Below are 57,671 nucleotides of genomic sequence, written 5' to 3'. Positions count from 1 at the left end.
TCATAGTCATATCTATTTTATTTTCACATATAATATTATTCCCAATCCTTAGGATATTTCACTCCATCATACACAAGTTCATCATCAAAAAAGACTTTTGCAATATCTTGCATGGAAGGTAACTGTTGATATTCAAAATTTAGTCTATACGGATCCATAGCAAAAATCATGTGCGTTTTATATCCTCCATCAACCATCCATTGCAGATTAGCCTTACTAGCTATAAATTTACCGGTATATTCTTGTGAATATAATCCCATATTGCTCTTCGGCAATCCCGGAAAAGAATAGCTCATATCACCCGCTATACCATAATCCCGAACTGCATAAGTTACATATTCGCCGGATTGCACTGTACGCCCATCCACATAAATAGCCGGTAAACTATAAATAGTACTATAAGCATATATCATAATATCCTTTTCCGGTTGAAGTTTATGCACCTCATAAGCAAGACGCGAACAGGCAGACGCTGCTGGTCTGACAAATCCAGGAACCGTCAAATATAAGTCATATATGCTATAATCAGCATATTCTTCATCCAAGAAAATACCGTCCAGATTATAGGCATCACACATTGCCTTGATTTCCAAAGCAAAGTCCCGGCAAGTCTCGGGTGCCAAATTACATAATCCCGAACCATCATGATCGGGCATTATGCCCATAAGCACTTTCATGCCACGATCCTGTAGCGGCTTCAAATAATGATCATATTTATCTAATAACGCCTGAACATTACCATTATACTTCATCGTAACCTGTCCGGTCTCTCTATTATACATCATGTTACCCGAAAACATAATCAAAGCGTCAATCAACAGTTTCTTACTATTTTTTAATGTAAAGCTTAAATTATTGAGCGGGTTAGTATCATTTACCTCCATACAACTGAATATCTTAAAACCACTTGCTTTGTTACAATCAGGCATACCGGTCTTATCTGTAACAAAAATCAACCAAGTATTTTCCTCTTGCACCAAATTCAAATTGCCGGAAGTCACATTTATTTTCAAAGGTACAACATATTTATTGTCAACTGAAAGTTCACCATTTGAAACAAAAGAAATCTGAAACGGAGACGATTTCTTTTCACCGGCTTTCACTTCCAATACCGCTTCCTCCGGCAATATCACTTGTGACCGGGGAAGCAATTCATACGAAGAAGAATTTCTGGCATTATACTCCTCAAGCACATTTTCATCATAAACAACAGATACGGTGCAATCTGATGTTGTTTTTTTCGTCAGATTAAGATACAATGACAAATCACCGGACAATCTGAACTCAACATCTGAAGACAATTGTTTTCCCTTGTCGTCTGTCAAATACCCTAATAATTCATCATGAAATTCATATATTTTTTCATCAACAGTACCCACTGTCATATCCTCTTCCGTACAGGAAGAGATAAACAGGCATCCCAATATCAGGATTACCATATATTGTAATTTAAATAGATTCAGATATTTCATATTCTTCATTTTTTATTCATATTATTGATTTTTCTCTGGTAATTCAAGAGGCTTCCATATCAAATCCTTATTGGCGGTAAGATTGTTTTCATTTGCATAATCAGTTATACTCACTCCTTGCCCTTCGTCAAATTTCCAATAAGCAACTAAACCTTCCGACTTTGGATCCACATAATAAAAATGATTCTTTGCCTGAATTTCCTCCGCTGTCAAAACACGGTTCCAAATACGGCATTCACAAATATCACCATCCAAATAACGAGCAGCTTCATAAGAATAACCAATCCAGAAACCGCGTTTAAGCTCTGTTTCATCTTCCACCGGATAAGAGTATCCCCAATTTACTGTGGTACGAAGGGTCTTATTTCCATATCCTCTTGAGACACCATCCACAAACATTTCAGACCGCCCGGTATTACCATTATAAGTAAAAGCTATATGCACCCATTTTCCCGTTTCTATAGTCCAATTAGAATTTGTTGCATTCCCTGCACCTGTAGCAAGTTGAAGCTGGTTTCCCGGAAGCCCCTGATCGCTAAAACGAAGAAGAAATCCTCCTTCCACACCCATCAAAGTACTGATTTTATTATTCAGTTCATCGGCACGAACAAGTGCTTCTACCGTTATTGTCTTCAAGCCTATCAATACACCGGCATGAAGAAAATTCGGCTTCAACCTTCTTTCTTTTATATTGGCCACTGTGTTGATTAATGCAGCACCTTTAAATACATAATAAACTGTACGTGCGCTTTCCAAAAGTTCCCAATCAGACTCAGCTACAGTTACAGGCAATACATAGACCAAATTACTGTTCAACGCCGTCAAGTCCTTAAAATGCAATACAACATCAGTAGAAACAACACTTCCCTTATTAATTATGACATTCGACTCTTTTACTTCGTAGTAATCCTCCGGCAGCGCAACAGCTGCATCATAATAAATCTCATTATATGTTGTAACCAATGACGGTTCTGCCTTATATACAATATGTATATCACTCTCCACCGGCTGAGGAATGGTAGCCTGAAAAGTCTGCAACATTTCGTCTACACCGGGTTTAAGCAAATGTGTTGCAACCTTTTTGGACACATCTCCGGTAATCACCTTGCTGTCAAAACTCTCGGCATCGTCCTGGCAGGATATTACATTCACAGCCAGCAACAATACAAAAAGACTGAAAATTAAGTTATATTTCTTCATATTAAAAATCTCCTTTTATTTAACTGACGGATTAAGCGATGAAATTATTTTCTTGGTATATTTATAGTTTTTATCCGCATAGAAGTAATCATTTGAGACGTTATGAATCCCGACACCTCCCACCTGTTTTCCTCCTTGAGGCAATATCGCCCATTCGGCAACGACATCAACTGCAAGTACACTTCCCAGATATCCGGTTATTTTATCGGAAGTGTCCAACGATGGCATAGAGACTATCATTCCTACCGGAATATCATCCACACCTTCCGCCGTTGCAAGAGAATATTCATAAGTGAGCATATCTTTATTAGTGACTTGTGTTCCCAATACCCAAATAATATCACACTCCTTCAAAAAGGTTTTAAAATACAGATTCTGGGGTTTCCCCTTGAATGAAAGCAGTTTACCTGAATTCCGAATGTGCCAATCCTTTATGATTCCCGTAAACAGACTCTCATTCATTATGTATTCATTCCTTTCCTCTTCAGTCATATGAGTACTTTTACGCCCCGTGTAACTTACACAAATACCATCATAATTGTATTTTTGCATAATCTTCAACGCATTCAACAAAGAATCCATCAGAAAATCCTCAAACCTTTCCGATACAGGCTCTACATTCAAGAGACTCCCCTGCTGCCTATTATAGGCTACTTTTATAGAATCAAAACTTATGTCATAAATCACTTTCGTATCTTTTTTCATCCGGATTTCTGCCATTTCTCTTATTTCCCAATCCAATAAGTTATCCGGACATAACAAGGATACAACATCAAGACTATCGGGCAAATCGACAAGATGTTGCGCACGGCTGACTGGATTCTTTCCGCTATTATCAAACCACGCGTACACTTTTTCATGTTCCGCATCGGCTTTGTATTGGCGTAAGTTCTCCAAGTACTTGGTAAGAAAAGCCTCTAAAGCCCTAGAAGATTTCTGATATTTTTCATTTTTCTAAAAAAAATGAGAAATAAGACTAAGTGTTTATTATATTAGCATTGTTTTATTAACAGAAGGAGAGATAGTCGACACTCTTCTTTGTAGAGTTTAATAAAAGTATAACCATTAAATTAAATGTATGGAAAGCAAACATTCGCTTCGAAAGCCAAAGCTATTTCGGACTTTATTGATTCTCCTGTTTATGGCAGTTCCTTTACAATGGGCTACTGCACAGCTGACCTTATCAACTCCCCGTACAACTCTAGGAGCTGTAATCAAACAAATTCAGTCTCAGTCCAAGTATCAGTTTTTCTACAATGACAAACTATCAACTATCACTGTTGATCCTCTCAAGGTAAAAGACGCTTCATTAGAACAAGTTCTGAGCAAGCTTTTAAATAATAAGGATGTCACTTATAAGATAGATGATAATATAATTTATTTATCGGAAAAAGAAGATCTCAATTCTAATCAACAACAAGTAGGAAAAGAACGCACCATAACAGGGCAGGTTTTAGATTCAAAAGGAGAGCCATTGATTGGTGTCAGCATTTTGGTAAAAGGTACAACTGACGGTGCAATCACCGACTTGGACGGTAATTACAAAGTTACTACAAAGAGCAACAATCCTATTATTGTATATTCCTATATCGGGTACAAAACCCAAGAAGTTCCATTACACGGTCAGACTTCGTTGAATATAACATTAATGGATGACACACAAGTAATCGATGAAGTTGTTGTCACTGCTTTAGGTATTAAACGAGCAACTAAAGCTTTGAGTTATAATGTACAAGAAGTAAAAAGTGATGAACTTCTCACCAATAAAGATGCCAACTTTATTAATGCTTTATCTGGTAAAGTAGCAGGTGTCACTATCAATAGTTCATCTTCTGGTGTTGGTGGTGCAAGTAAGGTTGTGATGCGTGGAACAAAAGCCATCAATCAATCCAGTAATGCATTATATGTCATTGATGGTGTTCCCATGTTTAACTTAGGAAGTGAAGGTGGTCAAGAAAATGACTCTAAAGGAACAACAGAAGCTATTGCTGATATTAATCCGGAAGATATCGAATCAATGTCAGTATTAACAGGTGCTGCTGCAGCTGCACTATATGGAAGCCATGCTGCCAATGGAGCTATTGTTATCACGACTAAAAAAGGAAAAGAAGGACGTTTGCAATTAACTGTAAGTCAAAACACAGAATTCCTCCGTCCTTTCAGAATGCCGGAGTTTCAGAACCGCTACGGCACGGGAGATTTACTGTCCAATACTTCTTCGGTAGAAAAAAGTTGGGGACATAAATTGAATTCTGCGAATTATATGGGATATTCTCCCGTAGATGATTTCTTACAAACGGGAGTTGTTACGACCGAAACTGTTGCTCTTTCTACAGGAACAGAACGTAATCAAACTTACTTTTCTGCAAGTGCAATAAACTCTGACGGCATGGTACCGAATAATGATTATAATCGTTATAATTTTACATTCCGCAACACAACTTCTTTTCTGAAAGATAAAATGACTTTGGATGTAAGCGCTAATTACGTCAAGCAGAACGATCGTAATATGGTTAATCAGGGAACCTACTCCAATCCTCTCGTCACTGCTTACTTATTCCCTCGTGGTGATGATTGGAATGATATTAAGATGTACGAACGTTATGATACCACACGTAAAATCTATACTCAATATTGGCCACAAGATTTTTCCGGCTTAACCGGGCAAAACCCTTATTGGATTGCTTATCGCAACTTACGCGAAACGGATAAAGATCGTTACATGCTGAGTGCAGCGTTAAATTACAAGATATTGGATTGGTTAAGCGTTTCAGGACGTGTACGTGTTGACAATTCAGATTCCAAATATACTCGTAAATTATATGCAACCAGTAATGAAATTCTGGTAGAAAATTCAAAGAACGGTCTTTATGGAATCAGCCAAACCAATGACAAACAGACTTATGCAGACTTCATGGTCAACATTAACAAAACATTTAAAGAAGTATTAAGCCTGCAAGCTAATCTCGGTGCATCTTATTCAGATATGCGGCAAGATGTATTTAGCAATGAAGGTCCTATCAGTGATACAAAAGGTATCGCCAATGTATTCAATGTTTTCCATTTGGATAATGACAAGACCAAACGCTCGCAATCCGGTTATCGTGAACAGACACAATCTATTTTCGCCAGTGTAGAATTAGGATATAAAAGTACCTATTATCTGACATTGACAGGACGTACAGACTGGCCTTCACAATTAGCTGGTCCGAATTCTGTAAAGAGTGCTTTCTTCTATCCTTCTATTGGTGGTTCGGTGATTTTGTCAGAGCTGTTACCGATGCCTAAACAGATTTCATTCTTGAAGTTAAGGGCTTCCTATGCTTCAGTAGGTCTTCCTTTCCCACGTTTTCTGGCAAATCCTACATACGAATGGGATCAGAAAGCACAAAAATGGGCAGTAAAGACTCATTATCCAATGTATGAATTAAAGCCGGAAAAGACAAATTCATGGGAAATAGGTATTACTGCACGTTTCCTTGACCATTTCAACTTCGACTTAGGATTGTACACAACTAAGACATATAACCAGACATTCGAACCAAACATCTCAGTGTCTTCTCAATATTCTACAATTTATGTACAAACAGGTAGTGTACGCAATAAGGGTATCGAGTTATCTTTAGGATACGACAACGATTGGAATGGAAAATTCAGATGGGGTTCCACTGTTACTTTCAGTGCCAACAAAAATGAAATACTTGAATTGATGGAAAATTACAAACATCCGGAAACAGGTGCTATCATAACATTGGATCGTTTAGAAGTAGGTGGCTTGGGAGATGCTAAATTTGTTCTGAAAAAAGGTGGCAGCTTAGGAGACCTTTACTCCATTAAAGATCTGCAACGTGATGGTAACGGCAACATATATGTGAATGAAAAAGGAGAAGTTGCCAGTGTAGCATCAGAAGATATTAAGTTAGGCAGTGTATTCCCTAAATGCAATCTTTCATGGCGTAACGATTTCAAATGGAAGAATCTGAACTTCGGTTTTATGCTTTCAGCACGTTTTGGCGGCATTGTTTATTCTGCAACTCAGTCTTATCTTGACTATTACGGAGTATCTGAAGCTTCGGCTGCCGCACGCGATTTCGGTGGAGTTACCGTAAATGGCAGTGATGTGATTAATGCACAAAAATGGTATTCGGTTGTCGGAGCACAGAACGGTATTCCCCAATACTATACATATAGCGCAACTAATGTACGTTTGCAGGAAGCGTCTATTGGATACACTATTCCTAAAAATAAATTATGGGGAATTGCAGACATCACGGTATCATTGGTAGGACGTAACCTTTGGATGTTGTATTGTAAAGCACCATTTGACCCTGAAGCGGTCGCAACTACCGGCAACTATTACCAAGGGATTGATAACTTCATGACTCCCAGCGCACGCAGCTTAGGATTCAACGTTCGATTCAAGTTTTAACCTCTTTTATTAAAGTACAATGAATAAATCAATTATAAAATTATTTCTGTTAGGAGGATTGACTATAACCTCAATAACTTCCTGTACAGACAATTATATGGATTATAATAAAAACCCATACGAAGTGACCGATGACGAAATGGAACGGGATGCCCACAAATTGGGGGCAGCACTCGTGGGTATGCAAAGTGTAATCGTGCCTGTAGGAGAACATCTGGCACAGTTCTCCGAATGTTTGTTGGGCGGTGTTTTCAGCGGCTATATGGCAGACTCTAAAACATGGGGAAATTCGTTCTCATATTTTAATCAGTCAGAAGATTGGAACGGAAAGGTCTATCTGGATATCATGCCTGAAATTTACTCCAATCTTGCAGAAGTAAAAAAATCCACTACCGATCCTATCCCATTGGCAGTAGCGGAAGTGCTAAAAGTAACAGCTATCGTTCGTGTTACAGATGTGTATGGTCCTATTCCTTATTCACAGGTAGGACAGGATGGTAAACTGACAGCTCCTTTTGACACACAAAAGGATGTCTACACCAAAATGTTTCAGGAATTATCTGATGCCATCACTACTTTGACCGCCAACCGTACAAATGACTTTTCTCCGAATGCTGATCAAGTCTTTGGTGGTAAAGTTGAAAAGTGGATAAAGTTTGCCAATTCACTAAAACTGCGTATGGCTATACGTATTCGCTATGCGGATGCTACATTGGCAGAACAAATGGTAAAAGAAGCTATCAGTACGGAAAATGGTCAGGTTGGTGTAATGGAGAATAATGACGATAATGCATTTATGAAAGTTTCCCTCAATCCGTTTTATACTATTTTCGGTTGGGGAGACTCCAGAATCGGTGCCGACTTACTTACATACATGAATGCTTATGAAGATCCCCGTCGCTCTGTTTATGCATTGAAGAGCACATTTGCCGGTTCATCGATAACAAACGGTTATCATGGTTTACGTATTGGAAACGAGCATACTGCTGTTGATGCCAAAATGTATTCAAATATGAATGTTGCGGCTACAGCACCATTAATGTGGATGAATGCTGCCGAAGTTATGTTCCTGAGAGCAGAAGCTGCCCTGTTGGGATGGGATACCAAAGACACACCGGAAAATTATTATAAAGCAGGTATCCGTTTGTCATTTGGTCAACATGGGGTTAGTAACGTAGAAAGCTATTTGGAAGGAACGACAGCACCTAGCAGTTATAAAGATCCTAAAGACACATATACTGTAACATTACCGGGAAGCGCAGTTCCTGTAAAATGGTCAGGAGCTGACAATGAAGTTAATCTGGAACGTATCATTACGCAAAAATGGATTGCAAATTTCCCGTTAAGTCTGGAAGGATGGGCAGATTTCCGCAGAACCGGTTATCCCAGATTGCTATCCACTCCTAATAACAAAAGCAACGAGATTGCTGAAGGTAAATTTGCCCGTCGGTTGAAATATCCGCAACAAGAATATAATACGAATAAAGTTAATGTAGAGCAAATTGTCAGTACGTTACCAGGAGGAGATAAAATGTCGACTCACATATGGTGGGACTGCAATCCTAGATTGTCAAATGAATAAAATCTAAATATTATGAAGAATAAATTTAAAATAGCAACCTTATTGTTCTTTGCGACAAGCTTCACATTAGGAGCATGCAGTGATTGGACAGATATTGAAGGTATAGATATCAAACAACCCAATATTCAGGAGCAGAATCCTGAGTTATATACCAAGTACTTGGAGAACTTACGCCAATACAAAGCCGATACGGAACATAAAAAAGTGTACGCGTGGTTTGATAATAGCGAAAAGAATCCTTCCAGTTATGCACAACATATAACAAGCCTACCTGACAGCATTGATATTGTCGGTTTGATGTATCCTTCAGAGTTGGCAGCTTTTGAAAAAGAAGAAATAATGACTTTACAACAAAAGGGTACAAAAGTAGTTTACGCCATCAGTTATGATGAGATACATAAGCAATATGAGGACATTATTTCTACCCAATCAGAAGCTGAAAATGAAAATACATTTGACTCTTTTCTTTCAAAAGAAATAGAAAAGCAATTGGCATATGCTGCCCCCTTTGATGGAATTATACTAAAGTTTATCGGACAAAATCCGAAATATATGACAGCCGAAGATAAAGCTGCTTACACTGCCAGTCAAAATATCTTTTTCAATGCTGCATTAAACTGGATTAATAAAAATGAGGGAAAATTCCTCTCTTTACAGGGAAAGCCTCAAAATGTAGTAGATAAGAATATTCTATCCAAATTCCTTCATCTCATCATAGAGATGTACCAAGTAACAGATAAAAATAAATTTACTCTTGCCATTCAAGACTGTTTGGAAACAGGAGTACCAACAGACCGTTTCATCATGGCTGTTTCAACTCCTTCTTTAGACACGTCTGACACAAGTACAGGCTTCATAGGCACAGAAAGGGCTATTATTGAAACCGCTTATTGGATAACAGCAGATACTCAAGAATATGATAAATGTGGCATAGCTATTAATAATGTCCAAAATGATTATTATCAAACAAGCGGGAATTACCACAATGTGAAAAAGACTATTAATATAATGAATCCAGCCCCCACCAAATAATTAAACTATTATGAAACTACAAAAATTATATGGCATTACGTTAGGATTATTGACTTTCATCTCTACAGGATGCAATGATGATATGGAAAACTTCTCCAATAATATTTTCATGAGTTCTGTTAGTCCTGAAAACATCTTAGTCAAATCTAACATAGAATCCGACGAACGTACTTTCCAGTTGGAAATTGCAAAACCGGAAGAAAGTGATATTAATTTTACAATCAAAGTAGACCCTGCATTAGTATCTGCTTACAAAGATATCTACTATACAAATGATGTGGAAATGTTGCCTGAAAAACATTACTCTTTCTCAAATACGGAAGGAAAAATATTTGCAGGAAGTGTCATCTCCGCACCAATCACAGTCTACTTCAAAGAAATTAATCAATTGAATATTGACAAAGTGTACATACTCCCCGTCAGTATAGACAATGCTAATATTGGCATTTTAGCTTCAGCACAAACTTTCTATTATGTATTTAAAGGAGCGTCACTCATCAATAAAGTAGCGAATATTAAAGAAAACAATATCTATGTAGAATGGAAAAATCCTGAAGTAGTTAACAATTTAACAATGATGACAGCAGAAGCATTAATTCGCCCACACAGCTTTGACCATAACATTAGTACATTAATGGGAATTGAAGGCAAATTCCTATTCCGATTCGGTGATGATGGCGTGCCAGCGAACCACTTGCAAATAGCAGGAACCTCAAGTGCTACAAACATACACATTAATCGGGATGTACCATTGGAAGAATGGTTACACATTGTCATCACTTATGACGCTGAAGCAAAAAATTTAAAGGCTTACTACAATGGAGAATTAGTTACTAATAGTCCAATGAATATTGGCGCTATTAACTGGGGAATTCCTCATTCTGACGAATCTAATGGCAAACCACGTTGCTTCTGGATAGGTTATTCATACAATAATGAACGTTGGTTAGATGCTGATATTGCCGAAGTACGAATTTGGAACCGTGTATTAAGTGAAGAAGAAATTAATGCAAAAGATCATGCATACGAAGTAGATCCTAACTCTGAAGGATTAGTAGCGTATTGGAAACTGAATGACGGTCTTGATGAAATAAAAGATTATTCCGTAAATGGTAATAATGCAACCCCTTCTTCAACACTGACTTGGGTAGACGTAGCTCTTCCGGCTAAAGAGGATTAATAATCAACAATTTTAATTAGAATTAAGTCATGAAATATACAAGATTTATCAAATCATCTTTTTGGATTGCGCTACTTGCCTGTACAAGTAACGTATTTACCGCCTGCGAAGATGACATTACTATATCATCTGAAAATAACTCATTTGGTAATATAGAAGGCAATTTTGGCTACGTAAAATCAGCCGCCGGAGCAAAAGCTCTCACTGCCATAGCCATTAATGGTGACAAGCATGGTACAGGACATTTATACTTTGAACTGAACAAAGCCACCAATAAAGACATCACAGTAACATTTAAAGTTGATGAGTCAGCGCTAAATACTTACAATCAAGTAAATGGCACCAACTATCCAATGTATCCGACAGATAAACTTTCATTGGAAAATGAAGGAATAACAACCATTCCCGCCGGAAAGCGCAAATCCTCTTCTGTAGAGTTGGATATTCAACCCGGAGGTACAATCGGTACAACGTATGCGGTAGCAGTATCAGCTACTGCTTCTGACGGAATTGAAACTTCGAGCAATAACGAATCTTATATTTATCTTGTAACTCCACAAGCGACTCTACCTGATACGGAAAAAGGAAGAGTCAAAACAATCTGTTACATAGAGGTAAATAATGAAAATATATTGAATGCAGGTGAATATACCATGGAAAACAGTAAGAAACCATTCTTCGATATAGTCAATGTTTTTGCCGCCAATATTCGTTTAAATGAAGAGGGAAAGCCATACGTACATTGCAATCCGCAAGTAACTTTCGTTTTAGAGAATGCTGATAAGCTAATTCGTCCGTTACAGCAAAAAGGAATAAAAGTCCATTTAACCATTTTAGGCGACCATACACCGGCGGGCATGAGAAGTTTAGGGGATGAAGCTGCTAAAGATTTTGCCAAAGAACTAAAATCATATGTGGACATTTATGGATTTGACGGTATAAGCTTTGATGATGAATGGTCAAACTATGAACAAGTGGGAGGGCATCCCGGATTGGTAGTTCCATCACAAGAGCAATACAGCCGCCTGATTTACGAGTGCCGACAAATAATGCCTGATAAACAAATTGGGGTATATTGGTGTAAACAGGAAAATGGTGAGCCTTCTATCAATTATCCATTAGGAGACATTGAAGGTAAGGATGTAAATGATTTGTTAGATTATACTGTTTTTGGGAATTATAATTTATGGAATACACTAAACCACATTAATATTGTAAAACAATGTCCTTATGCATTAGATCTCAGCAAAATATCACTACTTAATCCTAATCCGGCTTATCTATCCCGAATAAAAGATGAAGGATACGGATATTTCGCAACGTATAATCTAGAAGCAGGCAATAATTATATTGATAAATTCAATCAAATAGGACAAGCATTATATTCAGAAAATATTGTTTGGACAAAACAAGAATATGGAAGAACAGACTTCATTCCTTCACCTAGTACCGCAATTAAAGATTATAACTACTATTTAGGTACATGGGAAATACAAACGGTACAGTCATTTACTTGGACAGGACGAAATTGGAATCAACGAGGTCCAGGGATGAAGTTCACAATAAGAATAGAAGAAAATATTAAAGATAAATCTTATTATGTGTATGGTTGGGCTCCTTACAGTGAATTATTAGAAAAATACCCACTGACTGCAGAATATATAGCAGAAAATATATCTATCAGAATTCCTATTCCCCAGATGCTTCATAATCCGGACACAGAAGAACCGCTAATGTGGAAAATGCATTGGGCTACTCCGGGAAGCACAGTAAACTCATGGAAAATAGCAGAAAGTAATGGAGAATTCAAAATGTTCACAAACAATGACGGTTCAATTACTCTTAAACCATTTCCATTTCAGCCTAATATAGGCTATACATGTATTCCATTCTGTTCCAATGATGATGGAAAGACTTGGTTATATACGCATACAATCTTTCAACAAGCACATCCAACCGGATTAAACTATAATTTAATCAAGAAGTAATCATGTAATGAAATGCATCCCCAAAGTTAGATAAAAAACTTTTGGGGTGCATTTCATTTCTTTAAGAGAAATCATCTCCATCTTGTGATACAAATACAACAAAGAAAGTATAGCATCAACTAAATTTCATGTTTATTATTCAAATTACCTATTCCACCTGCTCCTTCGGATAATTCACTAAATACAGAGTCTTCGTCGCACGCGTGAACGCTGTATATAACCAACGGAAATAATCAGGAGTCAAACACTCGTCCGTCATATATCCCTGATCCAAAAACACATTCTGCCACTGTCCGCCCTGTGCTTTATGACAAGTCACCGCATATGCATACTTCACTTGCAAGGCATTATAGTGCGGATCGGCTTTCATCTTTTTCATCCGGTCACGTTTATTGGCTATATCGGCATAGTCCTCAAGCACAGTATAAAACAAACGGTCATTATCCGCTTTCGGCAATGCTGGTGAATCTGAATGCAAAGTATCTAATAATAGATTAGCATCCAGTTCAAAATCATTCTGGTCAGGAAATCTCAGGGTGACCTCTGCAAAACGGAATCCATACATTTCACGGGTGCGACGGACACGACGGACAACGGCAATTTCACCATTAGCTATAAAATCCATTTCCTTATACTGTTCTGTCCAATAATAGTTATTCTTGGCAACCATCAACATGTCGCCCGTATTCAATTCATCTTCACGCCATAAGATTTGCGCACGTATCCCATTATTATATAGGTTAGCGCGTTTATTGGAACGACAAACAACGATTGTCTCATCCATCCCGTCATGGTCATAGCAGTTAGTTAGCTCCTCTATCAGTTCCGTGCCCAAAACTACTTTTATATCCGGGCAACCGTTCACTCGTATTTTAGGTAAAGAGTAACATTCGTCTTCCACAATCAACTGCCTCAATCGGGTAGCATTCCACAAAATACCGGACTCTTGTACCTGACGGACCACCTGAGTTAAATCAATCTCACGCACTTCAAGCCCGTACCCTTTCAATGCATCGGTAAAAAGCGCCGGACTCAATTCCTCTCCTACCGGAGGCAACTGTGCCGTATCTCCCATCAGCAAAAGGCGGCAACCCTGCCCCGAATAGACAAATTGTATCAAGTCGTCCAGCAAACGTCCTGTACCGAACACGCTGCCGGACAGACCTTCGTTGGAAATCATGGAGGCTTCGTCCACAATAAACAAGGTGTTTGTAGCAAGATTGTCATTTATGGAGAAATTAGTAAGCTCGTTGGAATAGGACCGTTGCCGGTATATCTTCTTATGAATGGTGAAAGCGGGATGGCCTGCATACGCCGAAAAAACTTTTGCAGCACGTCCCGTAGGAGCCAACAATACAGACTTTTGCTGCAACTGATCCATCGTTTTCACCAATGCTCCGACCAGAGATGTCTTACCGGTACCGGCGTAACCTCTCAAGATAAAAACTTCATCCGCCAGAGTAGATAACAGGAACTCTGAAAGAGATTTTACAGCAATTTCTTGCTCTAAAGTTGGTTGGTAAGGAAAATTTTCCTTAATTTGCCTTTCTAAATAGTTATTTATCATTTTTGTACGAGAAAAAAGTTCGAGGAACTATCGTATTTAAATATATTTATTCTATTTTTGCGATGCGAATATAACAACTAAAAACATAATTTATCATGAAAACAGTATTTAATATTGTATTGGTGCTCTGTGCTGCCGCATTGGTTTACATCTGCTACGCCAGTATCATGGGTCCTATCAATTTTGAAAACGCAAAAAAAGACAGAGAAAAAGCAGTCATTGCCCGTTTGATTGACATCCGTAAAGCGCAGCAGGAATACCGCACGCTTAATCACGGAATGTATACAGACAAATTTGATACGCTGATTGACTTCGTTAAAAATCAAAAACTACCGTTCGTAATGAAAATGGGTATGTTGACAGACAAGCAGTTGGAAGACGGACTGACTGAAAAGAAGGCAATGGCTATCATCAACAAAGCCAAGAAGACAGGCAAATATGACGAAGTCAAGAAATGGGGACTCGAAGGTTTCAAACGTGATACTATGTGGGTAGCCGTTATGGATACTATCTTCCCTAAAGGATTCAATCCTGACTCTATGAGATATATTCCTTACGGAAACGGTGCTCAGTTCGAAATGAATGTTAGGAATGATACCGCTAAATCCGGTGCTCCTGTATTCTTGTTCGAAGTAAAAGCTCCGTACGAAACTTATCTAGGTGGTCTTGACAAACAGGAAATCATTAACTTAAAAGATGTTCAGAGCAAATTGGGTAGATACTGCGGTTTGATGGTAGGTTCTATCGATACTCCGAACAATGGTGCCGGTAACTGGGAATAATGATTGATTTTACTAAATCACAACAATATACTTTATCCATCCGTCTTAGTACGGATGGATTTTCTTTTTCTATCTATAACCCGATTCACGATAATTCGCTGTCGACGATAGAGAAAGAGACGGATACTTCCCTGTCTCTTACTGCTAATCTGAAAGCTACTTTCCGTGAATCGGACTTTCTAAACCACTCCTACAAGCGAGTTAACATCATGATGGCTGATAAGCGTTTTACTATCGTGCCACTGGAGTTGTTTGAAGAGGAACAGGCGGAACTTCTATTTTACCACAATCATCAGAAACGGGAAAACGAGACGGTGATCTGCAATATTCTCAAAAAGAATAATGTAGCTATCATTTTCGGTATGGACAAGAGTGCACATACCTTTCTGAGCGAACAATACCCCGAAGCTCATTTCTATTCTCAATCTACCCCGCTCATCGATTATTTCTCCGTCAAGAGCAGGCTGGGAAACAGTAAAAAGATGTACGTTTCCATACGTCGGGAAGCAATTGACATTTATTGTTTTGAACGGGGACATCTGCTTTTAACCAATTCTTTTGAATGCACGCATACGGAGGACCGCATTTATTATCTGTTGTATGTCTGGAAACAATTGGAGTTCAATCAGGAAAGGGACGAACTGCATCTGACCGGGACGCTTCCGGATAAAGAAACTCTGATGAGTGAACTGAAAAAGTTTATATTACAGGTATTTATCATGAATCCTGCCACTAATATTGATATGCAGGCCTTATTGACATGCGAATAACCGGTGGTTAACGGAGAGACGATAAGGCAGTCTGTTTTTTATTTCTTTTTAGGGGCAATGAAGCCAATAGGATTACGCGGCTTGTCTGCCAATGCTTTTTGCACCTGCAATTCGGCTAATGTCTGATTTATCAATTCCAATTGCATACGAGTGTCGTCATTGATGTCGTTGTAGTCTGCGAACACTTCTTCGATATACTCTTTCAGTTCCTTGACTTCACGCTGTAGTTCATGTACCGGATTGATAAGAGGACTTAACAGTAACTGACGAACAGCAACAAAAGCACGCATAATGCCCATGTTTATTTGTATGGCCGTCTTTGATTTCCGTTTTTTCATCTGTCAACTGAAACATAAAATCAATAGGAAAACGATCTGTATTACTTCGAGTTGTTCCATCTTATTCTACTTTGGTGTTATTCTTTTAGCACAATTGAGGCAGGCGATTGATATACTGTCAGACTTGGGCTGTATTCTATTGGGGAATATCTTTTCTGCGAAAGTAAGCAAATGTGTTCAATGTAACAAGTAAGCGCCAATCAATATATATTGCTATATCAAAAAGAATCTGTATCTTTGACCATGAAAAGTCTACCAAAACAGTCTGATTCATCAATGTCGTTACTATACTGTTACTTCCAAGCAGGGGAGACTGGCTTTTCATTAGTGATATTCAATACATTATAAAAGGTTATGATCTTATGCGAGTAATCAGCGGAATTTACAAACGAAGAAGATTCGATGTGCCACGAACATTCAAAGCACGTCCCACAACAGATTTTGCCAAAGAGAATCTGTTTAATGTACTCAATAATTATATCGACTTTGAAGAAGGAGTCAGTGCATTGGACTTGTTTGCCGGAACCGGAAGCATAAGTATCGAACTTGTATCGAGAGGCTGCGACCGTGTAATCAGCATTGAGAAAGAACCTGCTCATCACGCGTTCATCTCCCAAATAATGAAAGAGGTGAAGACAGACAAATGCCTGCCGATACGCGGGGATGTATTCAAATTCATCAAGAGCAGCCGCGAGCAGTTCGATTTCATCTTTGCCGATCCCCCTTACGCTTTAAAGGAACTGGAGACAATCCCCGAACTTATCTTCCAAAACAATTTACTCAAAGAGGGAGGCTTATTAGTATTGGAGCACGGAAAGGACAATAATTTTGAGGAAAATCCGTATTTTGTAGAAAGGAGAGTATATGGAAGCGTGAACTTCTCTATCTTTCGGGCTACAGCAATGGAGCCAACAAACGGACAATAGACTCTACCGCTTTTTGTCTCCACGAACGCTTCACCCAATTCTTTAAGAATATCTGCGTGCTTTCCCGTTGGTCTTGCAGGAATATCTCCTTCATCTCAAGTGCTGTGTTCACATCGTATATAAAGGCATTCACCTCAAAATTATGCTCAAAGCTGCGAAAGTCCACATTGGTGGAGCCTACTGTAGAAAGCATATCATCCGAAACCATAAGTTTGGAATGCAGGAAGCCTTTTTTATAGAAATAAACCTTCACACCTGCTTGCATCACATCAGCCAGGTAGGAGCAGGAACCAAGATGGGTGATTCTATTATCGGCATGTTCCGGCAACATCAAACGTACGTCCACTCCGGATAATGCCGCCGTCTGCATAGCAGCCAATATTTGTTCGGTCGGCAAGAAATAAGGTGTTTGCATATAGAAGTATTTCTTTGCACCGGTTATCGCTACGGTCAATCCCTGCATGATTTCTTTCCAAGGACCGATAGGTTCGCTGGTAACGATCTGTACCAGTGAATTTCCATAAGAGTCTATTTTCGGGAAATAACGGGAAGCGGTTATCAGAGTACGGTCTACGAAATACCAATCAAGCAGAAAAGCCGTCTGCAAACCGTGTACCGCCTTGCCTTCTATCATGATGTGCGTGTCTCGCCAGATTCCCCAAGAGAAACCGCGCATATAACGTTCCGCCAGATTCATTCCTCCTACAAAGCCTACCTGCCCGTCGATAACAACAATTTTCCTATGATTCCGATAATTCACCCTACTTGTGAATAAGGGAAAGCGGACTTTCAAGAAGCTCCTCACCTCAATACCCGCATTACGCATCTCCTCAAAAAAGCGGTTGGGAACATGCCAGCAACCTACGTCATCATAAATCACCCGTACCTCAACTCCCTGCATGGCTTTCTCTATCAATACATCTCTGACCATACGCCCGATAGCGTCATCCTCAAATATATAATATTCCATGTGAATATGCTGCTTCGCTTTTTGCAATTCACGCAGTAAAGACTGAAGTTTGGTATAACCTTCCGTATAGACGGCTACCCGGTTTCCTTCGAACGGAAAGGCTTGGTTGGTATGCTGGAATAGTCGGATAAGACGGGAATATTCGTATTGCACTTCCGAGCAATCTTGCGCCAAGTATTCCGCCATCGGCTTCTTGAGAAGACGGTCATAACTCTTCCTCCCGATAATCCGTTCGCGACGCTGGCTGCGCCCAAAGAAAAAATAAAAGACAAGACCTACAATGGGCAGAAAAAGCAAGATCAGTATCCAAGCCATAGTCTTAACCGGATTCCGGTTGTCAAGGATAATGATGACAATCGTACCGATGATAGCCCCGAAATAGAGAATATCAAAAGCCACCGTTGCAATCTGACCAAGTATGTAATTCCAGTCTATCATAAGAATCTCTTCTAAAAGCGGATACTAAGCAACAAATATAGAGTAATTTATCGGATAAACAAAAAAGTCCCGGTAACAACTCTCGTTCATTACACCGGGACTTCCTTTTTATCTGTATTCACTTATCCTCAAAAACGCATCATCCGTCCCGGTCCACCGCCGTGTGGTCCACGCGGTCCACGATGACCACCTCCGTCAAATCCGCCTTGACGCATATTGCCACGAGCTCCTTTATTTCCAAAGACGTTCAGACGATAAGAAAAACGAAGCATACAGTAGCTGTTTATTCCATTATACTCGGAAACGGAACGCATATCGGCCGTCAACGAACGACTGATATTGGACTGCTGTCTCAGAATATCGTATATCTCTAAACTGATTGTCGCGGCATTACCTTTTAGGAAGTTCTGGGCAATCTGCGCATTCCAGATAAGCTCATTCTTATTCATGCTGGCATCACGATAGCCACGACGTGCATTGTTGGTTATGTTTGTAGACAATGTCATACTCCAAGGCAAAGAAATATTGGTGCTTGCTCCATATCCGAATGTATATGGCTCCTGATTGTTCTCCGGACGCAACTCATTACGTTCGAAATTATAGTTGATCGAACCGTTAATAGTAAACTCAAACCAATCATTACGGAAAGTTCCATTCAGATTTTCACCCAAAGTCAACGTTGTACTCGTGTTCTTATCATTCACCTGTGTACTTTCGTTATAAAGATAAGCCACTGCATTAGTATAGTTAACAAGAGAGAACGAATTGATAGTAAAACGTTTATCCTTCAGAGCCGTATTAAATCCGAACATACCCATTGCATTCCAGTTACCATTAATATTCTCTGGTTTTACTGTCACCCCACCGGTTGTCTGATTATAAGTAGTAGAATTGGTAATGCTGTTTTGAGTCATATTAAGGAAGGCGTGCGCCATCATTCCACGTTGTTTGTCTCCATTATAAGTATTATAGAACAACCGCATAGAGTGAGAAAAAGAAGGTTTCAGTCCCGGATTACCTCTACGAACATTCAACGGATTTGAGTTATCTTCAATATCCAAGAGGTTTTCCATACTTGGCTGACTAGCGCGCCCTCGATAAGTAAACCGCAATTGGCTCACCTTAGAGAAACGATAACGGAAATCGATATTAGGCGCAAAATTGAACACCTTTCTTTTGACAATCGTATCCACATCATCCTTTCTATAAGTCAACGTTGTGTTTTGTGGCTGCAAAGATACTCCAAAGTTCAACCGATATTTCTCACGGATTATGTTCAACCCCGCATTAATATCGTGATTATAATATTTATACTGAGCATATTTACTCAGACTCATATCCTTATTGCTTTCGTAACCTTCAGGTAGTCCATCACCATAATTCCAAATCCAGTTTTGTCCTTTATCAGCATCGGAAAGCAGACTATACGTACTTCTGTCACTTTCGCTATATTTGTATTGAAACTTATACCGGAACTGCAAAAAAGTAGCCTTTGCAACCGGTTCGTTATAAGTCAGTTCTGCCGTATAATCATAATTTTGGGTCGGAGATGTTATATACTGCTTACGTTCATCATCCGATTTTCCCGCTGCCGTATCAAAATAGCGTGTTAACGACTCGCTAAACTGTTCACTATCATTATCTCCATAACTAAATGTGCCACGAAAAGTTATATTCCTTCCCTGATTATTCAATCTTCTGTTCACTTGTAAAGAAGCATTAGCTGACAGACTATTACTTTCAGTCGAAGACTCGCTATTGCTGGCATTCACACGGATATCATCCAAAGGATCATCCGTCGTATTCCAAATACTTTTATCCAGAAAGTCATTAGGATTGGATACCAAATTGAATGGGTCACTCTTAAAAGTTCCCGACTCGGATTTAGAGTGACTGTCAGACTTTCCATACGAAAAATTCGGACGAAAGATTATATTGGTCAGTGTATCAGGCTTCCATTCCAAACGGAAGTCAGCTTTGAAGTTCGTATTTTTACTTCGATTCTTGCTATTTGAGTTCGAGTAAGAATTTCCATTCTGCAAGAAACGTTCCGAATAGTTGGTAGAAAGCGCATCACGGTCGCTAAAGTTATAACGGGCACTACCTCCTAATTCCAGTTTCTCCGACTGGGAAGCAAAGTTGACTCCTAACATTTTGGTTGCAGTCAGTCCATTACTGTTTCGGAAACGGGGTCCACCACCTCCGGAAAATCCCTGATCGTTTACATTATTAGCTGAACCAATCAAGGAGAACTGACTGTTATCAACAAAACGATTCAACATCAAGTTACTCCCATAACGGTCTTCCGTACCGACAGCCGCACTCGCATTTCCAAACCAGCCTTGGTTCATTCCCTTCTTCACCTTCAAGTCGAGAACCGTTTCTTCTTCTCCATCGTCAATTCCCGTAACACGCGCCAAGTCAGATTTCTTATCATACGTCTTCAGTTTATCAATCATGTTAACCGGCAAGTTCTTCAGTCCGGTTTTCACATCACCGCCAAAGAATTCCTTACCATCCACCATAATCTTCTTCACTTCCTTACCATTGATCTTGACATTCCCCTCATCGTCAATTTCCGCACCGGGAAGTTTTTTCACCAATTCTTCGAGCATAGCTCCTTCAGGGGTACGGTAAGCGGAGGAATTATACTCCAATGTATCTTCTTTCACAGTCACTTGGGGAGCTTCGGCAGTAATCACCGCCTCCTTCAGCATAACAGCGTCAGACTCCAGCGCTATCGTCCCCACACGCTTTTCCGTCATGTTCGCATAAAGATGAAGAGGTACATACTTTGTGAGGAAACCGATATAGGATACCTTCAAAAGATATTTCCCGGCCTTCACTTTGGGAAGAGTAAACCAACCTTGATTATTACTGGCAATACCGGCAGCATAAGCGCTATCGGGCAATGACAACAATTGAACTGTAGCCTGTGCCGCCGGCTCTTTCGAGTCGGACTCTACAACACGTCCCGAAACAGTAATCACCTTATTTTGTGCAAAAATAGAGAAGGTGCTCAGCAATAGCAACACCAACCCGACTGAAAATCTTTTCATTTACCTTATTTACGATTATATTAGTAGCAATAGCAATGCTCTTTTGACAAATAAGATCGTAAAAGGTTTAATCGGGAAGATAATTATCTTTTAAAGAATCGCTCAACGAGCGCTTTTTTCAGACCAAACTCCAGACAAAGCACATTAAAGACTAGGAAAGTAAGAAAAGAAGAAGTATCAACATTGATGACATCTCCTTGCATAACGCGCCATAACATCCCTCCAAAGACAAACAGGAACGTCAGAAAGATCGCATTCCGAACAGCCGAATTACGAATCTGCACCGTTTCACGACTTTCATGCTTACTAAAAGCAAAGATTATCAATAAACATCCTGCCATCATCAGCAACTTTGTACATTCTTTATAAAACAACAGATTTCTGTCGGTCACCATCCCTTGCATCACCAGAATAAAAGGAATGAACAGAGCTACCAACAAGACAACATATCCCAAAGGACGACAATAGACAGGTAATAATGCTTTCATAATTGAATGATTGAACGTTTTAACGAGACAAAAGTAAGCAAAAAAGATAATTTTATATACATTTGCAGACAGAAAAGCAAAAGAATCATGAGTAAACAAGAAGTTATTCTCTGTGAAAGCTTGGAAACAAGCCTGCGCCGTGCCATCGAACAGTGTCCGCACGACAAATTATTCATTCTTACAGACGAGCATACCCGCTCTCTCTGTCTCCCTTCCCTAAAGGAAACATCATTGCTGAAAGAGGCTGTTGAAATATGTATCGGAGCCGAAGACGTACATAAGACGTTGGATACACTCGCCTCCGTCTGGATGGCATTAAGCACGCAAGGAGCTACCCGCCACTCTCTGCTTATCAATCTCGGAGGGGGGATGGTTACGGATTTGGGTGGCTTTGCCGCAGCCACTTTCAAACGTGGTATTGCTTATATCAATATACCCACTACCCTATTGGCTATGGTGGACGCGTCTGTCGGCGGTAAAACAGGAATCAACTTCAACGGACTGAAGAACGAGATCGGCTCATTTTTTCCGGCCAACAGTGTGCTACTCGAAACAGAATTCCTGCGCACACTGGATGCGCATAACTTCTTTTCCGGATATGCAGAAATGCTGAAACACGGTTTGATCAGCAACGTAGAACATTGGGCAGAGTTACTCAGTTTCGATACCATCAATATCGACTATGCCGCTCTCAAAAGGCTGGTTGGCAAGTCGGTGCAAGTGAAAGAAGAAATAGTGGAACAGGATCCCTTCGAACGTAACATTCGTAAAGCATTAAACCTGGGGCATACGGTAGGACACGCATTCGAAAGCATGGCATTGGCGGAAAACCGTCCGGTACTGCATGGTTATGCAGTCGCCTGGGGAATTGTATGTGAATTGTACCTGTCCCATACTAAAGTCGGTTTTCCGAAAGAGAAAATGAGACAGACAATCCGGTTTATCAAAGACAATTATGGAGTATTCACTTTCGACTGCAAGAAATATGAACAACTATACGCATTCATGACACATGACAAAAAAAATACTTCAGGAACAATTAATTTCACATTATTGAAAGACATCGGAGACATCTGTATCAACCAGACTGCCGATAAGGATACCATCTTTGAAATGTTGGACTTTTACCGTGAGTGTATGGGAATTTAATTCCCTTAGCCCAAGTGAGACATTCGATACTGAGAAAGCGACATTCCCGTATGTTTTCTGAAGAAACGTCCTAGCGAAGACTGGTTGGCAAAATTTGTCCTAATGGCTATCTCCTGAATATTCATATTTGTATTCTTCAACAGTGTTTTTATTTCCAGTATGACGTATTCAACGATCCAGTCTTTCGCAGACTTTCCGCTCGTCTCCTTGATAACCATAGTCAGATATTTGGAAGTGATACAGAGTTTATCCGCATAAAAGGCCACATCCTTATTCTCTTTAAAATGCTTCATGATAAGCTCGAAGAATTTATTAGCCAACTCTTCCTTACGTATATCTTTCCTATCAGTCTTCAAAGTAGCTTCCTTCTGATAAGCGTTGAACAGCTCGAGATACAGATATCGCAGCAGATGAACTATCAGTTCCCGTCTATATATATCCTGAGATGTAACTTTTCCTTTTATCATCCCCAGAAAATTATAGATCCGAAGAACATCAGATTCCGTCTGCGAATACCAATAATGGTTTCGCATATAAAAGAAAAAATGTGGAGAAAATCGGGGAGCTCCACTTAACGCATCGCTAAACAAGGAAGATGATATGACCATTGTTACAGTCAAGAAATCTTCGCTAGGATCACTAAATGAGACAAACTGTCCGGGCAACAGTATTATCAGTTCCTTCGGCTGTATCCAATGTACGTCCTCATGTACAGTAAGTTTCGCTTTTCCCCTCAAACTATATACAATCAAAGCAGATTGGATATTGGAAGGATAGGAAGTCAGAGGAAGGTATTTTAGATTCTGGTAAAATTTAAAGTCATCACCCAAAACATATATCTCTAATGTCTCTGTATTATTAATGTCTAACATTTAACGCCTTTCTAATCTAAACTAGTCTTTTCTACAAATGTATAACATCCCCTTATACCAAAGCACTATCAGTGGAATTATGGTATTATTCTACAGAAATAATATACCTGTTATTTACATTAATTCATAAACAAAACTACTGGTGAATTGTTTATCCGTACCTCGACACTTTAAACCTGCCATACCTCATTTATCCTTTACCAAACATAAGAAAAGATTTAAAACCGCACAAAAAAAATCACCGCACAATAAAATTCAAAGAATTTATTTGCTAATTAAAAATAAAGCACTACTTTTGCATCCGCAATTCGGGGTGTAGCTCAGCCCGGTTAGAGTACGCGTCTGGGGGGCGTGTGGTCGCTGGTTCGAATCCAGTCACCCCGACATTGAGAATCAGCCATTTACAAACAGTAAGTGGCTGATTTATTTTTTAGAGGAACACATTTGGAACAATAAACCCGTATTTATCAAGAATAGCCCTATAGTAATGAAAGAAGATCCGAAACATATCCGAATCAGTGAATACAACTATCCGTTGCCGGATGAACGTATCGCCAAGTTTCCGTTGCCCGTTCGCGACCAGTCCAAATTACTGATCTACCACCACGGTGAAGTGAACGAAGACATTTTTACTTCTTTACCTGATTACTTGCCTAAAGGAAGCCTGATGATATTCAATAACACGAAAGTCATCCAGGCCCGTCTTCATTTTCGGAAAGAAACAGGTGCATTGATTGAAGTGTTCTGCCTTGAGCCGATTCAGCCCAATGATTATGTACTGAACTTCCAGCAGACGGAACACGCCGCATGGCTGTGCATGATCGGCAATCTGAAGAAATGGAAAGACGGGGAACTGAAACGGGAAATGACAGTGAAAGGATTTTCCATCACTCTGACCGCAACGAGAGGAGAATGCAGAGGGACCAGCCATTGGGTAGACTTCACCTGGAATAATGCGGAAGTTACTTTTGCCGATATTCTTGAAGTATTCGGAGAACTTCCTATTCCACCCTATTTGAATCGGAATACGGAAGAGAGTGATAAAGAAACTTATCAGACGGTTTATTCGAAGATAAAAGGATCAGTCGCCGCCCCTACCGCCGGACTACATTTCACTCCACAGGTATTGGATACACTGCAAGAGAAGGGAATCGAACTTGAAGAACTGACCCTGCACGTAGGTGCGGGAACCTTCAAACCTGTAAAGAGTGAAGAGATTGAAGGTCACGAGATGCATACGGAATACATATCAGTCAACCGGAGTACCATCAAGAAACTGATCGACCATGACGGTTGTGCTGTCGCCGTAGGAACAACTTCTGTGAGAACACTTGAAAGCCTTTACCATATCGGAGTCACTCTCGCAGAGAATCCGGACGCAACGGAAGAGGAACTACACGTCAGACAATGGCAACCTTACGAGAAGTACGACCAGATACCTCCGGTAGTTGCCCTGCAGAAAATACTGGGGTATCTCGACCGCCACGGCATGGAAACACTTCACACCAGTACTCAGATTATCATAGCACCGGGATATGATTATAAAATCGTAAAGGCGATGGTCACCAATTTCCACCAGCCTCAAAGTACCCTGCTGCTTTTGGTTTCCGCTTTTGTAAAAGGCAATTGGCGGACGATCTACGACTATGCCTTAAGCCACGATTTCCGTTTCCTTAGTTATGGAGACTCTTCTTTATTAATACCATAATCCCCCGAATACAAAAACAATGGCACAGAGCGATAATAACCAAGAAATGTTCCCTATCGTAGATGAGCAGGGAAATATCACCGGAACCGCTACACGCGGAGAATGTCATAGCGGCAGCAAGTTGCTCCACCCGGTCGTCCACCTTCATATATTCAATGCCAACGGAGACTTGTATCTACAGAAGCGTCCCGAATGGAAAGATATCCAACCGGGAAAATGGGATACAGCCGTAGGCGGACATATTGATTTGGGTGAAAGCGTAGATATCGCTCTCAGTCGAGAAGCAAATGAAGAATTAGGTATCACAGATTTCACTCCCGAACGGCTTACCAGCTATGTATTCGAGTCCGAATGTGAAAAGGAGCTTGTCTTTGTCCACAAGACCGTTTATGACGGAGAAATTCATCCCAGTGACGAACTGGATGGCGGACGGTTCTGGACAGTTGAAGAAATAAAAGAGAATCTGGGCAAAGGGATTTTCACTCCCAACTTCGAAGAAGAATTGCAAAAAGTCTCTCTTATACCTTCTCTATCCAAGTAATTGTTTCTTCGGATAAAAAACACAGGCGGAAACTACATTGAAAAGCAGCAACGAACACTTACTATGTCTGTTCGAAAGTTATGATTACCCTACTCAAGGCATCGATTTATGGTTTGACAACCAAACATTAAAACGCGGACCAATGCAATCATCGCAAATCGTAACTCTTCTTTGCGACAATCTGCGTTAATCCGCGTTTCTACTATAAGACAGGCGATTAATTATTTCTTCGCCAATTCATTGATTACATCCATTATCTTCTGTCCGATTTCTTCGGCAGCCTCCATAGTAGAAGCTTCGCTATATACACGGATAATCGGTTCTGTATTACTCTTACGCAAATGTACCCATTTGTCTGCGAAGTCAATCTTCACACCGTCGATATCGTTGATTTCCTCATTCTTATAGATTTCCTTCACTTTAGCGAGAATAGCGTCCACGTCAATTTCCGGAGTCAGATCGACACGGTTCTTCGCAATGAAGTAAGGAGGATAAGTAGCGCGAAGTTCGCTTACCTTCTTTCCTTCGTGAGCCAGATGGCTAAGGAATAAAGCGATACCTACCAAAGCGTCACGACCGTAATGGCTGGCAGGATAGATCACTCCACCATTTCCTTCACCACCGATAACAGCATTGGTTGCTTTCATCTTCGTTACAACGTTTACTTCGCCAACGGCAGAAGCATTGTATTCCATACCGTATTTACGGGTTACATCACGCAGGGCACGAGTAGAACTCAAGTTGGATACCGTATTGCCCGGAGTATGCTTCAGCACATAGTCGGCAACAGTAACCAATGTATATTCTTCACCGTACATCACACCGTTTTCGCAAATCATTGCCAGACGGTCAACGTCAGGGTCTACCACAAATGCCACATCCGCTTTTCCCCCTTTCATCAAGTTCATGATGTCTCCGAGATTCTTTTCAAGCGGCTCCGGGTTGTGCTGGAAGTTTCCGGTAGGTTCACAATATAGTTTCTCTACATGTTTCACACCCAAACGTTCGAGAAGTTCGGGAAGAATGATACCGCCTACTGAGTTTACACAGTCAATAGCCACACGGAAATCAGCTTTCTTGATAGCTTCAACGTCTACCAGGTCAAGAGCCAATACGCTGTCGATATGTTTTTGATTGTAGGTAAGATCCTTGCGATAAGAGCCCAAGTGATCAACATCGGCATAGTCGAACTCTTCAGCTTCGGCGATACGAAGTACTTCATTGCCTTCCGCCGCGTTCAGAAACTCACCATGTTCATTCAGTAACTTCAGTGCATTCCACTGTTTCGGATTATGAGAAGCTGTCAGAATGATACCGCCACAGGCGCCTTCCATCGTTACAGCGAGTTCTGTAGTCGGAGTAGAAGCCAAGTCAATGTCCACTACATCCCAGCCCATTCCCATCAAGGTACCGACTACTACGTTTTTTACCATTTCACCGGAGATGCGGGCGTCACGTCCCACAACGATCTTGTTACTCTTTACCGTACAAGTCTTACGGATTAAAGTAGCATAAGCCGAGGTGAATTTCACGATGTCGAGCGGATTTAATCCTTCGCCCGCTCCTCCGCCGATAGTTCCGCGGATTCCAGAGATAGATTTGATTAGAGTCATAGGTTCTTTACTTAAAGATTTATTTAAATGTTAGTGTTTCTAGCTTCGTGCTTTACGGAACTCAGTGATATCATAGAAGTAAGGAGTTACGTACTGTTGAGCAGAAGTATGTCCCATCTTTGAAGGAACGATCAGACGCACGTGGGCATTGTCACGCAGGTAGGGCAATGCCAAAAGCCATCCTTGAGGTACGGCCGTACTGGCGTAATAGGACGACCAGACATAGTCCATTTCGATGAATGTACCAGCTGAATAAGTGTCTGTCTTCACATAACGGAATACGGCAGGATAGGCATACAGCTGTGAAGCGTCCATATACTCTTCCATAGGTATATTAAAAGCCGCAAGTTCGCGTGTAGCGATGTTGGTCTCCGCATAACGGGTACAAACGATATTACCGTCTACGAACTTATCTTTTTCTTTGTCCGCGTCCGCATATTCTCCACCATTATCATCACCACGTCCACGGTCTATAATCTGCATATATATTCCCTCGCTGGTGAAAGACACGAATTCATCGTATGCGTCCCCATTCGCTTTCGCTTTCGTCACCGTATCATTCTTTTCGAATTCCTCGACTGAAATCACATGAATCGCACTATCTTTGATGAACTGGCTTACCGCATTCTTCTCATCTTCCAGCATTTCCGCGTATGTCTTCGAATCATCGCACGCCTGGAACAGACTTCCGGCAATCAGCAAAGAGAGAAATAAAAATACAAGTTTCTTCATTATCTGTTATTTAGCTATATTCCGCACAAATGTATCTCAAAATCATTAAAAGTTGAAAGAGCAATGTTGAAAGTTCGTATCTTTTAACCTTTCCATATTCACTTTTAACCTTCCACCTTTAGCTTTTGGCTGTTAATAGAGACTTATATTTCTCAAGCGCTTTCTCGAAAACAGCTTTTGCCTCTTCCATCGTTCCGAAAAATTCACCTCCGGACGCGTTCAAGTGACCGCCACCGTTAAAGAATTCGGCTGCCAACTGATTGCACGGAAAAGTCCCGACCGAACGGAGGGAAATTTTAATCATCGGTTTCTCTGTATCTTCCCGCAAAAAGCAGGAAAAGCGAACGTTCTTAATGCTGAGAGGGATATTGACAAAGCCTTCACTATCTCCTTTTATATAGTGGAACTTGCTTTGTTCGGCTTTCGTCAGTGTAATTAAAGCCGAGTTACAATCCGAATAGACGGTCATGTTCGACAAGACATATCCCATCAGCCGCAAACGGCTCTCGGAATAGGTGTTGTACACCTTACGATAAATATCGTCTTTATCAATGCCTTTGGAAAGGAGTTCGCTGATAATGAAGTAGATCTCCCGATTGTTGGAATTATAGGTAAAACCACCCGTATCGGTCATCATGCCCGTATAGATACACTCGGCACCCTCTTTAGAAATCTCGTCGAAATAGCCCATCCGGCAAATAAGGCGGAACACCAGTTCGGAAGTAGAAGAGATCTTCGGGTAGGACATCGTTATCTTACAAAAGTCTTCAGGATACAAATGATGGTCTATCAGTATCTTACGCGCAGGAGAAGCAGCTACGGCATCCGCCATATCTTCGATGCGTTTCAGCGCGTTGAAGTCCAGGCAACAGATAACATCGGCCTCAGCAAGCAGTTTATCCGCAAACTCTTTATAGCGGTCATACAAAAGAATGTCCTTACTGCCCGGCATCCACTTGAGGAAATCGGGAAATGCATTAGGCACAATTACGTTCACTGTCTTTTCCTGAGAATCCAAGAAATGATATAATCCCAGTGATGAACCGATTGCATCACCGTCAGGAGATACATGAGATACTATTACTATTTTGTCAGCTCGCTCAAACCATTTAGTAAAATGGTCTATTTTAGCTTGTTCTATTACTTTCGTCAACATACTTTTTTTCTTTATCAAGGTGCAAATGTACGATAATTCTTTGTACTTAGAGCAAAAAGCGGACAGAACCTTCTTCCGATAAGGAGATAAAACGTAAACCGTATTCCTTGCATTCCTCCTTAAAACAGTCTCTACGATACTCTGAGAGGGAGGCATCGAAGATGATACAACCGGGAAGAAAGAATTTGGTAAGTTCTTTCAATCGGCCGTCATAGCCTTTGCATAAGTAAAGATAATCAATATATAACGTGGGAGTCGTCGATTTGTTCCGCAACGTCTGCCAATGATTATCGTTTACAATACAGATATTACATCCATGAAATGATACAAGTTGCCGTTGTCGGGAAAATACGTCAGTCCGACAGTCGGAGGTGATTTCCGTCGGCGGTAAAAGATGCCGGCGTTTCCAGTAGTTGGCTGTCACACGTTCCAATGCTTTTTTGTTCGGTAACGTGTCCGCATAACTTATCCAGGAATCTCCACTGCTTTCTATGCAATGAACCACCGGACAACCCCGTACATTATAAAAGGCCAAACCTCTCTGCGGACGGTCTATCCAAACCATCGTAACATGATAAATACTTAATAAAAGAACGGAAAGAAGACAGAATAACAGGTTTCTAAGCCGCCTATGCAAACAGTAACAGACTGCTCCGAACAGGAAAACATAGATACCGCAAACTTCCAATTGATAAAGCCAGATTCCATCGACAGACGAGCAAGGAAGTTGCTCCACCCATCTCACAAAGAGGTTCAATCCCTCCAACAGTTTTCTGACACCTACCACTGCCCATATCTGAAGCCAAGGAAAAGGAGTCAGAAGAAGCATGAAAATAGCGGCATACAGGATAATAGTAATCAAAGGAATGACCAACAGATTCGTCAAAAGAAAGTGTACGGAGAATCGGGAGAAGTAAAACATGACAAGCGGAGCAGTTCCTATCTGTGCGGCAATAGATACGCTCATCAGTCCCCAGACGGACTTCCCCACTCTGTTTCTTACAGTAAACAGGCAATAAACCGGCCTCTGAATCAATAAAATGGAGGCAACCGCAAGGAAGGAAAGCTGAAAGCCGACATCAAACAGTCCTGCCGGATTACAAAGCAGCATAAGCCATGCTGTCATAGCTAGTGTATTCAAGGAGAATGGTTGACGGCCGAATACATCTGCCAATGCCAGGATGGAGAACATGGTGACCGAACGGACTACTGAGGGAGAAAGTCCCGTAAAAAAGGCGAAAGCCCATAATAAGACTAAAAGAGACACGGAACGGACACATCTGCCGGTCCGCCCTTTTCGGGCAACAGGTCGTAGAATAAAGAAAAGAAAAGCATACAGAAGTCCGATGTGTAACCCGGATAGAGCTAGAATATGACTCGCGCCGGCTATCGAATAGCTTTCGCGAACAGATTCGCTTAATTCAGTCTTATCACCAATGGTCAAAGCAGACAGCACGGCTAGTTCATCTCCGGTAAAGCCTAATTGACGGTAAAGAGCTATCACTTTCTCACGGTAAGAATCGGCCAGACACCGAAGACGCAAATGAATCGCTCCGTTTGTCTGTACGGAACGCAGTGTTATCCATTTTCCGGCAGCAACATAACCCGTCCCACTAATACCTCTTCGCATCAAGTAGCGGGCATAATCAAACTCATCGAAGTTCTTCTGATTAGCAGGTGGGGAAATGCGTGTAGAAACCAACAATTCATCCCCGCTCTTCAAGCAGGCGGCAGCTGAATCCTGTTTCAGATAGAGTATCGCTTTTCGCTCTACCGGATGACTACCGATAGAATCGTAATATTCTTTCACAAGTACCCTGCAGAGCGATGTACGCTCCCTTGGTTGTGGAGTATCCGTTATCAGAGCCCGATAAATTACGTCATCGTCAGGAAAGGTATATTGTGTTTGCCGCAGCTGCCAAGTTATTCCCGTCCATCCGCCCGCGAAACACAGGACTGTCAGGACTGCTCCGAAACACCAACGCTGCGAATAATGCTCACAGAAATGAAAGAGAAAAGCCAAGATTAACAGGAAGATGGAAGCCGATACTCCCCAAAGAACATCCATCGAACAGTCGAAAAAGCGTTCTCCACAAAAAACGCCTGCTATCCAGGGGATAACCAGGCGCATATAAGGATATTGATGGATACAATAATTACAAGTCATGTAATTGATGAATCATCGCCTCCGGATCCGGTGCTGCAAAGACGGCATTACCTGCCACCAACGCATCGGCTCCCGCCTCAACCAGTCGGGCTCCTGTTTCCAAGTTTACACCACCGTCTACTTCAATCAGCGCTTTCGATCCTGTCCGTTCAATCAGAGCACGCAGCTCACGGACTTTCTCAACCGAATGTTCGATAAACTTCTGTCCGCCAAATCCCGGATTCACGCTCATGACAAGCACCATATACACATCCCGGATAATATCTTGCAGCAGAGCTACCGGAGTAGCAGGATTGATGGTTACGGCAGGCTGCATCCCCGCTTCCCGGATTTGCTGTATCACCCGATGCAAATGCGGACAAGCCTCATAATGCACATTCATCGTATGAGCGCCCAACGCCTTTACTTCAGGGATGAATTTTTCCGGATTAACAATCATCAGATGCACATCCAACGGTTTCTTACTCAACTTCGCTACATACTTCAATACCGGAAAGCCGAATGAAATGTTCGGGACAAAGACCCCGTCCATTATATCAATATGTACCCACTCCGCTTCACTGCGGTTTATCATTTCAATATCTTTCGCCAATTGTCCGAAATCGGCAGAAAGAATGGAAGGAGCAATAATCGGTTTCATAATTCTTCTATATTTAAGGTTTATCACTTCATCTTACAGCCGTCCGCCAAACGGTATCCACGAAGCAACTCATCTGTTTTCAAACGTTTCTTGCCGGGAAGCTGCAAGGAAAGAATGGATACAAACCCATCCGGCACGGCAACCTTTATATATTTCTTGCCATCCGTCACAACCGTTCCCGCAGAGAGCTGATGTGATTCGTACATCTTTTCAGTCTCGAAGATTTTCACCACTACCGCTTCATTTTCAGAAGCGACCAGTTCACTCCAAGCGGCGGGATAAGGCGATAATCCACGAATAAAGTCGTACACCTTCTTCACCGGTTGATTCCAATCAATCCGGCAAGTATCTTTGAATATCTTCGGAGCCGGACGGAGTTCACCGACAACCGCCATTTCTTCTTGAGGAATCGGTTTTACCGTTCCATTCAATATAGCATCTACCGTTTCAAGAACCAGTTCCCCTCCCAACATCATCAATTTGTCATGTACCACTTCCACATTGTCTGTATCCGCAATAGGCACACGTACCTGCTGAATAACCTCTCCCGTATCAATCTCATGTTTCAGGAAAAACGTAGTGATTCCTGTCTCCGTGTCACCATTGATCACCGCCCAATTGATAGGAGCAGCTCCACGATATTGAGGAAGCAGAGAAGCATGAAGGTTAAACGTACCCAGTCGCGGCATATTCCAGACCACCTCCGGCAACATCCGGAAAGCAACCACAATCTGCAAGTCGGCTTTCCATTCGCGCAAGGCCTCCACAAAAGCCTCATCTTTCAACTTCTCAGGCTGAAGCAACGGTAAGTTCCGCTCCAACGCATATTGCTTGACCGGAGAATACTGTATTTTATGTCCGCGTCCGGCAGGCTTGTCAGGCATCGTGATCACACCCACTACATTATAACCGCCTTCCACCAACTGACGCAAGGCCTCTACCGCAAAATCGGGAGTACCCATATATACTATTCTTAAGTCTTCTTTCTTCATAATCCAACTATGTTATCATTAAAACGCAAAGTCTAGTCTTCCGAGAAATGTACCAGCACCTGCCGATATGAGTTAAATATCTTCGATTTAGAGACAAAGCCCTCATAGCGTCCCTCCTCGTCCACCACCGGAAGATTCCAGGCTTTCGTATCGTCAAACGTCTGCATTACCTGTTCCATTCCGTCCGTATCGAATATCTTGGCAGGTGCGGATGTCATCAATTTGTTAACAGTGAAACGATGATAAAGTTCTTGTCGGAACATGATGTTACGGATGTCATCGAGCAGGACAATACCCAACAGTTCACCCGTTTTTTTATCCGTTACCGGGAACACATTCCGATGGGAAGCGGCAATCGCTTTCACCAGCTCACCCAAATCCATCTCCGGATGTACAACTACAAAATCCTTCTCCACCACATTCTCCATCTTCATCAATGTCAACACAGCCTTGTCTTTGTGATGCGTAATCAGCTGCCCCTTCTTTGCCAGACGCATGGAATATATACTATGAGGCTCAAATGCGATAATCGTCAGGTATGAGCTAACGGATACAATCATCAGCGGAAGGAACAAATCGTATCCACCCGTCAGTTCGGCTATCAGGAATACTCCCGTCAGAGGAGCGTGCATGACACCGCTCATGACTCCCGCCATTCCCATCAAAGCAAAATTCTTCTCCGGCAAATAAGCGGAGAAAGTAAAGTCATTACTGAAATGGGAAAAGACGAATCCGGCGATACACCCTAAATAAAGCGAAGGGGCAAAGATACCACCGCAACCGCCACCGCCATTCGTCGCGCTAGAGGCAAATACTTTCAACAGAATGATCAACATCAGATAGACCAGCAGCAGATTGCCATAACCATAAAACATGGAGTTGTTCATCACCGTATCCCATTCGGCTGTAGAAGTTCCGTTCAGCAACAGCTCAATCGTATCGTATCCTTCACCGTAGAGAGGCGGGAAAAGGAAAATCAACACACTCAACATCACACCGCCGAAAGCAAGTTTCTTATAGGGATTATTGAGCTTACCGAACACGCCCTCCACCGAATTCATGGCACGTGTGAAATAAAGCGAAACCAAACCACAAAAGATACCCAGCAGGATGACATAAGGAATACGTTCCAATTCGAACGCCTGATCGAGGTGGAATTTAAACATAGCCTCCGTACCGGTAGTAATATAGGAAACGGTAGCTGCCGTGACCGCAGAAATCAGCAACGGAAGCAGGGACGACATGGTAAGGTCAATCATCAGAACTTCCAATGTAAATACCAATCCCGCAATCGGTGCTTTAAAGATACCGGCAACCGCACCCGCCGCACCACAACCTACGAGCAACATCAACGTACGGTGCTCCATCTTGAACACACTTCCCAGATTGGAGCCGATGGCGGAACCTGTCAAGACGATAGGCGCCTCCGCTCCAACCGACCCACCAAAACCGATGGTTATCGCACTGGCAATGGTAGACGACCAGATATTATGTCGTTTGATGCGTCCCTGTCGGCGGGAAATGGCATACAGAATCTTTGTGACTCCATGGCTGATATCGTCTTTAACAATGTTGCGTACAAACCATCCTGCCAGGAAAATTCCGACTACCGGATATACCAGATACAAATAGTTAGCTTGGGTCACGTTGAAATTATCGGTCAGGAAATTCTGTATCTGATGGATAAAGAATTTCAATATTAATGCGGCAAACGCTGTAAAGATACCGACCAAAAAACTTAATATAAGGATAAACTGCTTTTCCTTTATATTCGCTTCCCGCCACTTGATACAACGCTGTAATAAACTCAATTTTTCTTCTTTCATTTATTCGCGAATTATCTTAATCACTCCACCTTTGTCCAACTTAATAATGCTTGAGGGTTTCGGCCGACTCATATCCTCTTGACGGAAACCGACGATATAGTCCACCGCCGACTTGATTTCATCGCTGATCTCACTAAAATTCGCAGCTCCGGGCTGACCGCTCACATTGGCCGATGTGGAGACAATCGCTTTGCGGAATTGCTGGCAGAGCCTTCGGGAAAATTCTTCGTTTGTAACACGGATTCCCACACTGCCGTCTTCCGCCAACAGGTTCGTCGCTAAATTGCGCGCACCGGAATATATAATCGTCAACGGCTTGTCGGCAACTTCAATCAAGTCCCACGCTACAGCCGGTACATCCTGTACATAAAAATCCACCTTCACAGGACTGTCCACCAACACCAGCATAGCCTTGCTATCAGCACGTTTCTTAATCTCATACACACGGCGTACAGCCTCTTCATTAGTAGCGTCGCAGCCTATTCCCCATACGGTATCGGTAGGATAAAGAATCACTCCTCCTTCATTCATCACCTGACAGGCTTTTTTAATATCTTCTATCATTTCTTGATTAATTTCTGTTGAGAATAACACGCAAAAATAGTACTTTTGCGCCAAATTCAAAAAGATTAAGTGAAAACAATGGAAGAAATCGTATTTCACCACACTCTGCCTATCCAGTTGCGCTTCAATGACGTAGACAAATTCGGGCACGTCAACAATACTGTTTATTTCTCTTTTTATGATTTGGGAAAGACTGAATACTTCGCTTCAGTATGTCCGGGAGTCGATTGGGAAAAGATGGGAATTGTCGTCGTTCACATCGAAGCGGACTTCGTCAAACAAATCTTCGCCTCAGACCACATCGCTGTGCAAACGGCTGTTTCCCAAATAGGTACGAAAAGCTTTCATCTCACCCAACGGGTCATTGACACCACAACGAATGAAATAAAATGTATCTGTAAGTCCGTCATGGTGACTTTCGACCTCGAAAAGCATGAATCCATCCCCTTGACAAAAGAGTGGATAGAGGCGATATGCAAGTATGAGGGACGGGATTTGCGAAAATGAGCCCAAGCATTACAAAGGCAAACATCTGTTGATAATACTATCAAAATTACTGCCCCACTATTGCTTTTCACCAATTAATTTTGTATCTTTAGGACTCACGTCCGTTTGAAAATAGGTAGTCACCTTATAGAATGACATTTGTCACTTTATAAGGTGACTATTGTCATTCTACAAAGTGACCATTGTCCCCTTGTAAGGTGACGACTACCCGGCTACATAAAACCCCACTCTTTTTCGCACAGCAAGACCTTATTCTTCCCACTGCTTGAGGTTAAACAGCCGCCTCAAGATATTCGCCATATCCGTGTTATCTCTTCTGCCCGAATACAAATGAGCCTGTTTCCCTACAACATACAGAGGAACCGGAGCGCCTGTATGAGATTTGGTAGTCCACCCGATTGAGGCTTTTTTATCTAGCAAGGCGACCGCAGCCACCGCCAATGGCTCATCTTTAGCATAGAGGCTCACTATATCTTTTGATTTCTTCTTCAAGAAAGACTGCTCATAGCATATCAACAGTTCCAACTCTTCATGTGGGGTAATCGTAATCTGTTCCCAAAAGCCCAGTTTCTTCTTCAGAAAAGATTTCATCTCTTCCCAAGAAGGAACGGCTTCGGCAATTTTCATTTTCCGCATAGCATTAGTCAAAGCCCCTTGCGAACACTGCTGGTATTTCAGCAATTCGATATTCAAGTTTGTACCAGAATTCCCCAATCCTAAACCTCCGGTTTCATGGTCAGCAGTTACAAGAATCAAGGTTTCATCGGGATGTTTCTTGTAGAATTCATAAGCCAGACGGATACATTGGTCAAAGTCGATAGTTTCCGTAACAACCGTAGCCGCATCATGGGCATGAGCTGCCCAATCTATCTTGCCACCCTCTACCATCATAAAGAAACCTTTCTTCGCAGTTTCCGCAAAGTTATCCAAACAGGCTTTTGTCAAATCAGGCAAGCCCAAGTCTTTCTCAGACCGATCCAATGCATATTTCAAGCTTCCACTAACCGTATCTGTAGGAAATAGGAGCACTTTGTCTTTCACATGACTACGATTATAAGCGTCCATCCCCCGATACATAGTGTATCCTTTCTGGCAAAACAAATCATAGAGACAAGGAGCTGACGCATTACGCTTATTTCGAGGTTGAAGCAGCCCTGCCCCTCCGAAAAAATCGAAACCGGAGTTTGCCGCATCCACTCCTATTTCGTAATACATCGAACGATCCGGTTGGGAAGCATAAAAGCCGCCGGGGGTAGCATGATCAATGGATGCAGAAGTGATGATCCCTATTTTATAGCCTTTACCTTTCAGTTGACGTGCAAGAGACTTCAAGCCATATTGTTTCTTTGCATCCATTCCTATTACATAATTAGTCGTCTTTTCTCCCGTCGCCAAAGCTGTGGCAGCCGCCGAAGAGCAAGTTATCAAGTGAGAGGCCGACCGTGTGCACACTTGTGTCATCACGGGAAAAGTAGGGAACAGTAGTGAACGCTCACCGGTATCTGTACCGACTTTCTCCGCATATATCTGCGAAGCTTCCACATGATTGAACCCCATCCCGTCACCGATAAATAAAAATATGTATTTCGGCGCCTGCGCTCCGTATGCCAATGTAGCGCAGACTAGCAGTAGCCCGAACAAAACAGGCCTCATAGGTCTTGTCATCCTGTCTTTCATTTTATATCTATATTAAAAAAGGTTAGTCATAAATATGTTAGTCGTGAATATAAAGGATATTAGGTACCGTACGTTCTCCACGATGGTCGAAACGCTTATTGTCGCAGGGGTAGTTAACGATTCCATTATCCGGTGCACCGGACAACCAAAGAGTAGTAGAACCTCCTCCATCAAGATTGATCGCATCTTTGCCTCCCAGGATTCGGATCAGATGCGCCAATTCCGGGATACTTACCCCTCCGGCATGTTTCGGGAAACGTCCGTCTACGGTTATGAATAGTATCTTTCCGTCTTTGGTAAGGGCTACCGCACTACGGGGATGTTTAGTCCGGATAAAGTCTTTCTCGCATAAACTCCAATCGCAATAGCGACCGTCTTTCAACATCAACGGCCCGGAGGCCAATACGATACCTTTTTTCCCTTTATATTGCTTTTCTATCTGTCTATTCCAAGAGATTATCTTCATTTTTCCCTTGCGGATACTAACGGCTCCGGTGACACGTCTCGCAAACTCACCCAAAGTAGTGGTATCTACCACCTGGCGGTCTACTTTAAGGAAACAGACCGAGTTTCCTCGCTTCATATCAAAGTAAGAACCGTTTATAGCTGCGATAGCGCCCTGTTCCGAAGCCATTTTACTTGTTTCTCTCATCTTATCCGAGACGGTTACACCGACTTTCAATCCTGCACCGGGATCAATTTCTATCAGGCTGATAGATTGGGGGACCTGATATAATTGAGGAATGGAAACATACTTATGGATAATCCCTTTTTGGGGACTTTCTATCTTCCATTGCGCAGATACGATTGCCAGCGAATCCGATACAGTTTGCCCTTTTACTATTCCCAAAGAGCATACAGCCAAGACAATGCCGAGTAACAAGTTTCTTTTCATCATAAACAGATTAATAAATGTGTTAAGTATAATAAATCAATTAAGTTATTTTATTCAGTGAGGTTATTGCCTTTCAATATCCAGTCCTTTTTTTGAGTAGCATACTGCGACCAAGCTTTGATATCCGAAGGAATTTGCCCGCTCAACTGGTTATCATTTACTCTAAATATCCCTTTAGAACCACTCTTCTCGATCACAATTCCATATCCATAAGGGATACTTCCATTGAATCCATTGTCATAGACCATAAATTCCATCAAGTTTTTCCAAGTAGTCGGTTTATTACTGCCATCTAACGGAATCACCGGAAGAGAGCCACTCAGATCATTACAATATGCTTTAATCGTGACAATGCCCGGAATCTTAATCAACGGATCCAGATTTCCGCTAAAAGAATTTTCAAATCCGGCGGGAGTTGCTGTCGGATGATTGGATATATTAAAGCTGGTCAATAATTGACATTCCCCCAAAGACTCCGGCAAACTGCCACCCGCCGCTGATTCAATAATCCACAAATTTGTCAATTGAGACAAATGTCCTATCTCTTCCGGAATACCTGTTATCTTTTGACGCTTGAACTTCAGCACTTTCAGTTCCGACAATTCACATAACGGAGTGATATCTCCCACAATGTTATTCGGTTCTTGAATATCAATCTGTACCACTCTCCCATTCTCAAATTTCACACCCGGCCAATGAGTCGCATTCGTTTCCAAAGGAGCGTCAAAGTTCCACTTCTTCACCCAATTATCTCCGTTCGCCCCCTCATAGAACATCCTCAAATAATCAATATCTTCCAACGATTTCTTGTCCTGAGTAATGGTCAGCATATCGGTTACCCCGTTCGAGCCCTTCAAATACAGATAAGCGGTGCGGCCGTCTTCCACATCATCTTTATAAGGATCGATTTTAAGTTTCAGTTCCGATTCGTTCACAACACCGGGAGTGATCGGCTCACCATCGGTTATGTGTATCCAATCGCAGCCTTCCGACAATTCATACGTATAAGCAACCATCGTAGCAAAAGGAATCACTTCTTCTTCGCTCCCCTTAGCTCCCACTTTCAACGTACGCTTCTTCAAGGCAATGCCAATACCTTCCTGCACCACCTTCAACTTTGTTTCAGCACCTTCCACGATCCAAGCGGATATTTCGGCTTCACGAGAGGCCACATCCGTATTCTTGGTCACCGACATTTTGAAGCTTCCGGATTTCAGTCCATTAGAGGTCAGCAAGTTAATCCATGCCGCAGAAGTCTTCACCCTCCAAGGGAGATTCGATTCGATATCCACTGTATATTCCTTTTCATCCAAAGGCAAATTCAATGCCTCATCCACAAATTTCAAGTCCGGTTCCGGCAGAGTCATACCCGTATCATCCGTAAAATCCTGACAACCCGACAAACCTATCAGCAAAGACAAAAGCCCGATTCTTCCGATACAGCTTTGTCCGCACAAAGATAGTATTCTATTTAGTATCATATATTCAGCTATTTAAAATTCAAACAATCAATTATCAGTCACAACCAGCAGTCCGTTTGCCACTTCCCTTTCTACTCCACCATTATCATAAGGCCAGTTGCGTATGGCAAAACGCCCGTCCTCAAATCCGGCAATCTTACGGATGATAAAAGTAGAAGAACCTCCTCCGTCGAGATTGATAGCGTTCTTTGCTCCTAACGCCTTCATCACCGCACCCATTTCAGCATATCTCATTCCGTTGGAGTACCAGAAGTTACGCCCGTCGGCAACGAGGATATAGACCACATTATCATCCGTCACTCCGATAGCGGTTCTCGGTTCCAATGCGGTTACCGTCTGAGGAAGCACATTCCCGTTTGTCATCAGACGCACACGCCCTCCCACAGCTTCCTGAATATTCTCTTTGTACGAATCATATTCATCATACGAGCCGATGATCGCTCTCTTGTTTTTCGTAATGGCGAAGAAAGTACAAACGTTATCAGTCATCGTACCTTTCAGACAAGTACCATTCCGGTAGTAGATTCCTTGCGGTGTTCCATCCTTTGCAAAGAAATCACCGTTCACGGCAGCCAATACCCTGCTGCCGGACTTATCATATGCCAAAGCCTGCAATGTCATTTGCTGCTTGGTCTTCAATTTACCCTCCTCATTGGGAGAAGACGCCTTCATCGTCAGATGTGCCTCTTTCAAGTCTACCTCCAATACAAACATTTTCACAGCCAGTCCTGTCGAAGAAAGGATTTTCATCTCAAGAGCCTGTACACCGGGAGCTAGCGTGTAAGTGGAATCCGAGAAGTATTGTCCGACGTATCCATCACTTCCGGCAATTATTTTCTGTCCCAGTTCCGTCTTCGCACCCTCCGTCGAGAATACGGTCAAATCTTCATCATTGTTGCAAGCCGTCCACAAGAGACAACCCAAAAGCAGAAGAACGGAATCATATATCAGTTTTTTCATCATTTTATCTCTTTAAAGTAAGTATAAACAATAGGTATCAATATCCGGGATTCGGTTCCAGATTCGGGTTGGAAATCATTTCTTTTCCCGGAATAGGTAACACGTGCTGATAATCTTTCAGTCCGAGTGTCGTTTTCGCCATATTCGTACGTATGAGGTCATAGTACCTGAAACCCTCCGCCAACAATTCCTTCCGACGTTCGTCCAGCACACATTGCAGAAATTCGTCCTTGTCTTTCGGATCCACACCTTCCAGCCCGCGTTCTTTCCGCAAGTCATTCAAGCGTCCCAGTCCTTTTGGGAATCCTTGCGCTTCCGCACTGATGAGGTACATTTCCGCCAAACGGCTCATTACTACCGGATCGGTCCCGGTCTGCCCGCTCGGATACTTGTTGATACAAGGTTCGGCGCCCACATTGATAATGGAAACGTCCTTACGTTTGTCCTTATCATCATACATATTCATCACCTCATTGGTAGGCCGATAGACATAACTGCCGTGATTGGGATGCGCATAGGTATAAAATAAGGTAGAGATAGTAATATTCGATTCTTCCGCCAAACACTGGAAAGAGAAGATGACCTCCGTATTGGACTTTCCACGAAATATCTTATCAAAACTGTCCAGCTTGTATTTGCCGTCTGTTATCAACCCCTCCGCCAGAGTAGCCGCCTCCGTCAAGTTTCCACGTTCCAACATCACACGGGCTTTCAATGCCAAAGCCGCGTCACGGGACACATAATAATAGCTGGACGATGTGCCGAGAAAGGCAAGTGCCGTCTGCAGTTCTTCTTCGATAAAGCTCCATACCGCCTCTTCCGAATCGCGGAAAGGCTTTTCCATCGTATTCACTTTCTGAATAGGGACACCACCCCAACGAGTCACCAGTGCATGATAAATGTATGCCCTGAAATAATGCGCTTCGCCGATAATCAGATTCCGCAGTTCCGATTCAGGGAGAGATTCGACGATAGAAAGTACATTATTCACCTGATAAAGAGCATTATAATATCCATTCCAACTATTGGATACGATTGAATTCAACAAAGAGAGCACTGAGTTGATCAAGTCCTTCGCATTCCCAGTGCTTTGCGTCAAGTCACCGCCCAATATATCAAAAGTAATGTAAGATTCCCTCGTTGGAGAGTTCTGTACCTTATTGTACATTCCCATACGCAAAGCGGAGAGATCTTGGGGAGTCACGCTTCCCGGCGATACTGCGGAATGAGACTCAATATCCAGCATACCGCTACACGAAGTCAGCAACAGGCAACCGATAAATATATATATAATCTTTTTCATCATTGTGAGCATTTATGATTAGAAACTAAGGTTTATTCCGAAATTGACCGAACGGGAAGGCGGCACTCCGTAAAGATCGACTCCGAAGTACTGCGGATCCATATTCTTACTCACCTCAGGATCCCAACCGGAGTACTTGGAAAACAACAGTAAGTTATCCCCCTGAACGTGCAGACGAAGTCCTTTCATCCGGATCTTCTGCAACATCACTTGCGGGAAAGTGTAACTGAATGTCAACGAACGCAGTCGGATAAAAGAGCCGTCCTCCAAAAAACGGGTGGAGTTTTTGCTATTATGTCCACAAAGCGTATTAACCGCACGAGGATATTTGTTCGAGCTTCCCGGAGCAGTCCAGCGATTTTTTGCCGCATCCTCCGTGATGGCCATACGATATCCCGGGCGGGTAGCCGTCACCGCCCATTCGGCATATACATCGTTGCCATACATGTAGGTAAAGAACACATCCAATTGGAAACCTTTATATTTGAAAGTATTGTTCCATCCGCCAAAGAAATCGGGATTGGAAGAACCAGTAAGCACCCGGTCGCTATCATTAATGATACCGTTATTATCCACATCATGATATTTCACATCACCGGCACGTACCCCCAAGTCATACAACGGCTGCGGCACTTCGCCGTCATATTGGTAAATACCGTCCATTTGGAACAGATAGAACGCTCCGAGTTCCTCACCCACCTTCAAGGCACGGTTCGAGCCTATCGGGAGCAGGTCATCTCCCAACAACTTAGTCAGTTTGTTCTTATTGTGGGAAATATTGAAAGAAGAAGTCCAATTCACTTTTCCCAGATTCATGTGTCCGTTGATAGAAAACTCCACGCCATAATTGCGCATCGAACCGATATTGTTAGTGATACTAGTGAAACCACTTGTTCCGTGCAGAGGCATCGAATACAGCAGATTGTTCGTATTCTTCAGATAAACGTCCGCAATCATATTCAACTTTCCGTTCCAGAAACCAAGGTCGAAACCAAAGTCGTATTGGTCGGCGGTCTCCCATGTCAGTGTGTTATTTCCCATACTGGTGACAGCCATACCGCTATTATTTCCGTAGTTGATACCTCCAGACATCAGCGGCTGCCATGCATAATTGCCGATACCATCCTGATTACCCGTCTTACCGTAACTCAAACGGAACTTCAAATCTGTCCGGTCAAATTTCCAGAAAGGTTCTTTTGAGACATTCCATCCTAAAGAAACAGAAGGGAAGTATCCATAACGGTCCGAAGGAGCAAAACGGGAAGAGCCATCCGTACGCATCGTCATATTCAGGATGTAACGGTCCAAATAAGAGAGACTGATACGTCCGAAGTAGGATTCCATAGCAAATTCCGACAGACCGCCCGAAGCGTCATAAATCTCGGAAGCAGTGCCCACCGTATCAAACACCGGAGAAGGAAAGCCGCGACCATCGATGGAGGAAGTACGCGTAGACATCTTCTGGAACGAGTGTCCCAACATCAAGCCGACTTCAAAGTCACCGAACTTATCATTATAATTGAAGATATTCTCTATCAATATGTTCTTTACCAGACGATTGTACTCAACGATACGTCCGCCACCGGCTCCATACGGATGGTTCTCATTATAATAAACATAGTCATACGTATATCCGATATCGGTACTGACGGAGTTTTTCAAGCTGAATTTCTTATATTTCAGGTCAGCGTTGAATGTACCCAGATAACGGTACGTGTCAATATAGGACACTTCCTCGTTCAATATCTGAAGCGGATTGTGACGCGTCAGCTCGTCGGTTCCTCCCAAATAATAGTCACCGTTCGGCTTGTACGGACGGTCGAAAGGACGCTGTTCCACAGCACGGGCCACGATAGTAGAACCGATATTGGCACCCGGCACCCGGTTATTTTTCAAATAATTGCCACTAACATTGGCGCCGACTTCCAACCATGAAGTCATTTCATGACTGATTTTCGCCTTCAAGTTGATTTTGGTTATATCGTTCGTTTTGATAATACCCTCCTGATAATTGTAATTCGCTCCAACGTAAAACTTCGTTTTCTTGCTGCCACCGGAGAAAGACAGGTCTACATTATAAGAATGCCCTACCTGAGTAATCAGATCCAACCAGTCCGTATCCGGCATTCCCTGAAAAGGATTTGAGATAGGAACGACATAACCGGAAGTCCCTACGGTATATCCGTTCTGACGATTGTAGCGTTCCACTCCGTCATTATAGGTCTCTACGTACAAGTCGGAATCCGCATATTTGATACGTCCTTTATTGGCAAATTTAGAGATACCCGTACTGACATTCAAACGAATGTCCGAACGGCCTTCCTTACCGGATTTGGTCGTTATCACAACTACACCGTTGGTAGCCCGGGATCCGTAGATAGCGGCAGAAGCCGCATCTTTCAGAACCTCGATGGATTCGATATCTGTCAGATTCAACACTGCCATCGAACTTAGATTCTCTCCCATGTTAAATAGAGAAGCGTTGCTGTTGAGAATAGGTATCCCGTCCACTACATAAAGCGGTTCATTGCTGGCGCTCAATGAGGCGGCTCCACGAATACTCATCCGTTCGGAACTTCCCAAGTTGCCGGAACCTGTCGATACCGTAACCCCCGCTACTCGTCCCTGTAACAGTTCGCTCGGGCTAAGCACCGGACGCATATTCGATTCTGTCGGTTTGAAGGAGCTGATAGCATTAGTTACCAATGCCTTGCGCTGTGTTCCGTAGCCTACCACAACTACTTCATTCAATGCTTTTGAATCTTCACTCAACGTGACATTGATGTTCTGTTGCGCTTTCACCGGATATTCCATACTCTTATATCCCAAAAAAGAAAAGACCAATGTTGCATGCTCGGGCACTTCAAGGCTATATTTACCGTTTATATCGGTAATGGTACCGATCGTAGTACCCTTCACGGTCACATTACATCCCACAACAACTTCACCGGAAGTTTCCTTCACGAGTCCGGTTATTCTTTTCTTGTGTTGTGTGGGAGTCCGTCCCTCCACTTGCTTCTTCGTAAGAATGATGTGCTTTCCTTCCATCGTGTAGGAGAACTCCGTACCTTTCAACGCATCCATCAACAGACTTGCCACCGTCCCGTTCGGAGTGGAAATAGCCACTTTGCGTTTCAGGCTAACCTCACGTTCGTTGTAAATAAACAAATAGTCCGTTTGCTTTTCAATCTGTCTGATAATCTCAGCCAGTGTTGCGATTCCTTTATTCATTCTAACCTTCTGATTTTGCGAATAACTATTCACGGAATACGCCTCAAAAATGATGAATAACAGGAAAAAGACAGTCAACCTCATAATTCTTAAAATTTGAGTACAGTGTGTTTTTCTATGGGCAATACACCCACACCAAAGATTATTTTTCATATCTTTGCTTCGAGTTATTAAGTTAATACATAAAGATTTGTAACAGGTGCGAGTCTTTCTTGTTGACTTCTCACATATCGGTAAGTGTTGCAGCACTTACCGATATTTCTGTTCTGGACGGGCCGGTTCTCTAGCTCTCATTTTCGGTGTTTTTTTAGATTAAATACTAGGGTTAATAGATAATTATCTGATTGTTCTCTTCATCCAAAGTATAGTCGAAGCCGACATACTTCTGCAATACCTTTACCACGTGCTCTATCCCTTCTTTCTGACGGAATTTACCCGTACACGGACGGGAGGCAATTTCAATGTTCTTATTGATAATCCGCACTTCATAATATTGCTCCAGTTTCTTGAATACAGCTTCCAACGGTTCATTCTTGAAAGAATAAACACCTATCCTCCACAAGAAAGCATGATCTGACGTAAAGGTTTCCTTACAAAGTTTTCCATCTATCGTCTCTACCTTCTCATTAGGTTGCAGCATGACTTCATGCTGTGTATCGGGCTGATACACGGTAACCTTACCTTCTATCAAAGAGGTTTCAAACAGGTCAGAATCCGGATAAGCGGAAACATTGAACGTGGTTCCCAACACTCTGACGTTATATTTCTCCGTTTCAACAATAAAAGGATGTTTCTCATCACGCGCTACCTCAAAATACCCCTCTCCCTCCAAAATCACTTTCCTCTCTTTGGAGTGGAATCCGGCAGCCGGATATTTTAAAATGGAGTTCGAGTTCAACCAAACGGTTGTTCCATCAGCCAGAACCAGACTGGCTCTTTGCCCTGCGGGAACAGTCATCACCTGCATCTCTGTAGAATGTTCCAACCGGTACTCCTGATATTCTTTATGAAGAATAAAGGCAAGCATAGCAACAACAGCGGCTATCTTTATGGAGGTCCGGAGATAATGAGTCACGGTCTTTTTCTTTCCCGGTTTTTCTTCCTTCAGATTAGCATTCCAGACAGTCGCATCATAGATATGGCGTAGTTGCATCAACTGCTCACGGTGTTCTTCGCTCTCTTTCAGCCAACGTACCACTTCCTTCTTTTCTTCGGGAAGTACATCACCGGCAATATATTTATTTAATAGTTTCGTGTCCATACGGTTTTGAATTAAAATATCAGCAGTTTTCCGCCTTACATATATAAGACACTCCACTCACGAAGTTCACTAGTGGAAAAATGAAAAAAGTTAGAAAAAGAGGAAAGAGGAAAGGTAATCCTTGAGACTTTTCCTCAAGGCTTGGAGCGCTTTCCCAATATGGTAATCCGCTCCTTTCACCGTAACATCCAATAATCCGGCAATCTCCTTCACCGATTTATTCTGATACCGGCTCATCATAAATGCCTTTCTTGTCTTTTCGGGCAGTTCTCCCAAAGTACGATTTACAATCTCAACGATTTCTTCTGAAAAGAGCCGGTTCGGATCGGAAGAATCCAACGAAGCAATACGGAAATCGAGCTCATAAAGTTCATCCGCCAATATGCTTTCACGGGCTTCCATCCGTAAGTGTTCATTGCGCAGATGGTTTAAGGCCTGATTTTTCACTACGGTCATCAGGAAAGAACGGACATTTTTCACCTCTTCCGTCTTCATCGTGGTCCATAAGGTAATCATTGCTTCGGAGGCTATGTCTTTGGATAGCATTTCATCTTGAAGATAAGATTTGGCAAACAAAAAGCAGCGTTGATAATACTCTAGATAGATATCATCAAATGGCATACTAGTGTTTATTGTATTATCCAGTCTTCTCATTTTAGCAGTTTCTCATCTATTCAGCTTTTCGTTAACGAAACAAAGATAGATAAAAGAAGCTAGCTTCCAAAAAAAATCTTTTGATTCCCCTACCCATTTCGAACCCCATAACTGTTAATGTTACAAATCAATTAATTTAATCACCATGAAAAACTATGCATCAAAAGGCAAACGAATCGGATTGTTACTGGCTATGCTATTCATAACATCTTGGATGTTTGCTCAAGTTACCGTAACCGGTAATGTTCGGGATGAGAGAGACGAAGGGGCCATCGGTGCCACAGTCTTACTTGTCGGTAGTCAGAAAGGAGCCATTACAGACTCCGAAGGTAATTTCAAGTTAAGTGTACCGAACGCCCAAACGGCAGTATTACAAATTTCTTATGTCGGCTACGAGACGCAGACAATCCCTCTCAAAGGAAAAACCAGAATCAGAGTTATCCTAAAGGAAGAGGCCAACGCGTTGAATGAAGTAATGGTAGTAGCCTACGGAACTCAAAAGAAAGAGACTCTGACGGGAGCTATCTCTTCTGTCAAAACGGATGTCTTGCTCCGCTCTCCCAATGCAAGCATCGCTACGTCTCTTGCCGGACAAATCACCGGCCTTTCTTCCGTCGCCACAAGCGGACAACCGGGCAAGGAAGACCCGGCAATCTACATTCGCGGAGTAGGTTCATTGACAGAAAGTGCTTCGGCTCCGCTCATATTGGTAGACGGAGTAGAACGTTCCTTTTTCCAGATGGACCCCAATGAGATAGAAAGTGTGACCGTCCTGAAAGACGCTTCCGCTACGGCTGTATTCGGGGTACGTGGTGCCAATGGTGTAATCCTGGTTACCACCCGCCGAGGAGAGGAAGGAAAAGCCAAGATATCCATTTCTTCCTCTGTCGGTATCCAACAACCCACACGGATTCTGGAAATGGCGGACAGTTACACCTACGCCCAACTCTTTAATGAGATGAATGATAACGACAAAAAGCCGAAGCACGCTTTCGACGAATATACATTGGAACGTTTCCGACTCGGTGACGACCCGATCATGTATCCCAACGTGAATTGGCGGAAGTATATCATGAAGAGTTCTTCTATCCAAACCCAGCATAACCTTAACATAAGTGGCGGAACAGAACGTGTCCGTTACTTTATCTCTATGGGATTCTTATGGCAGGACGGACTTTTCCGGCAATATAAGGAACTGGACTACAATAACAACTTTAACTATACCCGTTACAATTATCGGGGAAACCTTGATTTGGACATTACCAAAAGCACTTTATTGAAAGTTGGACTCGGCGGTATCGTCGGTATCACCCACGAGCCTAATGACAATAATTATGAATATGGTCTCTTCTCGCTCATCAACATGGCACAACCTTTCAACAGTCCGGGAATCATAGACGGAAAGCTCGTCACCATCAATCCGGGAAAGTATGAAGGTATCTTGATGAACAATAATGCATTGGCACGCTATTACGGACAAGGATACGACAGGAATACCAGCAATACCATGAATATGGACTTGTCATTGACACAGAAGCTGGACTTTATTACAAAAGGATTATCCGTAGAGGTTAAAGGTGCCTATAATACTTCTTACTCTTTCCTGCAGCAGCGTCACGGTTCTGTCGAATCGTACACTCCTTACTACCAATCGGAACTGGAGAATCCCGATTTGGATATCAAAGATCCTGCTTATAACAAAACCATCGTTTACCGGGTAGACGGACAGAACAAACGGCTGGGCTATGCCGAAAAGACCTATCGGGGGCGCAATTGGTATTTTGAAGCGAGTCTTCGTTACAATCGGAAATTCGGCGACCATAATGTAGGCGGATTATTGCTCTACAACCAGAATAAAAGATACTACCCTTCCGAGTTCACGGACGTTCCGACGGCATACGTCGGTTTGGTAGGCCGACTGACCTACGATTACAAAACCCGGTATATCGCGGAATTTGACTTCGGATACAACGGTTCCGAAAACTTTGCCCCCGACAAGCGGTTTGGTGCCTTCCCGGCCGGTTCTGTCGGATATGTACTTTCAGAAGAACCGTTCATGAAAAAACAAAAGGTAGTGGATTATTTAAAACTGCGTGCTTCCGTCGGTTTGGTGGGGAACGATAATATGAACGACAACCGTTTCCTCTACCTGCCTAACGGATGGACAGTTGACCAACTGGGCAATGTCGACAATTGGGGAGCGTACCAGCACGGATACAACTTCGGGTACAACAACAGTAACACGATGTTCGGAGCTATCGAAAGCCGTATCGGCAACCCGAACGTCAGTTGGGAGACAGCTTTAAAACACAATTACGGTATCGATGTCAACTTTCTGAACAATCGTCTGAAAGTGAGTGCCGACCTTTTCTTCGAGAATCGGAAAGACATTCTGATCAAGCGGAAGACCATTCCCATCTTCACTGATCTGAACAGTAACATCATGCCTGTGGTCAACATGGGACAGGTGAAAAACCATGGATACGAAGTCGATATAAAATGGGAAGACCGGATTAAAGGAGACTTCCATTATTATATCAATGCCAATGTATCTTACAGTAAAAACAAGATTATCTTTCAGGACGAGATAGAGCCGAACGAAACTTACCTATGGCGTACCGGTCAACCGGTAGGAAGTATCTTCGGATACGTGGCCGACGGATTCTACGGTGAAGAGGACTTCACGAAAGAAGGAGCATTAAAAGACGGGCTGCCCGTCCCCGACGCAGATGTACAACCGGGTGACATCAAATACAAAGACTTGAATAACGACCACGTCATCAATGAAGATGATCAATGCAAAATCGGTCATCCTACACGTCCGTCCTATACTTTCGGTCTGAATTACGGAGCCGACTACAAAGGGTTCTTCTTCAGCATGAACTGGACAGGAGCCGCCGAGCGTTCACTTCTGTTGGAAGAGTTCTTCCGGATACCTTTCGGAATCAATTCCAACAATGCGTTGATGCAATTCCATGCCGACAACCGATGGACTCCCGAGACAGCTGAAACCGCTACTGTGCCCCGATTTGCAACGAAGACTATGACTCACAACAGCAAGACTTCTTCGCTATGGGTAAAGAACGGTAACTATCTCAAGCTGAAGACCGTCACACTAGGGTATAACTTCCGCAACGTGGCTGCCCTGAAAAGAATCGGTATCTCCGAACTTGCCATCAAACTAAGCGGTTACAACTTGCTCACATTCGATAAGTTCAAGATTATGGACCCGGAATGTACGCCGGGACTGACCGACTCATACCCTATCAACAAGATCTATAATCTCGGAGTCAACATCACCTTTTAAAACATCAATATCATGAAACGAAGGAATATATTACATACCGGCATGGCAGCCATGCTACTGCTTTCTGTCAGTGCATGCGAGGACTTCAAGTTCGGCAATGACTTTCTCGACAAGCCCATTACAACCGATGTCACTATCGACACCGTATTTTCACGCAAAGTATATGCCGAACAAGCGTTAGCGGAAATCTACCGTTCCTTGCCCGACTTTCTCCCCACAGGCGGAAGACTATCTTGGGCGACACTAGAGTGTATGACCGATCTCGGTGACACTTCCAAACCCGGCGGTATACGTGCTTATCATGCAGGAGACGTCAATGCCTCCTCCGTAGGTTCTCTGCCCTACCGTCTGGATGTACCGCCTGCTGAGGATGGCCCTACCGTAGGCATGGCACCCATGACGGGCATACGCAAAGCCTATATCTTTCTGGAGAATATCGACCGTGTGCCGGACATGACAGACCGTGAAAAAACGATACGCAAGGCGGAAGCTAAAGCCATCATCGCCTTCCACTACGTCCAAATGTTGCGTTACTACGGTGGAATGCCATGGGTAGACCGCTCTTACCGCCCGGATGAAGAGATAAAATTCACCCGTATGACTGTGGAAGAGACCGTACAAAAGACCCTCGAACTAATGAAAGAAGCCGTACAGGTTTTACCATGGAACGTTTCTGCGTCCGACGAAGGACGAATGACAGCGGCAGCCGTTCTCGGTCTGAAATCGAGAATGCTCCAATTTGTAGCAAGCCCTCTATTCAATAACAAAGACCCTTTCATGAGTGGGGAAGCGGCCGACAAGCATTATGTGTGGTATGGCAACTTCGACAAGACTCGTTGGCAAAATGCTTTGGATGCCGGACTGGAATTTCTGCGCGCCAATAAGGAAAACAACGAATATTATAAACTCGTCAACACGGGAAACCCCAGAGAAGACTTTATCTCCGCCTATTTCGACCGTTACAATGGCGAGGTACTGCTTGCCTCTCATCGTTGGGTTACTTACAATGTATGGGGAAATGCTTTCAACGAACTCATTTATGGTATGGGTGGCGCCACCTCCAACTATGCGGATATGTTCGAAATGGCCGACGGAACTCCTTTCAACTGGGATGATTTCGCTTTAGGAGAACCGAATAAGTATGCCAATCCTTTCTTTGACGAGCATAACAATCCGATCCGGGATATCCGCCTGTATGAAACCCTTTTCGTCAACGGCGACCGTTTCAGAGGACGTACTCTGGAAATATACAAAGGCGGACGGGAACAATGTGACGGATATTCGGACGAACTGGCCAGAGCCACTTACAACGGTTACGGTATGCGCAAATTCCTGCGAGACCGGAGTACGGAAGTCGGCGGCAAATTCTACTCCTGCCCGCTTATCCGCCTTCCGGAAATCTACCTGAATATAGCGGAAGCCATGAACGAACTGGGGAAAGCAACAGAGAAAGACGAATTCGGGCGAGATGCTTATGATTATGTCAATCTGGTTCGCGAACGGGTAAAAATGCCAGCATTGACCAATCAGAAAGTAGCTTCCGGACTGCCTTTGAGAGAAGCCATCCTCCACGAGCGTGCCGTAGAGATGGGATTTGAAGAGGTACGTTATTTTGACCTGGTACGTTGGAAACGTTCCGACCTATTCAAAACCGACATCGAACGCCTTGTTATCACCAGAAATGAAGATGGAAGCTTCGATTATGTAAGGGATAACAAGATAGCCAACCCTCGCGGCTGGATAAAACGGTGGACAGACCGCTACTTCCTCATTCCTATTCCATTGGATGAAATCAACAAGAAGTACGGACTCGTACAGAATCCGGGATGGGAATAAACAATCAACAAAAGACTAATTAAAAAATGAAAGAACGTATGAAACGTAAATATATACTAATGGGGGTTGCCATATTATCCTCCGTCGTCGCAGGAGCGCAGGATATAACGGACAGCATTGCCCGAAAGACACAGACCGTCTCCACAATATCGGCCGATGAAATATCAAAGAATGCAACTCCCAATGTATCCAATACATTGTATGGGTTGCTACCGGGACTGTCAGTCATGCAGCAGACGGGGTGGACAGACGATGCAGCTACTCTTTTGCGAGGATATAATAATCCGCTGATTGTAGTTGACGGATTCGCACGTCCGCTCTCTTATCTGAACACAGCGGAAATCGAATCGGTCACCGTACTGAAAGACGGTGCCGCAACTGCCGTGTGGGGAACACGGGGAGCAAACGGTGTGATTCTGATTACCACCAAAAGAGGAGAGTACAACACCAAAATGCAAATAGATGCCAGTTATAAGTTCGGTATGGATTTTCCAATCAACCAACCCAAGTTCGCCAACGGATACGAGTATGCGTCGGCACTGAACGAAGCGCTTTATTACGACGGACTGGAACCACAATACACGCGTGAAGAGCTGGACGCGTTCAGAAACGGAAGTAACCGGGATTTATATGCCGACACCGATTGGATGAAAGAGGGGCTGCGCAAACATACCATCAACAATCAGCTCGATATCTCCTTTCACGGGGGTGGCAAACGTCTTCGCTACTTCACCCTGTTAAGTTACAAGAACGACTACGGTATCCTGAATGAAACATACGCCAAATATTCCGACCGCTACACCGCTCAAATGAGGAAATACGAACTGGGACTGCGGATGAACATTGACGTAGATATCACACCGACGACTCTGGCACAATTCAGTATGTTAGGACAACTCCGCGAACGGAAACGTCCGAATACAAGTGAGTATGACTTATTCGCCGGGCTTTTCAACACACCGTCCGGTGCTTTCCCCATGCAGACGTCTCATGGATATTGGGGGAGTAATAATGTACTGAAAACAAATCCGATAGCCCGTATCGCAGATATCGGTTATTTCAAAGAAAACCCGCGAACGTTGCAAGCCGACTTCCGCATCCGGCAGGATTTGTCACTCATCACTCCGGGATTAAGTCTGGAAGCCGCCGTAGCGTATGATAACAATGCCGTTTACAAGGAAGAAGGATACAAGAAGTTCCAATATGAGGTCAATACGCCTGTCAGAAATGTAATCACAGACAAGATAGAAGCGGATTCTAAAGTGTATGGAGACAACAGCGCCTTGCAAGTAAATAACCTGGATATGACAGAACAATACATAAACGCCAATCTGGAAGGTGCCTTGAAGTACAACCGCTCTTTCGGAAAACATACCATCAGCGCTCTGGGTTCGTATCGCCTGGAGTCGGAAAGAGGAATCGGACGTAATAATGCCCACAAACGGATGTACGTAAATGCTTCCGCCGGATACAGCTACAAAGACACTTATCTGATTCACGCACTAGTCAATCACACAGGAACAAGTGTACTGCCCGACGGAGACAAATTCCGTACCTATCCTGCCATATCAGCCGCTTGGGTCATCTCCAACGAAAACTTCATGAAGAAGGCTACCGTCATTGACTATCTGAAACTGCGTGCTTCTTACGGACGCGCCGGATGGGATGACATCAGTTATGAACTGGACCGCCAATATTGGGCATGGGGTGGAGCCTATTGGTTTGGTGACGCAAACACCCAGTCGGAGGGTATGAAAGAAGACAAACTAGCCATGAATAACCTGACGCTCGAAGTGTCCGACAAATATAACGTCGGTCTGGAGATGCGGTTATTCAAAAGACTGAACCTGTCCGTTGACGCCTATATGGATAAAAGGAGCAAAATGCCGGTAAGCGGCAGCAATGTCATTTCTTCCGCCATCGGTATCAGTATCCCGCAACAGAACAACGGTAAGACCGAATACAAAGGGATTGACTTGGGAATCGACTGGAAAGACAAAGTCGGCAAAGACTTCACTTACTACGTGGGTGGTACGCTGAACTATATCCGGACTGAGGTAATAGAAAACGGGGAAGGATATATTCCCTACGACTATCTTTCCGGCAAGGGACTTCCCGATGGACAGCTTTTCGGTCTGGAAGCAATCGGTTATTTCCGGGATGAAGCGGATATCGCCAATAGTCCTCAACAGATGTTTTCGGAAGTGCGACCGGGAGATATCAAATACAAGGATATGAACGGAGACCGGATCATCGACGACAACGACGTGCATCCCATCGGACATTCAAGTTCCGTACCGGAAATATATTATGGCCTCAAACTCGGGTTCGAATACAAGGGATTTGGTCTTGACGCTCTATTTCAAGGAGTGGCCGGCTACAGCAGAATGATGAATGTAAGCAGTGTATATTGGCCATTGCGCAATAACACCAATGTATCCGACTGGTATCTGCACGACAAAATCCGGTGGACGGAGGAAACGAGAGACATCGCCAATGTACCGCGTCTGACAACGCTGAACAACAGCAATAACTTCCGCAACAGTACCCAATGGCTGGTAAACGGTGATTACTTTAAGCTGCGCAATCTCAACGTCTACTACAACCTGCCGCAGCGCTGGATCTCAAAAGTCAAACTGGAACAGTGCCAGATTTTTGCCCGCGCCAACAATGTGTTCTCTATCGACCATGTGAAATACATGAACTGCGAAGATTTCAGTGTTAACTATCCGGACATGTTCTCCGTATATTTCGGAGCGAGTATCAAATTCTAATAGATTGATTGTATGAAAATAACTAAATATATCACAATAGCTTGCATAGTGACTTCCCTGTCGGGATGCGACTATCTGGATTTCGATGAATCCATCGGTAAGACACAGGACGAGATGTACACCTACTTCGAGAATATCTCAAGCCTGGCAACCTACATTTATTCCCAACTGCCTCAAGATTACGGCGCCATCGGCGGTGCTGTACGGGATGCGGCAACCGACAATGCCGTATATACCTGGAACAGCAACAGTGTGTACGACATCTATAACGGTAATTGGAGTCCACTCAATCCCATAGACGACGTATGGGGTAACTATTATACCGCCATCCGTGCCGCCAATTCTTTTCTGGAGAACTATTCACTGGAGAAGCTGGAACGTTTCCAATGGAATCCCAACTACAAGGAAAATATGGAAAAGGCCAAGATGTATGTGAACGAAGTACGTGCATTGCGCGCTTTCTACTATTTGGAACTAGCCAAAAGATACGGTGACATCCCGCTGCTGACCCGTACTTACGGAATTGACGAGATCAACACCGTATCAGAGACTCCTTTCGACAAAGTTATCGAGTTCATTGCCAAAGAATGTAGCGAAGTGGCTCCAGCATTACCCGTCTCGCAAAAGGAATTTTACAACGAGTCCGGACGAGTGACACGTGGTATGGCATTGTCTGTCAAGGCACGCGCTCTGCTCTATGCTGCCAGCAAACTACACAATCCGTCCGGTGAGAAAAGCAAATGGGAAAAAGCTGCCGAAGCTGCTTATGATATTATCAAAGAGAATTGGTACTCTTTGCCAAATATTAACGTAGACCCACTCTACAATGTGAATGGGGGAAATGATATTCTTAGTTCCTCACAGCTTATCTTCGAACGCCGCAATGGCGCAAGCAACTCATTCGAGGGACTGAATCTGCCTATCGGCTTCGAAAACGGGAACAGTGGAAGCACGCCCACACAAAATCTGGTAGATGCTTTCGAAATGTCCGACGGCAAGCCGTTTGATTGGAATAACCCGAAACATGCCGCACGGCCTTACTCAAAACGTGACCCTCGTTTCTATAAAACCGTTCTTTACAATGGAAGTTCATTCATGAATACCCCCATCGAGACTTACGAAGGCGGCAGAAACGGTGCTCCTCTCAATGGTGCTACACTGACCGGATATTACTTGAGGAAAAACATGAACGAAACGGTATCCCTCTCTCCGACCGACCCGGTAACAAAACCCCACCATTTCATCTTATTCCGTTATGCAGAAACATTGTTGAACTATGCAGAAGCCATGAACGAATTAGGCGGTCCGGATTATAAGGTTAGCGACAGACTCACAGCCCGCGAAGCCTTGAACCAGGTACGTGCTGCTGCCAATATGCCACCTATAGAGGACACCGGTGAAGCTTTCACCAAACGCTTGCGCAACGAACGCCGGATAGAGCTGGCTTTCGAAGATCATCGTTTTTGGGACATTTGCCGTTGGATGGACGGGGACGTAGTAAAAGATATCTATGGGATTAAAATCACCAAGCGAGGAAGTAAGTACACCTATACCCGCACAAAAATCCAGACACGTATATGGGACAGGAAGATGTACTTGTATCC

Annotated in this window: 40 protein-coding genes, 1 tRNA gene and 1 pseudogene (1 of these 42 only partly in view); 17 read left to right on the top strand and 25 right to left on the bottom strand. The window is 42.8% G+C overall.

The features are described from left to right. Positions 1–35: 35 nt before the first annotated feature. The 3 genes from H8S63_RS14025 to H8S63_RS14015 are packed head-to-tail and all read right to left on the bottom strand — an operon-like array spanning position 36 to position 3,569. On the bottom strand, positions 36–1,472 hold the full coding sequence (locus H8S63_RS14025; protein ID WP_255467669.1) for a BT_3987 domain-containing protein: 1,437 nt from the start codon (positions 1,470–1,472) through the stop codon (positions 36–38). 21 nt (positions 1,473–1,493) lie between these two features. Next, the gene (locus H8S63_RS14020; protein ID WP_186927154.1) at positions 1,494–2,672 is read right to left on the bottom strand and encodes a DUF1735 and LamG domain-containing protein; all 1,179 of its coding nucleotides are present in this window, start codon (positions 2,670–2,672) and stop codon (positions 1,494–1,496) included. Between the two features lie 15 nt (positions 2,673–2,687). Then, complete coding sequence (locus H8S63_RS14015) at positions 2,688–3,569, bottom strand: glycoside hydrolase family 18 (protein ID WP_186927153.1); 882 nt, start codon at positions 3,567–3,569, stop codon at positions 2,688–2,690. 181 nt (positions 3,570–3,750) lie between these two features. Between H8S63_RS14015 and H8S63_RS14010 the strand changes: the two genes are divergently transcribed. Genes H8S63_RS14010 through H8S63_RS13990 form a run of 5 tightly spaced genes read left to right on the top strand, consistent with a single transcriptional unit; the run spans position 3,751 to position 12,883 of the window. Further along, complete coding sequence (locus H8S63_RS14010; protein WP_186927152.1) at positions 3,751–7,101, top strand: SusC/RagA family TonB-linked outer membrane protein; 3,351 nt, start codon at positions 3,751–3,753, stop codon at positions 7,099–7,101. Positions 7,102–7,120: 19 nt separating this feature from the next. Further along, positions 7,121–8,683 (top strand): RagB/SusD family nutrient uptake outer membrane protein, encoded by a 1,563-nt coding sequence (locus H8S63_RS14005; RefSeq protein WP_186927151.1) that lies wholly within the window; start codon positions 7,121–7,123, stop codon positions 8,681–8,683. Between the two features lie 12 nt (positions 8,684–8,695). Then, positions 8,696–9,715, top strand: a complete 1,020-nt coding sequence (locus H8S63_RS14000; protein WP_186927150.1) for a glycoside hydrolase family 18 — start codon at positions 8,696–8,698, stop codon at positions 9,713–9,715. A 10-nt stretch (positions 9,716–9,725) separates the two neighbouring features. Beyond that, positions 9,726–10,895, top strand: coding sequence for a DUF1735 and LamG domain-containing protein (locus H8S63_RS13995; RefSeq protein ID WP_186927149.1), 1,170 nt, complete (start codon positions 9,726–9,728; stop codon positions 10,893–10,895). Between the two features lie 29 nt (positions 10,896–10,924). Continuing rightward, positions 10,925–12,883 carry a BT_3987 domain-containing protein gene (locus H8S63_RS13990; RefSeq protein ID WP_186927148.1) on the top strand — a complete coding sequence of 653 codons (1,959 nt, stop codon included), beginning with the start codon at positions 10,925–10,927 and terminating at the stop codon, positions 12,881–12,883. A 148-nt stretch (positions 12,884–13,031) separates the two neighbouring features. Here H8S63_RS13990 and H8S63_RS13985 read toward each other — a convergent pair whose 3' ends face one another. Continuing rightward, on the bottom strand, positions 13,032–14,450 hold the full coding sequence (locus H8S63_RS13985; protein WP_186927147.1) for an ATP-dependent RecD-like DNA helicase: 1,419 nt from the start codon (positions 14,448–14,450) through the stop codon (positions 13,032–13,034). A gap of 95 nt (positions 14,451–14,545) precedes the next feature. Between H8S63_RS13985 and H8S63_RS13980 the strand changes: the two genes are divergently transcribed. Beyond that, positions 14,546–15,232, top strand: coding sequence for a hypothetical protein (locus H8S63_RS13980; RefSeq protein WP_007749233.1), 687 nt, complete (start codon positions 14,546–14,548; stop codon positions 15,230–15,232). Continuing rightward, the gene (locus H8S63_RS13975) at positions 15,232–16,002 is read left to right on the top strand and encodes a DUF3822 family protein (RefSeq protein ID WP_186927146.1); all 771 of its coding nucleotides are present in this window, start codon (positions 15,232–15,234) and stop codon (positions 16,000–16,002) included. Before H8S63_RS13980 ends, H8S63_RS13975 begins: the two co-directional genes overlap by 1 nt. Before the next feature lie 38 nt (positions 16,003–16,040). Here H8S63_RS13975 and H8S63_RS13970 read toward each other — a convergent pair. Further along, positions 16,041–16,325 (bottom strand): annotated as a pseudogene (locus H8S63_RS13970) (ORF6N domain-containing protein); the annotation flags it as partial. Positions 16,326–16,702: 377 nt separating this feature from the next. Between H8S63_RS13970 and H8S63_RS13965 the strand changes: the two are divergent. Further along, a complete protein-coding gene (locus H8S63_RS13965) occupies positions 16,703–17,266 on the top strand; it encodes an RsmD family RNA methyltransferase (protein ID WP_186927145.1) in 564 nt (187 codons plus the stop codon). Here the strand turns inward: H8S63_RS13965 and cls are convergent. The 3 genes from cls to H8S63_RS13950 form a co-directional block, all read right to left on the bottom strand. Further along, positions 17,235–18,674: a cardiolipin synthase gene (gene cls / locus H8S63_RS13960; protein ID WP_055278640.1), complete on the bottom strand. Its 1,440-nt coding sequence runs from the start codon at positions 18,672–18,674 to the stop codon at positions 17,235–17,237. The genes H8S63_RS13965 and cls overlap by 32 nt on opposite strands. A 128-nt stretch (positions 18,675–18,802) precedes the next feature. Next, complete coding sequence (locus H8S63_RS13955; protein WP_186927144.1) at positions 18,803–21,733, bottom strand: TonB-dependent receptor; 2,931 nt, start codon at positions 21,731–21,733, stop codon at positions 18,803–18,805. An 83-nt stretch (positions 21,734–21,816) separates the two neighbouring features. After that, positions 21,817–22,221 (bottom strand): hypothetical protein, encoded by a 405-nt coding sequence (locus tag H8S63_RS13950; RefSeq protein WP_007749253.1) that lies wholly within the window; start codon positions 22,219–22,221, stop codon positions 21,817–21,819. Between the two features lie 87 nt (positions 22,222–22,308). Between H8S63_RS13950 and aroB the strand changes: the two genes are divergently transcribed. Beyond that, positions 22,309–23,370, top strand: coding sequence for a 3-dehydroquinate synthase (gene aroB, locus H8S63_RS13945; RefSeq protein ID WP_186927143.1), 1,062 nt, complete (start codon positions 22,309–22,311; stop codon positions 23,368–23,370). Positions 23,371–23,375: 5 nt separating this feature from the next. On the opposite strand, the gene H8S63_RS13940 is transcribed toward aroB, so the two are convergent. Next, the gene (locus H8S63_RS13940; protein WP_007749259.1) at positions 23,376–24,242 is read right to left on the bottom strand and encodes an AraC family transcriptional regulator; all 867 of its coding nucleotides are present in this window, start codon (positions 24,240–24,242) and stop codon (positions 23,376–23,378) included. Between the two features lie 309 nt (positions 24,243–24,551). Between H8S63_RS13940 and H8S63_RS13935 the strand changes: the two genes are divergently transcribed. The 3 genes from H8S63_RS13935 (at position 24,552) to H8S63_RS13925 (ending at position 26,491) form a co-directional block, all read left to right on the top strand. Next, positions 24,552–24,626: transfer RNA gene (locus H8S63_RS13935), tRNA-Pro, on the top strand. 103 nt (positions 24,627–24,729) lie between these two features. Next, complete coding sequence (locus H8S63_RS13930; RefSeq protein ID WP_186927142.1) at positions 24,730–25,950, top strand: S-adenosylmethionine:tRNA ribosyltransferase-isomerase; 1,221 nt, start codon at positions 24,730–24,732, stop codon at positions 25,948–25,950. A 19-nt stretch (positions 25,951–25,969) separates the two neighbouring features. After that, entirely contained in the window at positions 25,970–26,491 is a 522-nt protein-coding gene (locus H8S63_RS13925; RefSeq protein WP_186927141.1) for an NUDIX domain-containing protein, read from the top strand. 221 nt (positions 26,492–26,712) lie between these two features. Here the strand turns inward: H8S63_RS13925 and glmM are convergent, their stop codons facing one another. From glmM to H8S63_RS13885, 8 genes are all read right to left on the bottom strand, one after another. Continuing rightward, positions 26,713–28,104, bottom strand: coding sequence for a phosphoglucosamine mutase (glmM, locus tag H8S63_RS13920; RefSeq protein WP_007749265.1), 1,392 nt, complete (start codon positions 28,102–28,104; stop codon positions 26,713–26,715). A 39-nt stretch (positions 28,105–28,143) separates the two neighbouring features. Further along, positions 28,144–28,836, bottom strand: a complete 693-nt coding sequence (locus H8S63_RS13915) for a DUF4827 domain-containing protein (RefSeq protein WP_186927140.1) — start codon at positions 28,834–28,836, stop codon at positions 28,144–28,146. 118 nt (positions 28,837–28,954) lie between these two features. After that, complete coding sequence (locus tag H8S63_RS13910; RefSeq protein ID WP_186927139.1) at positions 28,955–29,992, bottom strand: bifunctional oligoribonuclease/PAP phosphatase NrnA; 1,038 nt, start codon at positions 29,990–29,992, stop codon at positions 28,955–28,957. A gap of 46 nt (positions 29,993–30,038) precedes the next feature. Beyond that, positions 30,039–32,123: a ComEC/Rec2 family competence protein gene (locus H8S63_RS13905; protein WP_186927171.1), complete on the bottom strand. Its 2,085-nt coding sequence runs from the start codon at positions 32,121–32,123 to the stop codon at positions 30,039–30,041. A 25-nt stretch (positions 32,124–32,148) separates the two neighbouring features. Then, positions 32,149–32,799: a ribulose-phosphate 3-epimerase gene (gene rpe, locus H8S63_RS13900; protein ID WP_007749283.1), complete on the bottom strand. Its 651-nt coding sequence runs from the start codon at positions 32,797–32,799 to the stop codon at positions 32,149–32,151. A 23-nt stretch (positions 32,800–32,822) separates the two neighbouring features. Then, the gene (fmt, locus tag H8S63_RS13895) at positions 32,823–33,791 is read right to left on the bottom strand and encodes a methionyl-tRNA formyltransferase (RefSeq protein WP_007749285.1); all 969 of its coding nucleotides are present in this window, start codon (positions 33,789–33,791) and stop codon (positions 32,823–32,825) included. Positions 33,792–33,823: 32 nt separating this feature from the next. Then, positions 33,824–35,617, bottom strand: a complete 1,794-nt coding sequence (locus H8S63_RS13890) for a chloride channel protein (protein ID WP_186927138.1) — start codon at positions 35,615–35,617, stop codon at positions 33,824–33,826. Continuing rightward, positions 35,618–36,181 (bottom strand): L-threonylcarbamoyladenylate synthase, encoded by a 564-nt coding sequence (locus tag H8S63_RS13885; protein ID WP_186927137.1) that lies wholly within the window; start codon positions 36,179–36,181, stop codon positions 35,618–35,620. A gap of 78 nt (positions 36,182–36,259) precedes the next feature. Between H8S63_RS13885 and H8S63_RS13880 the strand changes: the two genes are divergently transcribed. Continuing rightward, on the top strand, positions 36,260–36,688 hold the full coding sequence (locus H8S63_RS13880) for a thioesterase family protein (RefSeq protein WP_186927136.1): 429 nt from the start codon (positions 36,260–36,262) through the stop codon (positions 36,686–36,688). Between the two features lie 249 nt (positions 36,689–36,937). Here the strand turns inward: H8S63_RS13880 and H8S63_RS13875 are convergent, their stop codons facing one another. The 8 genes from H8S63_RS13875 to H8S63_RS13840 all read right to left on the bottom strand — a co-directional run bounded on the left by H8S63_RS13875 (position 36,938) and on the right by H8S63_RS13840 (position 48,150). Further along, entirely contained in the window at positions 36,938–38,353 is a 1,416-nt protein-coding gene (locus tag H8S63_RS13875; protein ID WP_186927135.1) for an alkaline phosphatase, read from the bottom strand. A 49-nt stretch (positions 38,354–38,402) separates the two neighbouring features. After that, positions 38,403–39,260 (bottom strand): phosphodiester glycosidase family protein, encoded by an 858-nt coding sequence (locus H8S63_RS13870; protein WP_172676220.1) that lies wholly within the window; start codon positions 39,258–39,260, stop codon positions 38,403–38,405. 50 nt (positions 39,261–39,310) lie between these two features. Beyond that, positions 39,311–40,741 (bottom strand): BACON domain-containing protein, encoded by a 1,431-nt coding sequence (locus tag H8S63_RS13865; protein WP_186927134.1) that lies wholly within the window; start codon positions 40,739–40,741, stop codon positions 39,311–39,313. Between the two features lie 27 nt (positions 40,742–40,768). Next, a complete protein-coding gene (locus H8S63_RS13860) occupies positions 40,769–41,701 on the bottom strand; it encodes a phosphodiester glycosidase family protein (RefSeq protein WP_229102178.1) in 933 nt (310 codons plus the stop codon). A gap of 37 nt (positions 41,702–41,738) precedes the next feature. Next, positions 41,739–43,007 (bottom strand): RagB/SusD family nutrient uptake outer membrane protein, encoded by a 1,269-nt coding sequence (locus H8S63_RS13855; protein WP_186927132.1) that lies wholly within the window; start codon positions 43,005–43,007, stop codon positions 41,739–41,741. Positions 43,008–43,022: 15 nt separating this feature from the next. Further along, positions 43,023–46,235 (bottom strand): TonB-dependent receptor, encoded by a 3,213-nt coding sequence (locus H8S63_RS13850; RefSeq protein ID WP_186927131.1) that lies wholly within the window; start codon positions 46,233–46,235, stop codon positions 43,023–43,025. Positions 46,236–46,560: 325 nt separating this feature from the next. Continuing rightward, the gene (locus H8S63_RS13845; protein WP_186927130.1) at positions 46,561–47,496 is read right to left on the bottom strand and encodes a FecR family protein; all 936 of its coding nucleotides are present in this window, start codon (positions 47,494–47,496) and stop codon (positions 46,561–46,563) included. Between the two features lie 90 nt (positions 47,497–47,586). Continuing rightward, positions 47,587–48,150 (bottom strand): RNA polymerase sigma-70 factor, encoded by a 564-nt coding sequence (locus H8S63_RS13840; protein ID WP_229102177.1) that lies wholly within the window; start codon positions 48,148–48,150, stop codon positions 47,587–47,589. Between the two features lie 145 nt (positions 48,151–48,295). Between H8S63_RS13840 and H8S63_RS13835 the strand changes: the two genes are divergently transcribed. The 4 genes in view from H8S63_RS13835 to H8S63_RS13820 are tightly spaced (at most 38 nt apart) and all read left to right on the top strand, a layout consistent with a single transcriptional unit that may run on beyond the window. Further along, the gene (locus H8S63_RS13835; protein ID WP_055278664.1) at positions 48,296–51,457 is read left to right on the top strand and encodes a TonB-dependent receptor; all 3,162 of its coding nucleotides are present in this window, start codon (positions 48,296–48,298) and stop codon (positions 51,455–51,457) included. Between the two features lie 12 nt (positions 51,458–51,469). Further along, the gene (locus H8S63_RS13830) at positions 51,470–53,293 is read left to right on the top strand and encodes a RagB/SusD family nutrient uptake outer membrane protein (RefSeq protein WP_186927129.1); all 1,824 of its coding nucleotides are present in this window, start codon (positions 51,470–51,472) and stop codon (positions 53,291–53,293) included. A 38-nt stretch (positions 53,294–53,331) separates the two neighbouring features. Continuing rightward, positions 53,332–56,067: a SusC/RagA family TonB-linked outer membrane protein gene (locus H8S63_RS13825; RefSeq protein WP_186927128.1), complete on the top strand. Its 2,736-nt coding sequence runs from the start codon at positions 53,332–53,334 to the stop codon at positions 56,065–56,067. A gap of 12 nt (positions 56,068–56,079) precedes the next feature. Beyond that, positions 56,080–57,671, top strand: the 5' portion of a protein-coding gene (locus H8S63_RS13820) for a RagB/SusD family nutrient uptake outer membrane protein (RefSeq protein ID WP_055278666.1). 61 nt of this gene lie beyond the right edge of the window; only the first 1,592 of its 1,653 coding nucleotides appear in the window; its start codon is at positions 56,080–56,082; its stop codon lies off the right edge, out of view.

It is taken from the genome of Bacteroides sp. NSJ-39 (assembly GCF_014287315.1).
Lineage (GTDB): Bacteria > Bacteroidota > Bacteroidia > Bacteroidales > Bacteroidaceae > Bacteroides > Bacteroides finegoldii.
This window is presented reverse-complemented; position numbering and strand designations above follow the sequence as displayed.

What these genes read in the sequence shown, in the direction of transcription:
- H8S63_RS14025 (WP_255467669.1), bottom strand. Translation starts at nt 1,472, where the DNA reads ATGAAATATCTGAATCTATTTAAATTACAATATATGGTAATCCTGATA.
- H8S63_RS14020 (WP_186927154.1), bottom strand. Translation starts at nt 2,672, where the DNA reads ATGAAGAAATATAACTTAATTTTCAGTCTTTTTGTATTGTTGCTGGCT.
- H8S63_RS14010 (WP_186927152.1), top strand. Translation starts at nt 3,751, where the DNA reads ATGGAAAGCAAACATTCGCTTCGAAAGCCAAAGCTATTTCGGACTTTA.
- H8S63_RS14005 (WP_186927151.1), top strand. Translation starts at nt 7,121, where the DNA reads ATGAATAAATCAATTATAAAATTATTTCTGTTAGGAGGATTGACTATA.
- H8S63_RS14000 (WP_186927150.1), top strand. Translation starts at nt 8,696, where the DNA reads ATGAAGAATAAATTTAAAATAGCAACCTTATTGTTCTTTGCGACAAGC.
- H8S63_RS13995 (WP_186927149.1), top strand. Translation starts at nt 9,726, where the DNA reads ATGAAACTACAAAAATTATATGGCATTACGTTAGGATTATTGACTTTC.
- H8S63_RS13990 (WP_186927148.1), top strand. Translation starts at nt 10,925, where the DNA reads ATGAAATATACAAGATTTATCAAATCATCTTTTTGGATTGCGCTACTT.
- H8S63_RS13985 (WP_186927147.1), bottom strand. Translation starts at nt 14,450, where the DNA reads ATGATAAATAACTATTTAGAAAGGCAAATTAAGGAAAATTTTCCTTAC.
- H8S63_RS13980 (WP_007749233.1), top strand. Translation starts at nt 14,546, where the DNA reads ATGAAAACAGTATTTAATATTGTATTGGTGCTCTGTGCTGCCGCATTG.
- H8S63_RS13975 (WP_186927146.1), top strand. Translation starts at nt 15,232, where the DNA reads ATGATTGATTTTACTAAATCACAACAATATACTTTATCCATCCGTCTT.
- H8S63_RS13965 (WP_186927145.1), top strand. Translation starts at nt 16,703, where the DNA reads ATGCGAGTAATCAGCGGAATTTACAAACGAAGAAGATTCGATGTGCCA.
- cls (WP_055278640.1), bottom strand. Translation starts at nt 18,674, where the DNA reads ATGATAGACTGGAATTACATACTTGGTCAGATTGCAACGGTGGCTTTT.
- H8S63_RS13955 (WP_186927144.1), bottom strand. Translation starts at nt 21,733, where the DNA reads ATGAAAAGATTTTCAGTCGGGTTGGTGTTGCTATTGCTGAGCACCTTC.
- H8S63_RS13950 (WP_007749253.1), bottom strand. Translation starts at nt 22,221, where the DNA reads ATGAAAGCATTATTACCTGTCTATTGTCGTCCTTTGGGATATGTTGTC.
- aroB (WP_186927143.1), top strand. Translation starts at nt 22,309, where the DNA reads ATGAGTAAACAAGAAGTTATTCTCTGTGAAAGCTTGGAAACAAGCCTG.
- H8S63_RS13940 (WP_007749259.1), bottom strand. Translation starts at nt 24,242, where the DNA reads ATGTTAGACATTAATAATACAGAGACATTAGAGATATATGTTTTGGGT.
- H8S63_RS13930 (WP_186927142.1), top strand. Translation starts at nt 24,730, where the DNA reads ATGAAAGAAGATCCGAAACATATCCGAATCAGTGAATACAACTATCCG.
- H8S63_RS13925 (WP_186927141.1), top strand. Translation starts at nt 25,970, where the DNA reads ATGGCACAGAGCGATAATAACCAAGAAATGTTCCCTATCGTAGATGAG.
- glmM (WP_007749265.1), bottom strand. Translation starts at nt 28,104, where the DNA reads ATGACTCTAATCAAATCTATCTCTGGAATCCGCGGAACTATCGGCGGA.
- H8S63_RS13915 (WP_186927140.1), bottom strand. Translation starts at nt 28,836, where the DNA reads ATGAAGAAACTTGTATTTTTATTTCTCTCTTTGCTGATTGCCGGAAGT.
- H8S63_RS13910 (WP_186927139.1), bottom strand. Translation starts at nt 29,992, where the DNA reads ATGTTGACGAAAGTAATAGAACAAGCTAAAATAGACCATTTTACTAAA.
- H8S63_RS13905 (WP_186927171.1), bottom strand. Translation starts at nt 32,123, where the DNA reads ATGCGCCTGGTTATCCCCTGGATAGCAGGCGTTTTTTGTGGAGAACGC.
- rpe (WP_007749283.1), bottom strand. Translation starts at nt 32,799, where the DNA reads ATGAAACCGATTATTGCTCCTTCCATTCTTTCTGCCGATTTCGGACAA.
- fmt (WP_007749285.1), bottom strand. Translation starts at nt 33,791, where the DNA reads ATGAAGAAAGAAGACTTAAGAATAGTATATATGGGTACTCCCGATTTT.
- H8S63_RS13890 (WP_186927138.1), bottom strand. Translation starts at nt 35,617, where the DNA reads ATGAAAGAAGAAAAATTGAGTTTATTACAGCGTTGTATCAAGTGGCGG.
- H8S63_RS13885 (WP_186927137.1), bottom strand. Translation starts at nt 36,181, where the DNA reads ATGATAGAAGATATTAAAAAAGCCTGTCAGGTGATGAATGAAGGAGGA.
- H8S63_RS13880 (WP_186927136.1), top strand. Translation starts at nt 36,260, where the DNA reads ATGGAAGAAATCGTATTTCACCACACTCTGCCTATCCAGTTGCGCTTC.
- H8S63_RS13875 (WP_186927135.1), bottom strand. Translation starts at nt 38,353, where the DNA reads ATGACAAGACCTATGAGGCCTGTTTTGTTCGGGCTACTGCTAGTCTGC.
- H8S63_RS13870 (WP_172676220.1), bottom strand. Translation starts at nt 39,260, where the DNA reads ATGAAAAGAAACTTGTTACTCGGCATTGTCTTGGCTGTATGCTCTTTG.
- H8S63_RS13865 (WP_186927134.1), bottom strand. Translation starts at nt 40,741, where the DNA reads ATGATACTAAATAGAATACTATCTTTGTGCGGACAAAGCTGTATCGGA.
- H8S63_RS13860 (WP_229102178.1), bottom strand. Translation starts at nt 41,701, where the DNA reads ATGAAAAAACTGATATATGATTCCGTTCTTCTGCTTTTGGGTTGTCTC.
- H8S63_RS13855 (WP_186927132.1), bottom strand. Translation starts at nt 43,007, where the DNA reads ATGATGAAAAAGATTATATATATATTTATCGGTTGCCTGTTGCTGACT.
- H8S63_RS13850 (WP_186927131.1), bottom strand. Translation starts at nt 46,235, where the DNA reads ATGAATAAAGGAATCGCAACACTGGCTGAGATTATCAGACAGATTGAA.
- H8S63_RS13845 (WP_186927130.1), bottom strand. Translation starts at nt 47,496, where the DNA reads ATGGACACGAAACTATTAAATAAATATATTGCCGGTGATGTACTTCCC.
- H8S63_RS13840 (WP_229102177.1), bottom strand. Translation starts at nt 48,150, where the DNA reads ATGAGAAGACTGGATAATACAATAAACACTAGTATGCCATTTGATGAT.
- H8S63_RS13835 (WP_055278664.1), top strand. Translation starts at nt 48,296, where the DNA reads ATGAAAAACTATGCATCAAAAGGCAAACGAATCGGATTGTTACTGGCT.
- H8S63_RS13830 (WP_186927129.1), top strand. Translation starts at nt 51,470, where the DNA reads ATGAAACGAAGGAATATATTACATACCGGCATGGCAGCCATGCTACTG.
- H8S63_RS13825 (WP_186927128.1), top strand. Translation starts at nt 53,332, where the DNA reads ATGAAACGTAAATATATACTAATGGGGGTTGCCATATTATCCTCCGTC.